General features: G+C 62.4%; 50 protein-coding genes and 1 pseudogene (2 of these 51 cut by a window edge). 20 read left to right on the plus strand and 31 right to left on the minus strand.

The window, feature by feature from the left end; genetic code table 11:
- A protein-coding gene (locus tag JYK05_RS18195; protein WP_241269944.1) for a family 1 glycosylhydrolase crosses the window boundary here: on the plus strand, window positions 1-1,105 show its 3' portion. It extends 1,109 nt beyond the left edge of the window; the window shows 1,105 of its 2,214 coding nt (coding positions 1,110-2,214); the start codon falls outside the window, past its left edge; its stop codon occupies window positions 1,103-1,105.
- A 9-nt stretch (window positions 1,106-1,114) separates the two neighbouring features.
- Here JYK05_RS18195 and JYK05_RS18200 read toward each other — a convergent pair whose 3' ends face one another.
- The gene (locus tag JYK05_RS18200; protein ID WP_206468679.1) at window positions 1,115-2,065 is read right to left on the minus strand and encodes a LysR family transcriptional regulator; all 951 of its coding nucleotides are present in this window, start codon (window positions 2,063-2,065) and stop codon (window positions 1,115-1,117) included.
- 135 nt (window positions 2,066-2,200) lie between these two features.
- Here JYK05_RS18200 and JYK05_RS18205 point away from each other — a divergent pair, with 135 nt between their 5' ends.
- Window positions 2,201-3,265, plus strand: coding sequence for an Ldh family oxidoreductase (locus tag JYK05_RS18205; RefSeq protein WP_206468681.1), 1,065 nt, complete (start codon window positions 2,201-2,203; stop codon window positions 3,263-3,265).
- Between the two features lie 45 nt (window positions 3,266-3,310).
- Here JYK05_RS18205 and JYK05_RS18210 read toward each other — a convergent pair whose 3' ends face one another.
- Window positions 3,311-4,663 (minus strand): MFS transporter, encoded by a 1,353-nt coding sequence (locus JYK05_RS18210; RefSeq protein ID WP_206468683.1) that lies wholly within the window; start codon window positions 4,661-4,663, stop codon window positions 3,311-3,313.
- A 300-nt stretch (window positions 4,664-4,963) separates the two neighbouring features.
- Between JYK05_RS18210 and JYK05_RS18215 the strand changes: the two genes are divergently transcribed.
- Both JYK05_RS18215 and JYK05_RS18220 read left to right on the plus strand, forming a co-directional pair.
- Window positions 4,964-5,632 carry an MEDS domain-containing protein gene (locus JYK05_RS18215; RefSeq protein WP_206468685.1) on the plus strand — a complete coding sequence of 223 codons (669 nt, stop codon included), beginning with the start codon at window positions 4,964-4,966 and terminating at the stop codon, window positions 5,630-5,632.
- Window positions 5,622-7,229, plus strand: coding sequence for a hybrid sensor histidine kinase/response regulator (locus JYK05_RS18220; protein WP_206468687.1), 1,608 nt, complete (start codon window positions 5,622-5,624; stop codon window positions 7,227-7,229). The genes JYK05_RS18215 and JYK05_RS18220 overlap by 11 nt, the downstream gene beginning before the upstream one ends.
- A gap of 15 nt (window positions 7,230-7,244) precedes the next feature.
- Here the strand turns inward: JYK05_RS18220 and JYK05_RS18225 are convergent, their stop codons facing one another.
- On the minus strand, window positions 7,245-8,099 hold the full coding sequence (locus tag JYK05_RS18225; protein WP_175942129.1) for an oxidoreductase: 855 nt from the start codon (window positions 8,097-8,099) through the stop codon (window positions 7,245-7,247).
- A 404-nt stretch (window positions 8,100-8,503) separates the two neighbouring features.
- On the opposite strand from JYK05_RS18225, the gene JYK05_RS18230 reads away from it, so the two are divergent.
- On the plus strand, window positions 8,504-9,631 hold the full coding sequence (locus tag JYK05_RS18230) for an aminotransferase class V-fold PLP-dependent enzyme (RefSeq protein WP_175942131.1): 1,128 nt from the start codon (window positions 8,504-8,506) through the stop codon (window positions 9,629-9,631).
- Window positions 9,632-9,715: 84 nt separating this feature from the next.
- On the opposite strand, the gene ctaD is transcribed toward JYK05_RS18230, so the two are convergent.
- A complete protein-coding gene (gene ctaD, locus JYK05_RS18235) occupies window positions 9,716-11,323 on the minus strand; it encodes a cytochrome c oxidase subunit I (RefSeq protein WP_175942133.1) in 1,608 nt (535 codons plus the stop codon).
- A gap of 122 nt (window positions 11,324-11,445) precedes the next feature.
- On the opposite strand from ctaD, the gene JYK05_RS18240 reads away from it, so the two are divergent.
- On the plus strand, window positions 11,446-11,919 hold the full coding sequence (locus JYK05_RS18240; protein ID WP_206468689.1) for a DUF2244 domain-containing protein: 474 nt from the start codon (window positions 11,446-11,448) through the stop codon (window positions 11,917-11,919).
- A 73-nt stretch (window positions 11,920-11,992) separates the two neighbouring features.
- Here the strand turns inward: JYK05_RS18240 and JYK05_RS18245 are convergent, their stop codons facing one another.
- Entirely contained in the window at window positions 11,993-12,187 is a 195-nt protein-coding gene (locus JYK05_RS18245) for a hypothetical protein (RefSeq protein WP_175942137.1), read from the minus strand.
- 184 nt (window positions 12,188-12,371) lie between these two features.
- Here JYK05_RS18245 and JYK05_RS18250 point away from each other — a divergent pair, with 184 nt between their 5' ends.
- Window positions 12,372-12,536 carry a hypothetical protein gene (locus JYK05_RS18250; protein ID WP_206468691.1) on the plus strand — a complete coding sequence of 55 codons (165 nt, stop codon included), beginning with the start codon at window positions 12,372-12,374 and terminating at the stop codon, window positions 12,534-12,536.
- Between the two features lie 90 nt (window positions 12,537-12,626).
- Here the strand turns inward: JYK05_RS18250 and JYK05_RS18255 are convergent, their stop codons facing one another.
- Window positions 12,627-13,031: a DUF4148 domain-containing protein gene (locus JYK05_RS18255; protein ID WP_371826434.1), complete on the minus strand. Its 405-nt coding sequence runs from the start codon at window positions 13,029-13,031 to the stop codon at window positions 12,627-12,629.
- 38 nt (window positions 13,032-13,069) lie between these two features.
- Here JYK05_RS18255 and JYK05_RS18260 point away from each other — a divergent pair, with 38 nt between their 5' ends.
- Both JYK05_RS18260 and JYK05_RS18265 read left to right on the plus strand, forming a co-directional pair.
- Complete coding sequence (locus tag JYK05_RS18260; RefSeq protein ID WP_206468695.1) at window positions 13,070-15,778, plus strand: ATP-dependent Clp protease ATP-binding subunit; 2,709 nt, start codon at window positions 13,070-13,072, stop codon at window positions 15,776-15,778.
- Window positions 15,775-16,464, plus strand: coding sequence for a CPBP family intramembrane glutamic endopeptidase (locus tag JYK05_RS18265; protein ID WP_241269946.1), 690 nt, complete (start codon window positions 15,775-15,777; stop codon window positions 16,462-16,464). Before JYK05_RS18260 ends, JYK05_RS18265 begins: the two co-directional genes overlap by 4 nt.
- Before the next feature lie 28 nt (window positions 16,465-16,492).
- Here JYK05_RS18265 and JYK05_RS18270 read toward each other — a convergent pair whose 3' ends face one another.
- From JYK05_RS18270 to JYK05_RS18285, 4 genes are all read right to left on the minus strand, one after another.
- Window positions 16,493-17,698, minus strand: coding sequence for a glycosyl hydrolase (locus JYK05_RS18270; protein ID WP_206468697.1), 1,206 nt, complete (start codon window positions 17,696-17,698; stop codon window positions 16,493-16,495).
- A gap of 106 nt (window positions 17,699-17,804) precedes the next feature.
- A complete protein-coding gene (locus JYK05_RS18275; protein WP_206468699.1) occupies window positions 17,805-19,244 on the minus strand; it encodes an efflux transporter outer membrane subunit in 1,440 nt (479 codons plus the stop codon).
- 7 nt (window positions 19,245-19,251) lie between these two features.
- Entirely contained in the window at window positions 19,252-20,826 is a 1,575-nt protein-coding gene (locus JYK05_RS18280; protein WP_206468700.1) for a DHA2 family efflux MFS transporter permease subunit, read from the minus strand.
- A gap of 10 nt (window positions 20,827-20,836) precedes the next feature.
- A complete protein-coding gene (locus JYK05_RS18285; protein WP_206468701.1) occupies window positions 20,837-21,925 on the minus strand; it encodes an HlyD family secretion protein in 1,089 nt (362 codons plus the stop codon).
- 426 nt (window positions 21,926-22,351) lie between these two features.
- Here JYK05_RS18285 and JYK05_RS18290 point away from each other — a divergent pair, with 426 nt between their 5' ends.
- The 3 genes from JYK05_RS18290 (at window position 22,352) to JYK05_RS18300 (ending at window position 24,665) form a co-directional block, all read left to right on the plus strand.
- Window positions 22,352-23,548, plus strand: coding sequence for a diguanylate cyclase (locus JYK05_RS18290; protein WP_206468702.1), 1,197 nt, complete (start codon window positions 22,352-22,354; stop codon window positions 23,546-23,548).
- A 273-nt stretch (window positions 23,549-23,821) separates the two neighbouring features.
- A complete protein-coding gene (locus tag JYK05_RS18295; RefSeq protein ID WP_206468703.1) occupies window positions 23,822-24,289 on the plus strand; it encodes a DUF4142 domain-containing protein in 468 nt (155 codons plus the stop codon).
- Between the two features lie 28 nt (window positions 24,290-24,317).
- Window positions 24,318-24,665, plus strand: a complete 348-nt coding sequence (locus JYK05_RS18300; protein ID WP_206468704.1) for a DUF4148 domain-containing protein — start codon at window positions 24,318-24,320, stop codon at window positions 24,663-24,665.
- Window positions 24,666-24,974: 309 nt separating this feature from the next.
- On the opposite strand, the gene JYK05_RS18305 is transcribed toward JYK05_RS18300, so the two are convergent.
- A complete protein-coding gene (locus tag JYK05_RS18305) occupies window positions 24,975-26,066 on the minus strand; it encodes a lipopolysaccharide biosynthesis protein (protein ID WP_206468705.1) in 1,092 nt (363 codons plus the stop codon).
- Between the two features lie 203 nt (window positions 26,067-26,269).
- Between JYK05_RS18305 and JYK05_RS18310 the strand changes: the two genes are divergently transcribed.
- Window positions 26,270-26,443, plus strand: a complete 174-nt coding sequence (locus JYK05_RS18310; protein ID WP_206468707.1) for a hypothetical protein — start codon at window positions 26,270-26,272, stop codon at window positions 26,441-26,443.
- 192 nt (window positions 26,444-26,635) lie between these two features.
- Here JYK05_RS18310 and JYK05_RS18315 read toward each other — a convergent pair whose 3' ends face one another.
- The 3 genes from JYK05_RS18315 to JYK05_RS18325 all read right to left on the minus strand — a co-directional run bounded on the left by JYK05_RS18315 (window position 26,636) and on the right by JYK05_RS18325 (window position 30,962).
- A complete protein-coding gene (locus JYK05_RS18315; protein WP_175942158.1) occupies window positions 26,636-27,331 on the minus strand; it encodes a phosphatase PAP2 family protein in 696 nt (231 codons plus the stop codon).
- Window positions 27,332-27,493: 162 nt separating this feature from the next.
- Window positions 27,494-29,662, minus strand: coding sequence for a hybrid sensor histidine kinase/response regulator (locus JYK05_RS18320; protein ID WP_206468709.1), 2,169 nt, complete (start codon window positions 29,660-29,662; stop codon window positions 27,494-27,496).
- Window positions 29,663-29,927: 265 nt separating this feature from the next.
- Window positions 29,928-30,962, minus strand: a complete 1,035-nt coding sequence (locus JYK05_RS18325) for a methyltransferase (RefSeq protein WP_206468711.1) — start codon at window positions 30,960-30,962, stop codon at window positions 29,928-29,930.
- A gap of 231 nt (window positions 30,963-31,193) precedes the next feature.
- Here JYK05_RS18325 and JYK05_RS18330 point away from each other — a divergent pair, with 231 nt between their 5' ends.
- Entirely contained in the window at window positions 31,194-31,832 is a 639-nt protein-coding gene (locus tag JYK05_RS18330) for a LysE family translocator (RefSeq protein ID WP_206468713.1), read from the plus strand.
- A 12-nt stretch (window positions 31,833-31,844) separates the two neighbouring features.
- On the opposite strand, the gene JYK05_RS18335 is transcribed toward JYK05_RS18330, so the two are convergent.
- Window positions 31,845-32,954 (minus strand): GAF domain-containing protein, encoded by a 1,110-nt coding sequence (locus JYK05_RS18335; protein WP_206468715.1) that lies wholly within the window; start codon window positions 32,952-32,954, stop codon window positions 31,845-31,847.
- Between the two features lie 318 nt (window positions 32,955-33,272).
- Between JYK05_RS18335 and JYK05_RS18340 the strand changes: the two are divergent.
- From JYK05_RS18340 to hmpA, 3 genes and pseudogenes are all read left to right on the plus strand, one after another.
- Window positions 33,273-34,850 (plus strand): annotated as a pseudogene (locus JYK05_RS18340) (methyl-accepting chemotaxis protein); the annotation flags it as partial.
- Window positions 34,851-34,905: 55 nt separating this feature from the next.
- Entirely contained in the window at window positions 34,906-36,792 is a 1,887-nt protein-coding gene (locus JYK05_RS18345) for a bifunctional diguanylate cyclase/phosphodiesterase (protein WP_206468718.1), read from the plus strand.
- Between the two features lie 117 nt (window positions 36,793-36,909).
- On the plus strand, window positions 36,910-38,124 hold the full coding sequence (gene hmpA / locus JYK05_RS18350) for an NO-inducible flavohemoprotein (RefSeq protein ID WP_206468719.1): 1,215 nt from the start codon (window positions 36,910-36,912) through the stop codon (window positions 38,122-38,124).
- Between the two features lie 50 nt (window positions 38,125-38,174).
- On the opposite strand, the gene gudD is transcribed toward hmpA, so the two are convergent.
- Complete coding sequence (gene gudD / locus JYK05_RS18355) at window positions 38,175-39,518, minus strand: glucarate dehydratase (RefSeq protein WP_371826435.1); 1,344 nt, start codon at window positions 39,516-39,518, stop codon at window positions 38,175-38,177.
- Window positions 39,519-39,621: 103 nt separating this feature from the next.
- Window positions 39,622-40,926 carry an MFS transporter gene (locus JYK05_RS18360; protein WP_241270013.1) on the minus strand — a complete coding sequence of 435 codons (1,305 nt, stop codon included), beginning with the start codon at window positions 40,924-40,926 and terminating at the stop codon, window positions 39,622-39,624.
- A 299-nt stretch (window positions 40,927-41,225) separates the two neighbouring features.
- Here JYK05_RS18360 and JYK05_RS18365 point away from each other — a divergent pair, with 299 nt between their 5' ends.
- Window positions 41,226-42,263, plus strand: coding sequence for a LacI family DNA-binding transcriptional regulator (locus JYK05_RS18365; protein WP_206468722.1), 1,038 nt, complete (start codon window positions 41,226-41,228; stop codon window positions 42,261-42,263).
- Window positions 42,264-42,302: 39 nt separating this feature from the next.
- On the opposite strand, the gene catA is transcribed toward JYK05_RS18365, so the two are convergent.
- From catA to andAc, 6 genes are all read right to left on the minus strand, one after another.
- Window positions 42,303-43,238 (minus strand): catechol 1,2-dioxygenase, encoded by a 936-nt coding sequence (gene catA / locus JYK05_RS18370; protein ID WP_206468723.1) that lies wholly within the window; start codon window positions 43,236-43,238, stop codon window positions 42,303-42,305.
- Window positions 43,239-43,284: 46 nt separating this feature from the next.
- On the minus strand, window positions 43,285-43,575 hold the full coding sequence (gene catC / locus JYK05_RS18375) for a muconolactone Delta-isomerase (RefSeq protein ID WP_206468725.1): 291 nt from the start codon (window positions 43,573-43,575) through the stop codon (window positions 43,285-43,287).
- A 137-nt stretch (window positions 43,576-43,712) separates the two neighbouring features.
- Entirely contained in the window at window positions 43,713-44,936 is a 1,224-nt protein-coding gene (gene andAa, locus JYK05_RS18380) for an anthranilate 1,2-dioxygenase system ferredoxin--NAD(+) reductase (protein ID WP_206468726.1), read from the minus strand.
- Window positions 44,926-45,249 carry an anthranilate 1,2-dioxygenase ferredoxin subunit AndAb gene (andAb, locus tag JYK05_RS18385; RefSeq protein ID WP_175942182.1) on the minus strand — a complete coding sequence of 108 codons (324 nt, stop codon included), beginning with the start codon at window positions 45,247-45,249 and terminating at the stop codon, window positions 44,926-44,928. Before andAb ends, andAa begins: the two co-directional genes overlap by 11 nt.
- Window positions 45,250-45,259: 10 nt before the next feature.
- Window positions 45,260-45,733 carry an anthranilate 1,2-dioxygenase small subunit AndAd gene (gene andAd, locus JYK05_RS18390; RefSeq protein WP_175942183.1) on the minus strand — a complete coding sequence of 158 codons (474 nt, stop codon included), beginning with the start codon at window positions 45,731-45,733 and terminating at the stop codon, window positions 45,260-45,262.
- Window positions 45,734-45,748: 15 nt separating this feature from the next.
- Window positions 45,749-47,020: an anthranilate 1,2-dioxygenase large subunit AndAc gene (gene andAc, locus JYK05_RS18395; protein ID WP_206468727.1), complete on the minus strand. Its 1,272-nt coding sequence runs from the start codon at window positions 47,018-47,020 to the stop codon at window positions 45,749-45,751.
- A 190-nt stretch (window positions 47,021-47,210) separates the two neighbouring features.
- Here andAc and andR point away from each other — a divergent pair, with 190 nt between their 5' ends.
- Window positions 47,211-48,179: an anthranilate 1,2-dioxygenase regulatory protein AndR gene (gene andR, locus JYK05_RS18400; protein ID WP_206468728.1), complete on the plus strand. Its 969-nt coding sequence runs from the start codon at window positions 47,211-47,213 to the stop codon at window positions 48,177-48,179.
- A gap of 139 nt (window positions 48,180-48,318) precedes the next feature.
- Window positions 48,319-49,215 (plus strand): LysR family transcriptional regulator, encoded by an 897-nt coding sequence (locus JYK05_RS18405; protein WP_206468729.1) that lies wholly within the window; start codon window positions 48,319-48,321, stop codon window positions 49,213-49,215.
- 77 nt (window positions 49,216-49,292) lie between these two features.
- On the opposite strand, the gene yjfF is transcribed toward JYK05_RS18405, so the two are convergent.
- The 8 genes from yjfF to JYK05_RS18445 all read right to left on the minus strand — a co-directional run.
- A complete protein-coding gene (yjfF, locus tag JYK05_RS18410) occupies window positions 49,293-50,381 on the minus strand; it encodes a galactofuranose ABC transporter, permease protein YjfF (RefSeq protein WP_206468730.1) in 1,089 nt (362 codons plus the stop codon).
- Window positions 50,378-51,397: an ABC transporter permease gene (locus JYK05_RS18415; RefSeq protein WP_371826436.1), complete on the minus strand. Its 1,020-nt coding sequence runs from the start codon at window positions 51,395-51,397 to the stop codon at window positions 50,378-50,380. Before JYK05_RS18415 ends, yjfF begins: the two co-directional genes overlap by 4 nt.
- A 14-nt stretch (window positions 51,398-51,411) precedes the next feature.
- On the minus strand, window positions 51,412-52,926 hold the full coding sequence (locus tag JYK05_RS18420; protein ID WP_206468733.1) for a sugar ABC transporter ATP-binding protein: 1,515 nt from the start codon (window positions 52,924-52,926) through the stop codon (window positions 51,412-51,414).
- 71 nt (window positions 52,927-52,997) lie between these two features.
- Window positions 52,998-53,933, minus strand: coding sequence for an ABC transporter substrate-binding protein (locus JYK05_RS18425; RefSeq protein ID WP_241270014.1), 936 nt, complete (start codon window positions 53,931-53,933; stop codon window positions 52,998-53,000).
- Between the two features lie 818 nt (window positions 53,934-54,751).
- The gene (locus tag JYK05_RS18430) at window positions 54,752-55,786 is read right to left on the minus strand and encodes a LysR family transcriptional regulator (RefSeq protein WP_206468734.1); all 1,035 of its coding nucleotides are present in this window, start codon (window positions 55,784-55,786) and stop codon (window positions 54,752-54,754) included.
- Window positions 55,787-55,958: 172 nt separating this feature from the next.
- Complete coding sequence (locus tag JYK05_RS18435; RefSeq protein WP_206469654.1) at window positions 55,959-56,438, minus strand: carboxymuconolactone decarboxylase family protein; 480 nt, start codon at window positions 56,436-56,438, stop codon at window positions 55,959-55,961.
- A 164-nt stretch (window positions 56,439-56,602) separates the two neighbouring features.
- Window positions 56,603-57,523: an RNA polymerase sigma-70 factor gene (locus tag JYK05_RS18440; RefSeq protein WP_175942196.1), complete on the minus strand. Its 921-nt coding sequence runs from the start codon at window positions 57,521-57,523 to the stop codon at window positions 56,603-56,605.
- 34 nt (window positions 57,524-57,557) lie between these two features.
- Window positions 57,558-57,671, minus strand: the 3' portion of a protein-coding gene (locus JYK05_RS18445) for a bestrophin family protein (protein WP_206468735.1). Its footprint extends 885 nt past the window's final position; only the last 114 of its 999 coding nucleotides appear in the window; the start codon falls outside the window, past its right edge; its stop codon occupies window positions 57,558-57,560.

The following is a 57,671-nucleotide window of genomic DNA, read 5'->3' on the forward strand; positions in this document are numbered from 1 at the left end:
GGAGGAACGCGGCTACTACGAATCGGGCGCATTCGACGTGCGCGGACACGAGCCGCGCGAAACGGCCGTTGCCGCGCTGATGCGCGATCTCGCCGCAGGACGTCCGCACGATCATCCTGTTCTGCATGGCACGGGATGGTGGCGCCGTCCGGGGCGCTTTCTGTGCGAGCCGGTCGTACTCGACGCATCCGGCACGCTGACCGCACCGGCGCGTCAAAGTCATCTGACGCACTCGCCTGCGCCGATTCTCGTCGTCGGCGACGGCGCGCTGGCGCAACTTTTCGCAACCATCTGCGCACAGCGCGACTTGCGATACGCCGCCGTGTCAGCGGACGACGTGCTCGGCAATGAGGCGATCGGCACGTTCGAGCCTTGGGCCGTCGTCAATGCAATCGATCCTCCCGATGCCGATGATGCCGGACGCAGTCCGGGCGATCGCCTTCGCGCGATGACGACGACAGCCGCCGCGCTGGCCGACGCTTGCGCCGCAGCGGGAATCGAATATCTCGCCTTCTCGTCCGATCGCGTGTTCGACGGCCGCGCGACGTGCCCGTATGTCGAAACGGACGACGTGAGCCCGCTCGATCGTCTGGGCCGTTGCATGGTCGAGACCGAACGAGAGGTGTTGAGGCGTTTTCCGGAGGCGCTCGTCGTTCGCACGGGTCCGATCTTCGGTCTATGGGACAGCGGAGACTTTCTCGCCCCGACTTTGCACGCACTCGCTGAAGACCGCTCGTTCGTCGCCGCAAAGGACGTGACGATATCGCCGACCTATGCGCCCGACCTCGTGCACGCGTGCCTCGATTTGTTGATCGATCGCGAGTCGGGCATCGTGCATTTGAGCAGCCGCGGCGCCCTCACGTGCTTCGAATTTGCGGTTCAGGCAGCGAGCCTGGCCGGTCTCGATACGAACCTCATCGACGCGCGCAACGTCGAGTCGATGCGTCCGCCCGCGCCGCAGCCTCTTTATCGCGCGCTGGCCAGTCGAAGGGCCGCCGTGCTGCCGACGCTCCAGGATGCGCTTCGGCGCTGCATCGAACACTGGCGCGCGCAGGTGCGCGAGCGCGAGCCGGGACTCGCGATGCAGACGAGAAGCGACGCATGACGCGGCATGTCAACGCGAGTGCTGCGCCGCGATCGCCAGCAAGATGCCGACGAACTCGTCCATCGCTTGCGAAGTCGTCTCGTCTTTTCGCGTGATGACGCTGTAGTTCGACATGGTGCGCCGTATCGGCACATTGAGATAACCGAGCAGGCCGTGCTTCACGTACTTGTCCATCGCGGCCTGCGGCTGAAGCGAGATCATGTCGGTGGCTTGCAGCAATTCCAGCGTCGAGAAAATGGAAGGCGTTTCCACGATGCCCACCGGCGCGACCATGCCGGCCGCCGCGAACGTCTCTTCGAATAGCTGCCGCATCGCGGTGCCTTGCGGATACAGAATCCACGGCCATTGGCCGAGGCTCGTCATCTCCACGCGCCGATCTTTCAACAACGGATGATGCTGCCCGACGACCGCGCGCACCGGTTCCGCCAATAGATCGACCACATGGAACAGCGCTTCGTGCCGCGCCTCGGTCGGGCGTCCGACCATGACATCGATGCGCCTTTCTTCGAGCCATGCCGCGAGCTGATCGCTGCTCTGCTCCACCAGCTTGATGATGAGCCGCGGACGTCGGCGCTGTATCTCCTTGATCGCCGCGGTGACGAGTTGCGCGGCCGAAGCCGGAATGAACCCGACCGTGAGATGGCCATAGCCGCCGTTCTTCAACGTCGCGAACTCGCCCGAGAACTTGCCGAGGTTCGAAAGCGTCGTGCTGGCATAGCGCACGGAGAGCGTGCCGAGATCGGTCGGCCGCATTTCGCGCGGCAGGCGTTCGAAGAGCGGCGCATCGAACATCGCTTCGAGGTCGCTCAGGATCTTCGTCGCGGCCGGTTGCGTGATGTGCATCTGTTCGGCCGCGATGCGCAGGTTGCGCGTGCGCCCCAGCAGTTCGAGCAACTGGAGATGCCGGAAGCGTAGCTTCGTGAGCACCTGGGCAGCGGAGAGCGTGGAATCTTGCGACATAGGGTAAACGTGCGCCGACTCATAACCGAATGGAATTGATTCTACTCAATTCGCGATTGGACGCTTATCGAAAGCGCATCGGAAAATTTGAGGCTCTCCGCATACACGAACTCTTACCTGACCGAACCCATCACGATGAACACACCAGTCCGATACTCCGCCGATGAACTGCAAGCCTTCGCCCGGCGTCTCTTCACGAAAGCCGGCATGGAAGACGTGAAAGCGCAAGCCGTGGCGCGCACGCTCGTCGACGGCGACTTGATGGGACACGACACGCATGGCCTCGCGTTGCTGCCCGGCTATATCCGCGAGATCGAAAACGGCGCGATGACATGCGCCGGCGAACCGGAGGTCGTGTCGGACCGCCGCGCCAGCGTGTTGTGGGATGGCCGGCGTCTTCCCGGGCCGTGGCTCGTTCTTAGCGGCATCGACACGCTCGCGCCGAGAGCAAAGGAATATGGCAGCGCGACGCTCGTGATCCGGCGCAGCCACCACATCGCTTGTCTTGCGAGTTATCTGGAGAAAGCCACGGCGGACGGATTCATGATCGTGCTCGCGAGTTCCGATCCGGCGGTGCAAAGCGTCGCGCCTCACGGCGGCACGCGTTCGGTCTTCACGCCGAATCCGATCGCAGCGGGCATCCCCACGTCGGGCACGCCGTTTCTGATCGACATCTCGGCATCCACCGTGACGAACGGCATGACCGCGCGCCGCCATAAAGCAGGCGAACTGTTCGACGAAGCCTGCTTTCTCGATGCGGACGGACACCCTAGCCGCGATCCCGCCGTGCTCTCAGCCGAGCCGCCGGGGTCCATCCTGCCGGTCGGCGGCATGACGTGGGGACATAAGGGCTTCGGGCTGGCGCTCATGATCGAGGCGCTGACGGGCGGTCTCGCCGGTCACGGCCGGGCCGATCCGCCGGATGGCTGGGGCGCGACCGTATTTCTTTCGCTGTACGATCCCGCGGCTTTCGGCGGTCCGGCCGCGTTCGAGCGGCAAATGGACTGGATCGGCGACGCGTGTCGGGAAAATCCGCCGCGCCCGGGAACGTCGAGCGTGCGGATGCCGGGCGATCGCGGATTGGGTTTGAAGCGCGACCAGTTGCGCGACGGCGTGGTGCTGCATCCGACCATCGCGCCGGCGCTGGAAGCCTGCGCCGAGCGCTATGAGATTGCGTTTCCCGCCGCGCTCGCCGGCTAACGTATCAACGCGAGCGGGCGTCGCGGCGGTGTGCTGGGTGTGCCGTTACGCGCGCTCGTCCAGCGCGGCCGGCGGAATCGGGCCGCGCACCAGCACCCAATAGCCGATCACCGCGACGGCCGCCACGCCAGCCCCGACAAAGAGCGCGGGCTGGAACGAGTGCGACTGCTGCACGATGAAACCCGTCACCACCGGCGCCAGCGCGCCGCCGAAGTAGCCGCCGAAGTTCTGCATCGCGCCGATCGACGCCGTGCAGTTGGCAGGCGCGGCCACCGAAGCCGTCGCCCAGGCCGCGCTGCTCGACACGTAGAGCAGCAGCATCGAGATGGAGATGAACACGACCGCGAGCGTCGCGCTGTGCGTGAGGCCGGTCAGCACCGTGAACACGGCGACGCCGAAGAGCGAAGCCGCCATCGGATATTTGCGGCTATTGACCGCCGATACGCCGCGCCGCGCGAGCACGTCGCAGATCTTGCCGCCGGAGAGCGAGCCGATCACGCCGAAGAGATAGGGCACCGCCGCCACCCATCCGGACTTCGAGATGGTCAGATGGAACTCCATCTGCAGATACGTCGGCAACCACGCGTTGTAGAGCCACAAGACGTAGATGGTGCCGAAGAAGCCGAGCAGCATGCCCCACGTCGTGCCGAATTCGAAGAGGCGCCGCCATTCGCGCCACGTCGGACGGCTCTGCACTTCGCCATCGACATCCGTGAGGTAGGCGCGCTCGCGTTGCGTCAGTTCGACCTGACGCGGGTCGCGATGCACGAGGAAGAAGCACAGCGCCACGACGAGTCCGGCAATGCCCATGATGCCGAACATCCAGCGCCATCCGACGGCCAACATCACGACCGTCAGCAAAGGCGCGGAAATCGCGGTGCCGAGCGTAGACGAACTGTTCCAGATGCCGGTTGCGGCGCCCCGCTCTTTCTTGCCGAACCAGTCGCGCACGACCTTCGCGCTCGTCGGAAACTGCGGCGCCTCGCCGATGCCGAGCACCATGCGCGCGGCGAAGAACTGGCCGAAGCTCGTCACCACGCCGCCGAACGCTTGCGCCACTGACCACGTCGCGAGACTGACGGCCAGCATGATGCGCGCGCCGAAGCGGTCGACGAGCGCGCCGGCCGGCAGTTGCGCGAACGCATACGCCCACAGGAACGCCGAAAGCAGCAGGCCCATTTCGGCGACCGACAGCCCGAGGTCGTGGCGGATCAGCGGATTCGCGATGGACAGCGTGGCGCGGTCGATGTAGTTGATGACGCCGCTCAAGAGGAGCAAGGCAAGCGCGGTACGCTGGATGCGCCGGACTCGCGGCGAAGCGCGGTCGTCCGACGCGACGTACTGGGCGCCGCTCGCGTCCGTTTCCGGCACGCGCGGCGCGGTGGAGGATTGCTCCATGGGTATGTCTCCTGGATATTTGTTTTGTCGGCGAAGCCGTGTGTCGATTCCGACGCGCGCAAGGCGGCATTGGACTGAGGCACGATAAGTCGGCCTTCGTCAGAAATCCAATCACAATTCCTCGGGAACCGATTCCATTTGTTTATCGCGCGCTAGGGGCAAACCCGCGCCTCGCCGAGCGTCCTGCCGGCGTTTGCGTCGTTACAACGGTCTCAGGCGCAGGACGAATTACCGGACTCGTGCCGCTTGTCTAGCGTATCATTGCCGCGCCCCCCTCCTATTCCCCACCAGAAGGACTTCATGCATCCGCCTAAATTGGCCGGTACGCCGCTCGACGCGTATCACGTCTGCGCGTTCTTCAACAGCCGCGACGAAGAGTACGCAACGCTCAATCCTTTCTTCAAGGAGGCGGTCGAAAATGGCGAAAAGGTCATGCATATCATCGATCCCGCTTTGATCGCCGACCATCGCGCGCGGCTCACGGCATCCGGTATCGATGCGGCGCACTGCGAGGCGTGCGGCCAGCTCGAACTCGTGCCCTGGGGCGAGGCGTATCTGAACCGCGAAGGCGTGTTCGACAAAGACCGGATGCTCGCCGCCGTCGAGCACATGACACGCACCGGCAGCGATGCGGGCTTCTCGCGTCTGCGCATCATGGGGAACATGGACTGGATATTCGCGGACATCGAGACTGCGCCGAAGCTGATCGAATACGAAGCCGAGGTCAACGAGGTGCTCGCTCGCAACCGCCAGCCGGGCATCTGCGTCTACGACATAGCGAAGCTGTCGGGCGCCATGCTGATGGACCTGCTGCGCACGCACCCGATGACGCTGATCAACGGTGTCGTGCAGGAGAATCCCTTCTTCACGCCGCCTTCGCAGATGATTCGCGAGCTTAAACAGCGTCGCAGCGCCGACGCCGCGCGGCGCGTTCGTCCGGACGCCTCGCTCGAAGAGCATGACCGCTGACAGGGCAACCGATGCGCTGTCGCGGGAAGCCGCGGAGCGCAGCCTGCGTGATCTCATGGGTCTGCTCGCGCTGCCCGCGTTATGGGCAGGGCGAGATGGCCGCACGGTCATCGAGCTGATGACCGAAGCCGTCGAGCGAATCGTGCGCCTCGACATCTGCTACGCGCACGTGCCGTTGCTGCCCGACGCCCCACCCTTCGATAGCCTGCGTCTGTCCGAAGCGCAAGCCACCGCCGATACGCGCCTCGCCTGGGAGCCCGCTATCGAAGCGTGGCGGCGCATGCCCATCGGCCCGCGAGCCGTGCTGCAGGCGACGCCGGCGGGCCCGCAACGGCTCGTGCGCATGAGCATGGGCTACACGGCCGCGCAGGGCAGCGTCTGGTTCGGCTCGGCGGATCCGTCGTTTCCCACCGTGACGGACCTCGCGTTCCTCCGCGCGGCGACCTCGCTCGCGGCCACCGGTTTGCAGGCGGCGCGGGCCGCTCACGAACGCGAAACGGCCAGCCGCGCAAAAGACGAGTTCCTTGCCATGCTCGGCCACGAGCTACGCAATCCGCTCGCGCCGATCACGACTGCGCTCGGCCTCATCCGCAAACATCGTGGCGGGACCTCGGACAAGTATCACGAGATCATCGAGCGCCAGGTGTCGCATCTGTCGCGCCTCGTCGAAGATCTGCTCGACGTGAGCCGCATCACGCGCGGCACCATCGAGCTGCATCTGGAACCCGTGCGCATCGGGTCGGTGCTGACGCGGGCGATCGAGGCCGCGAGTCCGCTGATCGAGCAGCGCGGCCAAACGTTGTCGCTCTCCGTAACGGACGACGGCGCGTTGATCTCCGCGGACCTCACGCGGCTCACGCAGGTCTTCGGCAATCTGCTCAACAACGCGGCGAAATACACGGATGCAGGCGGCGCCATCCGCGTCGAAGCCGTGACGCGCGCGACGGAGATCGTCGTGTCCGTGTCCGATAACGGCGCCGGCATCAGCGACGAACTGATGCCCCGCCTCTTTACCATCTTCGAGCAGGGGCGAACCACCATCGACCGCGCGAAAGGCGGATTGGGGATCGGCCTTGCGCTGGTGAGGAATCTCGTCGAACTGCACGGCGGTACGGTGACCGCAACGAGCGAGGGGCCGGCCAAAGGTTCCACCTTCGTCGTGACGCTGCCGACTGCCCCGCATGCGCTCGCGCCGGTAGACCCGTTGCCGTACGGGCAAGCGCTTCCCGACGGCAACGGCGTGCGCGTGCTGCTCGTCGACGACAACGAAGACGGTCTTTTGGCGATGGAAGCGTTTCTCACCGAGATCGGATTCGATGTCGCAACGGCGAGCCTGCCGGAGACGGGCCTCAGAGTGGCGGCGGAGTTTCGCCCGGCGTTCGCCGTGCTGGATATCGGCTTGCCGGGCATGGACGGCTATCAGTTGGCCGGGGCGCTGCAACGGCAACTCGGCGCTCACGCGCCGCGCCTTTTCGCGTTGACCGGCTATGGCCAGCCAGAAGACCGCAAGCGCTCCGCGGACGCCGGCTTCGAGCGTCACTTCGTGAAGCCGGTGCCGCTCATGGATCTCGCGGAGGCGCTGCGCGTCATCGACTGACGCACTCGCGGCCCGTTACGCTTCGTTTTCGGGGAAATCCGCGCCCACCGTCGTCTTTTCCCACGTGTCGAAGTCGCGCTTGAGCATGTCGAGCTTCTTGCGCGCCAGTTCCAGCGCGGTCTTGCCGAGCAGCAGACGCAGCGGCGGCGTATCGGCAGTCGCGGCTTCGATAATGGCGTGCGCCGCGCGCACCGGATCGCCCGCCTGATTGCCGCTACGAGCCGCTGTCTGCTTGCGGCGCTCGCCCGCGGTCGCCGCATAGTCGGCGATTTCGGTCGCCGAAGACTTGATCGACGGCCCCGCCCAGTTGGTCCTGAACGGGCCGGGTTCGACGATCATCACGTCGATGCCGAGCGGCTTCAGTTCCGTCGCGAGCGATTCGGATATGCCTTCCACCGCGTACTTCGTGCCGTGGTAGTAGCCTGTCGCGGCGAAGCTGGCGAGCCCGCCGATGGACGACACGTTGATGACGATGCCGCTTTTCTGCGCCCGCATGACGGGCAGAACCGCTTTGGTCATATCGACGAGACCGAACACATTGGTTTCAAACATGTCGCGCACCACGTCGTCTTCGCCTTCTTCGATCGCCGCAAGGTAGCCGTAACCCGCGTTATTCACGAGCGCGTCAATGCGGCCGAAGCGCTGCATCGTCTGCTCGACGGCGTTCTTGATCTGTTCGCGGTTCTGCACGTCGAGCGGCAGGACGATCGCGCGATCTTCATGCCCTTCGACGATGTCCTGCACCTTCGACGGATCACGGGCCGTCACGACCGCGCGCCAGCCGCGTTCGAGCACCGCGTTCGCCAATTCGCGGCCGAAGCCCGTTGAACAGCCGGTAATCAGCCAGACGGGATTGTCCCGGTTCATCATGTCCAGACTCCTTTCAGATGGAAAGTTTCGATGGAAGCGTTCGATGAAGACAGCAGAAGAGTCGAGCATGCGACGGAAGTTCATCGCCGCGCATGTCGGGTAAGAGCCGAATTCATTCTAGCGGCGGTCGCGGATTAACGCAGGGATCATGCCGGGCGGGTAATGTTGTCTGTCTCCATAATCGTTAGTATGTCTATCTATTCGCGGTCAGTCGATCGCTCGCATCGAACCTGAACGAAGTCTTCGATAGATGTATGCTCGATAGGTTGAACTCACGGCTTTGCGCGGAGGCATCCGTCTTGCGATCAAGCCCGCGAGCAGCGCCATCAACCGCCGTGCATGCCGCACGCGGCTTTCGTTAGAATGAATTGAATCCCCTATTTCTGCCAGTGCAGGAGGCAAGCGTGTCAGGTTTACTCCCCGATGTGGACCCCGAGGGACTCCTCGAATATTCAGTCGTTTTCACCGACCGGTCACTCAATCACATGTCGCAGCGCTTTCAGGGCGTCATGCGCGACATCTCGGCCTTGCTCAAACAGGTCTATCACGCGCATTCGGCCGTCGTGGTTCCCGGTAGCGGGACCTTCGGCATGGAAGCCGTCGCGCGTCAGTTCGCGACGAACAAGAAGTGTCTCGTCATTCGCAACGGCTGGTTCAGTTACCGCTGGACGCAGATATTCGACATGGGCAGCATTCCGTCCGAGTCCGTCGTGCTGAAGGCGCGTCCCGTGCAGCAAGGCAGGCAGGTCCCGTATGCGCCGCCGCCTGTCGATGAAGTCGTCGCGGCCATCGCCGAGCACAAGCCGGATCTGGTCTTTGCCCCGCATGTCGAAACGGCATCCGGCGTGATGCTTCCCGACAGTTACTTGCGTGCCGTGTCGGACGCAGTGCATGCCGTCGGAGGCATGTTCGTGCTGGATTGCATCGCCTCCGGCACCGTGTGGGTCGATATGCAGGCAAGCGGCATCGACGTCCTGCTTAGCGCGCCGCAAAAAGGATGGAGTGCGTCGCCGTGCTGCGCGCTCGTGATGCTCAGTCCTCTCGCGCGCGAACGGATCGAAGCGACGACGAGCACCAGCTTCGCCTGCGACCTGCGCAAGTGGTTGCAGATCATGGAAGCCTACGAGAAAGGTGGCTTTGCCTATCACGCCACGATGCCCACGGACAGCCTCGAAACGCTGCGCGACGCGATGAAGGAAGCCGAGTCGTACGGCTTCGACAAGGTACGGGCGGAGCAACTCGAGCTCGGCCAGCGCGTGCGCGCGCTATTGGCCGAGAAGGGCTTCAAGAGCGTGGCGCCGGAAGGTTTCGAGGCTCCGGGGGTCGTCGTCAGCTACACGGACGACGACGGCATCCGCTCCGGGCAGAAGTTCGCGGATGCAGGCTTGCAAGTGGCGGCGGGCGTTCCGCTCATGTGCGACGAACCCGACGATTTCAAGACCTTCCGCATCGGGCTATTCGGACTCGACAAACTGAACGGTATCGATGCCGCCGTGGCCCGAGTGGCCCGCGCGCTGGAGCAGATCGTCTGACCTACCTTTGACGTCATTGCGGCGAACTCACGATGTTTCATGAGTTCGCCGCTTTGGTTTACAACTGCGCCTGCGCGCCCCGCATCACACCACGGTGGGCGGCGTCTCGAACGTGTGATACGGCGCGGGACTCGGCACCGTCCATTCGAGGCCCTGCGCCCCATCCCAGGGCGACTCCGCGACGGGCTGGGTACTACTGCTTCGCATATAGGTCGGCAACGCGACGAAGAACAGGAAGTACACCTGCGCCAGTCCGAACGTGAACGCGCCGATGGTCGCGATCTGATTGAAGTCGGTGAATTGCGCCGGATAATCGGCATAGCGACGCGGCATGCCGGCCAGCCCCAGAAAATGCATCGGGAAGAAGGTCACGTTGAAAGAAATCATCGTGACCCAGAAGTGAATCTTTCCGCGCGTCTCGTTGTAAAGACGGCCGGTCCATTTGCTCGACCAGTAATACCAGCCGGCAAAGAGCGCGAATAGCGACCCCGCTACCAATACGTAGTGGAAGTGCGCGACGACGTAATACGTGCCGTGCAGCGGGATATCGAGCGGTGCCATGGACAGGATCACACCGGTGAATCCGCCGATCGTAAAGACGAAAATGAATCCGATGGCGAAGAGCATTGGCGTCTCGAACGTGAGCGAGCCGCGCCACATGGTGGCGGTCCAGTTGAACACCTTCACGCCTGTCGGAACCGCAATGATCATCGTCGCGTACATGAAGAACAGCTGTCCGGACACCGGCATGCCTGTCGTGAACATGTGATGCGCCCAGACGAGAAACGACAGCACCGCGATGGACGACCCCGCATAGACCATCGAGCTATAGCCGAATAGCGGCTTGCGCGAGAACGCCGGCACGACTTGCGAGATGATTCCGAAGGCCGGCAAGATCATGATGTACACCTCCGGATGCCCGAAGAACCAGAACAGGTGGATGTACATGACAGGATCGCCGCCGCCTGCCGCATTGAAGAACGTGGTCCCGAAGTGACGGTCGAACAACACCATCGTGATGACACCCGCGAGCACCGGCATCACCGCGATCAGCAAGTAGGCAGTGATGAGCCACATCCATGCGAAAAGCGGCATCTTCATTATCGTCATCCCCGGCGCGCGCATGTTCAGGATAGTGACGATGATGTTGATCGCGCCCATGATCGACGACGCGCCCATGATGTGAATCGCGAAGATGGTCAGGTCCATGCCCGCGCTCTGTTGCACCGACAAGGGCGCATACATGGTCCACCCCGCCTGCATCGCGCCGCCCGGCAAAAAGTACTGCCCGATCAGCAGCACAGCCGCCACCGGCAGGAGCCAGAACGAGAAGTTGTTCATGCGGGCGAACGCCATGTCGCTTGCGCCGATCTGGAGCGGAATCATCCAGTTCGCGAAGCCGACGAACGCGGGCATGATCGCGCCGAAGATCATCACGAGACCGTGCGAGCTGACCAGCTGATTGAAAAACTCGGGCCGGAAAAATTGCAACCCAGGCTGAAAGAGTTCGGCGCGAATAGCGAGCGCCATGGTTCCGCCCACAAGAAACATAAAGAACGAGAACGCGAGGTAGAGCGTGCCGATGTCCTTGTGATTCGTGGTGAAGAGCCATCGTCGCAGGCCGTGAGGAACGTGGTGCGAGTCGGAATGCGGAACTGCGGGATCTGCGATCGAGTGATGAATGTCGGTCATGGCGCTCTCCAGTGGCGCTCAGAACGAGCATTCGGCATGCCGTTGCATCGCGTTTTATTGCACTGCATGGGACTGCCGATTGCTTCTCAATCGCCGACATGCCGACATCTCGTGGAGCGCATATGGCCGACACCCAGTCCCCGCGGCAATGGCTTCTTTACCGCCGTTCGTCGTGCAGCCCGGCGTCGTTCGCTATCGCGTGCGCGGGCCTTTCTGTTATTCCGGTCGCGTTTGCTTCGACCATGCATGCGTTGAACGGATGTGTCCTCTTCTACGGCGCCGCGCTCGTTCACGCTTGCGCGATCTGGTGCTGCTTTTTCGTCTATGCGCGGCATGCGGTGGATGGCGAACTCGTGACCTTGCAGGACGATGTCCTCGTCGTCGAATCGATATGTGGCAAGCGTAAGCGCACGCATCAGTTCAACACGCAGTGGGTGACGTTGCTTGTCGCGCAGAACGGCGCAGGCGTACGACTGTTCGTTCGCAGCGCGGGCGAGACCGTGGAATTAGGCCGCTACGCAACGCAGGGCCACCGCTTGCAATTCGCGTCGGAGTTTCAGCGCATCGCGCGATGCGAGCGCCATGCGCATCCATGATCAGACGGCAATGCGTGGCACTCGCGTGCGTGTGGCCACGTCAAAGAGCGGCCACACGCGCTAACACAACGCGTCATTCGCCTTTCACGGACGCCGCGCCGTCTTCGTTACTGCCACCTTCCCGACGCTGCACGCCGGCACCTTCGGTCCCGCCTATCGTGTCTTCCTTGCTGGACAATTCGACGAGCCCTTCTTCCTCTGTGATGTCCGACGTCTCGACGGCTCTCGGGTTGCCGGGTCCCGACGGGCTATTCGCGTGTCTGGCCATGACTGACTCCGTTTGGTTGATGGCAGGGCCGCCGCCTGGCAAAGCGCCCTCCTTCGCTATTTCAAAGTGGTAAACGCGCAGGCGGTCAACGAGCTCGCAATGCCTATGCCCAGGTTCCAGCGATCACGGCTTCGACGGGCATGACGCATGCGGCGCTATTACTCTCAATCAACGGAGCGTGACGATGAACGAGCAAACTTCTCAACAGCAAAACAAGCAGCCAAGCGAGACGGAGCGCGAACGGGCGCGCGAAGAACGACAGCAGACCGAAGTGGACGGCGCATCGCACAGAAGCGGAAGCGGCAACACGCTCGGCGATGGCAGCAGCAACAAGCAGGGACAAGCATAGTCGCTTGCGACGGCGCGGGACGAACGATAGGTCACTCGCACGTTCTCGCGCAAGTCGCAACCGCGGGTGAGAGTGAATACAACGCGTCTCTTACTGCGTCTTCGCAGCGTCACTCGCTGCGCAAGTGTCGACGCCTTCGAGCCCTTGCGCGCGCTTCTTCGCTGCGAGCCGGGCCTGCGCGAGTTGCAGGTTACGCGGGTAATAGAAGTCTTCTTCCCACGGCTGATAGCCGACGCTCTCCAATTCCCGAAGCTCGCACTGCGCCCGTGCGCGAGTCATGGGCGCTTGCTGAGTCGGCGTTTGCGCCAATGTAGTTATAGACAACGCGATCGTTAAGCCTCCAGCGAACGCTTGTAAGCCAGTCAAGAAACGTTTCATCGTACTGCTCCGGCATGAGTGTCCTCGTCGAGCAATAGACGGACCGCGTCGGCTGCGCCCCTGGCGCTGCGATGTCAGCGGGTACGAACGTTGCGCGCCCTCGGAGTCTGCGCGCATGCGCGTCCTTCACTTGTTCAGAGACAGGGAAACGAACCATGCCTCATATGTGCGATGTATGCGGCGCCCGACCGGCGACCGTTCGATTGGCGGTCCTGCGCGATGGCCGCCGGCACGTCCTGAATGTCTGCGACTTTCACTATGCACAACTGACGCGACATCAGCGCGCGTTATCACCCTTCGAAGCCCTCTTCATGAGCGACACGCCCGGCCAAGCCGAGGCGGCGCCGCAGCACATATCGCCCGAGCGCGAGACGAGCGCGGAAGGCGTCGGCATCGAGCGCTATCTGAGCGGCAGCGCGAAAGAAATGCTCATGCGCGCCGCTGAACGCGCCGTGCAGTTCGGGCGTACGGAAGTCGATACGGAGCACCTTCTCTACGAGCTCGCCGATAACGCGGTCGTGCAATCGATGCTGAAGAACATCGGGATCGACGCGAACGAAGTGCGCCGATTCATCGACGCCAACGTGCAGCGCCGGGAAGGCGTGCCGCCGCCCGCTGGCGGCGCGATAGGCGTATCGCCCCGCCTAAAGAGCGCGTTGGACCGCGCGTTCGTTGCCTCGCGTCAGTTGAGGCACAGCTACATCGGGCCTGAGCACTTGTTGATCGGCCTGTCCGAAGTGCCGGACAGCTTCGCCGGTCAATTGCTCGGCAAGATGAGCGTCGATGCGCAGGCGCTGCGCCGGCTGACGACGCAAACGGTCGGCGCGGGCGGTCCGCCGAACAAGGATGGTCCACCTTCCCGCACGCCGAATCTCGACAAGTTCAGCCGCGACCTGACCGCGCTCGCACGCGAAGGTCATCTCGATCCCGTGATCGGCAGAGCAAGCGAAATCGAAACCATGGTGGAAGTTCTCGCCCGTCGGCGCAAGAACAACCCAGTGCTGATCGGCGAGCCGGGCGTCGGCAAAACCGCGGTCGTCGAAGGTCTCGCGCAACGCATGATCGGCGGGGATGTGCCCGAGTCGGTGCGCGATAAGCGACTCATCGAGCTGAATGTGAATTCGATGGTCGCGGGCGCCAAGTATCGCGGCGAGTTCGAAGAGCGCGTGAAGCAGGTCATCGACGAAATCACGGCTAACCGCGAGACCCTGCTGCTGTTCGTGGACGAGGTGCATACGATCGTCGGGGCGGGACAGGGCGGCGGCGAAGGCGGACTCGATATCGCCAACGTGTTCAAGCCCGCGATGGCGCGCGGTGAACTGAACCTGATCGGCGCAACGACGCTCGCCGAGTATCAAAAGCACATCGAGAAAGACGCAGCGCTTGAACGACGCTTTCAACCCGTGCTGATTCCCGAGCCGAGCGTCGCGCAGACCATCAACATTCTTCGCGGCTTGCGCGACCGCCTCGAAGCGCATCACAAGGTCACGATTCAGGACGACGCCATCGTCGCCGCAGCGGAGTTGTCGGATCGCTATATCAGCGGGCGCTTTCTGCCGGACAAGGCGATCGATCTCGTCGATCAGGCGGCGGCGCGCGTGAATCTATCGGCCACGTCGCGGCCCGCTGCCATTCTCGAACTCGAGTCCGAACTTGCTCAACTGCGCCGCGAACAGGATTACGCGGCGTCGCGCAAGCAGTATGACCGTGCGCACGCGCTCGATGCCGAGATCGCCGGCAAGCAGAAAGCCTTCAACGATGCGACGGACGAATGGAAGAAGCGCATCGGCACGAACACATCCAATGTGACGGTGACGCAGATCGCCGAGATCGTCGCGACGCTCACGGGCATTCCCGTCACCCAGTTGACCGAGCAGGAGCGCGAGCGGCTGCTGAATATGGAGGCGCGCCTGCACGAGCGCGTGATCGGCCAGGAGGAAGCCGTGCGCGCGGTCAGCGATGCGGTGCGCCGTGCGCGCACGGGTCTTCAGGGACGCAACCGGCCGATCGCCGTATTCCTCTTTCTCGGCTCGACGGGCGTGGGCAAGACCGAACTCGCGAAGGCATTGGCCGAAGTCGTGTTCGGCGATGAAGACGCCATGCTGCGTGTCGACATGAGCGAGTACATGGAGCGTCACGCGGTGTCGCGGCTGATCGGTTCGCCACCGGGCTACGTAGGCTATGAGGAAGGCGGGCAACTGACCGAGCGCGTGCGACGGCGCCCGTATAGCGTGATTCTTCTCGACGAAATAGAGAAGGCGCACGCCGATGTCTATAACGTGCTGCTGCAAGTCTTCGACGACGGACGACTCACGGACGGCAAAGGACGGGTCGTCGATTTCAGCAACACGTTGATCATTGCGACCAGCAACCTCGCGTCGGACGTGATCGGGGGACAAAGGCGCGCGACGCTCGGCTTCACGAGCTCGGACAGCGACGCGGACGACTCCGTGCGAAGCGGCGTGATGAACGTACTGCGCCAGCATTTCCGGCCTGAGTTCCTGAACCGCATCGACGACATCATCTTGTTCAAGTCGCTCGGGCGCGAGGAAATCCGGCAGATCGTGCAATTGCAACTGGAGCACGTCAAGCGCATGGCGCACAGTCAGGACATCGATCTGGAGTTCGACGCATCGGTTGTCGAATACCTCGGCGAAGCCGGATACCGGCCGGAATTCGGCGCCCGAGAATTGCGCCGGCAGATTCGCCAATTGATCGAGAATGAATTGGCGAAAGAGATGCTGAAGGGCGATATCGTCGAAGGCGCGCGCGTGCGATGCGCGTACGATCGTGAAGCGCGACGCATTGTGTTCGATGCCGAGCGCAAGACCGCCGCCGACCTCGGCACACCGCCGACGCCGTGAGTAAGCTGGAGGTGGGTGAGCAATCGCGCCAACGATATGAAACCCGCTCACGGCCCCTTGCCTTATGGGCGGAATTCGTCGCGCTGTATGTGGGCTTGCCCATCTTCGTCCGGATCACGCGACGAACTGCGATACTGCTTGCCGTGATCTGGCTCGCGCCCGTTTTCATTCACTACTTCGAGCGCCGCCGGAAGCCGTCGGTCTACGAGAACGACTGGAACTGGCGCGGCCTACGTGCGGGACTACGAGCCGTGCTGCTGCGCTTCGCCGTGCTTGCGTGTCTCGTCGTGCTCGCCGTGTGGCACTTCACGCCACATGCATTGCTGTCTTTGCCGCGCGAACATCCCGGTACCTGGCTGCTAGTGATTCTGCTATATCCGGTCTTGTCCGTGTTGCCGCAAGAGATGATTTTCCGCAGCTTCCTGCTGCACCGCTACGCGCCGCTATTCGGCGTCGATCGAGGCTATATCGCCGCGTCCGCGTTGGCTTTCGGCTATGCGCATCTGATCTTCCTGAACTGGGTCGCGCCCGCGATGACGGCTATCGGCGGCGCATTATTCGCCGCGACGTATCGAGACCGCCGCTCGCTCGCACTGTCCTGCTTCGAACATGCGCTGTACGGCTGTCTCGTGTTCACTGTCGGTCTGGGTCAGTACTTCTACTCGGGTTCCGCTTGGCAACACTAATCAGGCGTCCGAACGACATCGCGTCGGGTCAAACCGCGTTGGCCGCAACAAAATTCTTGAACACGGCGTATGCCGGATTCCTCGTCACCCCGTCCTCCTGAATGAGACCGTAGTCCGAGTCGATCACCGCGTACATCATGATGGACTGAATGTTGTACTTGTCCTTGATCGAATGATATTGCGCCAGTGCACGGCCGGTATAGGCGGCGGCTTGCTCGGGCGTGTCGTTCGCACCGGACCAGCCCCACTCCGTGAGCCAGATGGGCACATTGAACGAGTCTTTCAGCACTTGCAGCACGTCCACGCACGCGTGATAGCGGCCGCCGCATTGAATGTCGCCGGAGCTCTCGTACCAATGATAGGTCGTGAAGTCCCACCGCAACGAAGCCGCGCCGCTCACGCCCTGCGCCGAACCGTCGGGGGAGATGCCGTTCCACAGCATTTGCAGCGCGCGATAAGCCATCGGAATGCCGACGTTGACGCCGCACTGAATGGATGGGTCCACCGAGCGCACGCCGTCGACCATGCCACGCAGCACGCCGCGAAACGAAGGCCAGCACGCCGGGTTCCAGTCCGCCGAAGAACTGCCATCGCCGCCGATCTTCAACGGCACGTCGAGCTCGTTGCCGCATTCGATGTACTTCACGAGCCCTTTGAGCGGCTTTGTGCAACGCACTGCCATGTCATAGCCGAGCGAGTACGCAGCCGCTTCCGTGCTGTGCGGGTCCCACTGCGCGGAAAGCGGATTCAGCACTGGCAGGATCGACACGCCGCTATTGGCAAACGGCCCTTGCAACGCGTCGGCGAGCGTGGTCGCCATACCGCCGCCCGCGATGTCGCAGCGATAGTTCGTCACGCCCAAGTCTTGCAGAATGGCGAGTTGCGCCGCGGGCGACATCGTGTGATAGATGCCGGTGCCATAAGCCATATGCCCGTTGATGCCGTAGAAAAGGCCATTGGACGCGGACGTAGCGGAGCGCGTGGCCGGGCTGCTGGTCGAATCGGCGCCAGAAGCACTGGCGGTCGGTGCCGACGCGGCCGGGTTCGTCGCCGCGCCTGCGGTGCCGGCGACCGGTGAATTGCTGGGGCCGCCTCCGCCGCCGCAGCCGGCGAGCACGGCGCTGCCGGCCGAAGCCAGCATCATCGCGAGAAACGAGCGGCGACCGAGCGTGCGAGCGGATGCCTGCGAGTTGTGGGAAGGCGCAAAGCGCGTAGCGTCGTCGTGAGCGGGCATGGCCGTAAAAGGTGGCGTTGATGCCCGCGTTTACGGCGACGGCGAGTGTGCTCTTTAGTGGACTTTTGCGCTTCGCGCAGAGAGAGTTCGACGACGCATGGCGGTTTTACCGACGCATCGCTGTCTGAATGGGACCATCGTCATTCGTCACGCTCCACCCACCGCCCAGCGAGCGATACATCGCCACCGCCGCAAGCGCGTGTTCGCGGCGCGACTGATTGAGCGCGTCCGCATCGCGCAGATAGGCTTGCTGCGCGTCGAGGACATCGAGAAAACTCGCCGCGCCGCCTTTATACAGCTGCGTGGAAAGCGCGAGCGATTTTCCGGACGCGGCGAGCGCATCGCTCAGACGCGCCGTCTGATCGCTGCTGCTGACAAGGTCGCTGCGCGTGTCTTCAACGTCCTTCAACGCCTCAAGCAGCGTCTGACGCAGGTTCAATTCCGACTCGCGCATCCGGCTTTCGTTTTGCTCGATCTCTGCGGTAATGCGGCCCGCATTGAAAATCGGGCTCGTTGCGCTCAGCGCCGCCGAAAACAGGTTGTCGGTGAGCGTCGGCAAGCCGAGATACGATGATGCGAGCAATCCGTCCGTCAGCCGCAGCGAGAATTTCGGATAACGCTCCGCGCGCGCGACGCCCACTTCGGCGGCGCGCTGCTGAACCTGCGCATAGGCGATGAGCACATCCGGACGATGCAGAAGCGCATCCGATGGCAGCATCTGCGGCGCGCCTTCCGCAGGCACCGGTATCGCGGGCGTGGGCCCTGCATCGGCGAGCAACAACGTATCGACGGATTCCGGCGTGCGCCCCACATAAAGGGCGATCAAGCTCAACTGATGCTGAATGGTCGCGTTCGTGCGCGGAATGCGCGCTTGCAGATCGCTCAACTGATTCTGCGCGCGTGCGACATCGAGTTGAGTCGAGAGACCGTATTGCAAGCGGCGCTGCGTGAGTTTCAACGCGCGTTCGCGGATGACCAGGTTATCTTGAAGGATCTTCAGCTCCGCTTGCGCCCACCGCAGGTCCACGTAAGCGGATGCCGTATCCGCCGCAAGCGCGAGCCTGATTTGATCGGCCGCATGCTCTCGCCCGACGAGTTGGGCCTGCGACGCAAGCAGTTCCAGCCGCTCGCCGCCGAACACATCCGGCGTCCAACTCAGTGCAAGACCGAATCCTGCCTGACGAACATAGCCCAGCGGCGGCGGCGTGTTCTGCCGTGCATCCGAAGCGCCTGCGTTGGCATCGAGCTGCGGCAGCAGCGCGGCGCGACGCTGGGTCGTCAACGCTTGCGCCTGCTTCACGCGCTCGACCGCGGCTTGCAGATCCAGATTGCTGTCGAGCACGGATGCGACGAGTTCGTGCATGACGGGATCGTTGAACTGGTTCCACCACGTCGCGGCATCCGTGTCGGCCTTCGGCACGTTCACGCTCCAGTCGGCCGGCGCGGTAGTTCGCACCGTGGCGGGCAAGTCGGCGTGGGTGGCGGGCTGCACCGCGCAGGCGGCGAGCGCGACCGTCATTAGTATCGCTAAATATCTGCTTTTCATGATTGCCTCAATGCGCTTCCGAGGACGGCGGTGCGCTGCCGATAGGTCGCGCGAACAGGACGCTGACGATCCCCACGAGAAAGCACAGCGCAAGCACGTAGAAGCAGTCGGCGAACGTCAGCACGAGCGCCTCGCGCAACACGATCGCGTTGAGTGCTGCGAGACCGGCCTGCGTCGCGTCCAGAGCATCGCCTGCAACGGCCGCGAGATGCGCGGAACTGCGCGCGAGCACGTCTTCGATGGCGGGTCGTCCGATGGTCACGTTTTCGGCCAGTCGCAGGTAATGCAGATTCAGCCGGTCGTTGAGCATGGTCGCGCTCACCGCGATACCGATCGCGCCGCCGAGATTGCGCATGAGATTGAACAAGCCGCTAGCCGACTTGAGACGCGATGGCGGCAGCGAACCGAGCGCCATCGTCACGATGGGCGGCACCGCGAATTGCTGGCCGATGCCTCGCAAGGCCTGAGGCAGGAGCAGTTGCTGCCAGCCCCAATCGTTCGTCAGCGGGGTATAGAAGTAGCATCCCAGCCCGAAACAGATCAGGCCAAAAACGAGCAGCACGCGCATGTCGATGATTCGCGATGCGTAGCCGTACACGCCAATCGACGCCAACTGGAAGCATCCGACCGACAACAAGGCAATGCCGATCTGCAATGAATCGAAGCCGCGCACGCGACCGAGAAACACCGGCGTGAGAAAGACCGAAGAAAAGATGCCGATGCCGGTCACGAACGACAGCAGACTGCCGATACCGAAGTTGCGCACGGACAGCGCCCGCAAATCAACAATCGCATCCTTCGCCGTCAACGCATGGACGATGAAGAGGAACCCGCAGATCGCCGAAATCCATGCGCATACGATGATGGCGCCATCGCCGAACCAGTTCTTGCGCGGTCCTTCTTCGAGCACGTATTCGAGGCATCCGAGAAACCCTGACATGAGAAGGATGCCTAAATAGTCGCCCTTCTTCAGCAGAGAAAGGTCAGGCTTGTCGATATGCACGTATTTCGGCACGAGCACGGCGACGACCAGACCCGGCACGAGATTGAGATAGAAAAGCCAGTGCCAGGACCACTGGTCGGTAATCCATCCGCCGATGACCGGACCGATGGCGGGCGCCAAAGAAGCGAGCGCGCCGATGGTCGTCGACGCAATGATCCGCTGCTTTCCGGGAAAAAGGACGAACGCGGTCGTGAACACGGTCGGAATCATTGCTGCGCCGAGCGCGCCTTGCAGGCCGCGAAAGAGGATCATCGAGTCGATGTCCCATGCGAGGCCGCACAGCATGCTCGTCACGGTGAAGCCGATGGCCGACGCCGCGAAGAGCCACCGCGTCGAAAACACTTTCGAGAGCCAGCCGGACATGGGAATGACGAGGATCTCCGCGATCAGATACGACGTCTGAACCCACGACAGTTCGTCCTGGCTGGCGGACAGTCCGCCGCCGATATCCTTCAGCGATGACGCGACGATCTGGATATCCAGCGTCGCCATGAAAAAGCCGAGGCACATGAGCGCGAATGCAAAGACGCGCTCCCTTACCGGCGCTTCGGCGGGATTGTCGAGCACATGTCGATTCATGGTGCGCGCCTTAACCGTTGTGCTTGCGAAGGTGGACTTTCACCGTCGCGGACAAGCCGGGGCGGAGCACCGACTCTGCGCCCTTCGGCACGTCGAGCCGAATGCGCACGGGCACACGCTGGACGATCTTCGTGAAGTTGCCCGTCGCGTTCTCGGCGGGCAACACGCTAAAGGTGGCTCCGGTCGCGGGCGCAAGACTTTCGACGTGGCCAGTGAACGGAATGTTCGATGCATCCAGTTCCACATCGGCGTCGTCACCGGCACGCATCTTCTTGAGCTGGTCTTCCTTGAAGTTCGCATCGACCCAGAGGCCGGTCGCGGGCACGATGGTGAGTAACGATGTGCCGACATTCGCCAGCACGCCGACGCGCGCCGTGCGATTGCCGACATAACCGTCCACGGGCGAGCGGATGGTCGTGTAATCGACGTTCAGTTGCGCCACGCGCCGCGCGGCTTCGGCGGTCGCCACGCGGGCCTCTGCATCGGCGATCTGCGCGTCGATCACGGACAATTGACGCTTGGCTGCGACGAGCGATGCCCCGCTCTTGTCGACCGACGCCTGCGCCTTGCTGTAGTCGGCATCGGCGCGTTCGACAAGCTGATTCGACACGGCGTCATCCTTCACGAGTGCACGATAACGCACGCGGTCCTGTCCGCTACGCGTGAGTTCGGCCGTCGACGCGCGAACTTCCGCCTGAGCCTGACTGATCAAAGCGGCCTGCAAGGCATCCTTTGCGCGCAGTTCCTCGACGGCTGCGCGGGCACTCGATACTTCCGCATTCGCCTGCGCGAGACGTGCGTCGTAATCGCGGGCATCGAGACGGACGAGGACCTGGCCCGCGCTCACGCGTTGGTTGTCCTGCACGAGAACGTCGGTCACGAAGCCGTTGACCTTCGGCGCGAGCACCGTGACATCGCCGCCGACGTAGGCGTCGTCGGTCGTTTGCACGAAACGCAGAACGAGGACCCAGTACGTGAGCGCCGCGACGAGTACGGCCGCGACCACCCCGAGCGCGAGCAGCATCCAGGGGATACGGCGTGCGGGCCGGTCGAGCGCCGGCGCGGTCGTCGATGGGAGTTGAGTGGAAGGCGTCGTCATATCGCTTTTAGTGCATATGCACTGAATGTCGGACAAAATTGCAGCGGTCGCTGCTTCGATAGCCCAGGAGCGTATCTGTGCATATACACGATGTCAAGCCGCACTTGCGGCACGAGACAAATGTCATGGCGACAATAATGATGCGCGGCGCTTTCCAAAAAGAGCCAAGGTGATTGAATGGTTCTCAATCTCCGACGCGGCTAGCGGGACTCGCAGCCCACTAAAGTTTCGGCTTCCGGAGCCGATAACTGACGTTGACCGACGCAAGTGGACAGTGTCTCTTCGGTAGCACGTGGAAAGACTCACCGCCACTTGCTGTCGAGACGGCTACCTCGCCCACGCTTGTCTGCGCTTGCACGCCGCAAGGCTTCAAAGCGGCAAATCACGCATAGAAACCCACTTCATTCGCGCACCGACAAGCCCATCATGCCCACGTTCGACTTACGTACCGTCCTGCTGATGGCATCCGTGATGCCTGGGCTCATGGCTCTGGTGATGTTCTCTATCGGCAGAACGTTCCCCAGAACGATTCTGGGCGTTGCGCATTGGGCGCAAGGCTCATTGCTTTTTTCTGCCGCCGCTTTCGTGATGGCATTGCGCGGTGCGTTGCCGGACTGGCTGTCCGTCGTCGTCGGCAATGCATGTATCGTCGGGAGCATCGGACTTTGGCTGATCGGTACCCAGCGCTACCTGGGTCGTCCACCCTTCATCCGCACCATTGCAGCGTTGGCATTCGTGGACGCAGTCAGTCTCAGCTGGATGACGTGGGTGCACTTCACGCCTTACGGGCGGGCCCTGTTTACCAACGTGATTCTCACGCTGCTTTTCGCGCGCCTCGCCTATGAGTTGCTGCGATTCGGCCGGGACGATAGCGGAGCGAAGGTCGTCGGCACGTTGTTCGCATTCGAGACCGTCATCGCGTCGGCGAGAGTGCTCACGTCGCTGCAACCGGGCGCGTCGCATGAGGGACTGTATGCGCACGACCGCATGCAGATGGTCTATTTGAGCAGTGGCGCATTCATGTCGTTGAGCATTACCGTCGGTTTCATGCTCACAGCCGTCAACCGCCTCAGGGTGCATCTCGAGGAATTGTCGCGCATCGACCCTCTTACTGGCCTACTGAATCGTCGCGCTCTGCTGGGCGCTCACACGATGTCGCGAGAAGCACCGCGCAAGGTCAGGCGATACCTGTCGCTCTTGCTGATCGATCTGGACCACTTCAAGAAAATCAACGACACGTACGGTCACTCGATGGGTGACGACATCCTCGTGGATTTCGCGCGACGCGCAAGTCTCTCGCTTCCGCCAGAGGCACAGTTCGCACGCTGGGGCGGAGAGGAGTTCGCCGTGCTCTTTCCGTGCGACAGCCTTCACGAGCCATTGCGCCTTGGACACGCATTGCAGGAGCGAATCGCAGGCCCGAGTGAATCGGCCTTGCCTTCCTATACGTGCAGCATCGGAATCGCTTATCTGGGCGCTGCCGACGCGAGCATCGAGCAGTTGCTCAAGCAAGCCGACGAGGCGCTGTATCGCGCCAAAGACAATGGCCGCAATCGCGTTGAACTCGCGCGGGAAGTTCTTCCGGTTAGCGGCTCCCGCATGCTCGATGCAGTAAAGCCGTAACTGTCGCGGTCACACCAAAGGCAACCACTCGTGATGCGTTGAGCGCGCCTGTGGACCGCGCTTTGCTGCGCTGACTGTCACTACCGCTAAACCCGAACGGAGGGCGCGATGTGTCAGGAATCTACAGCGCCAGAGCAACTGGCATTTCACCGCGATATGGATGCGAACGCGTGCGTGAGTAAGCCGCATCTGACGATATCGCGGCGACACGGTCGAGGGATTCTTGCGGCCCTCGTTTGCGCGACTGCGTTCTCAGCCGCGGGCTGCCGTCTAATGCAGTCGGACGCCCAAGTCAGCCCCGCCGACCAGCAGTTCATGCTGACCGCCGCGAGCGTCGGCAAAGCCGAGATCGATCTCGGCAAGCTGGCGTCCGAGCGAGGCGGTTCATCGGAGGTTCGCGAGTTCGGGCAGAAAATGGTTGCCGAGCATACGCGCATCAACGGTGAGTTGTCTCAGATTGCGGACGAGAAACACGTGCGCTTGTTACAGGCGATGGACCCGGCAAACCGCACGCTCTACGACGAACTCGGAACCATGACGGGACCCGCCTTCGACCGCGAATATGCGATTGCGCAGGTGCATATCCATCAAATGGGCAATGCGCTTTATGCGAGTGAGGCGCAGCATGGCGAAGACGCGCAAGTGAAAGCCTTTGCGGCGCGAGGCGTGCCGATCGGAGAGAATCATCTACAACATGCTTCTCACCTGCTGCAAGGCTTGCCGACATCGTCGGCGCAGTAGTCGGTGCATCACGGCGCGGAGAACTCGCATGGCTCATAAAGAGAACTCACTTGGCTGGGCCGGTTTGCTACCGGGCTGGCACTGCTTTCGCAAACGCGCGACGGCTGGCTTCGCTGTCGTCTGCACTCTGACGCTCGGTCTGCTAACGCCTCTGAACGTACGCGCCGCTTCGCCGGCCGACTCGAAAGATTCCACGCGCGAGCAAGTCCGCTCGGATCTCGACCGCTATCGATGCGCAGGGTACAACCCGATCGCCGACGAGATCACCTACCCCAACGATATCGATGCGGCGCGGGCGCGATTGCAGGATCCAGGTTGCCCCAATCCCGACGCCGCCTCCAAAACGGCGCCGCCCTCGAACAAGCAATCGAAGTAGCAGGCGCGACCATGCGACCTTGCATATGCATAGGACCTTTGGCTGACGGCCGCGCTCGCGACTGCTTGACGTCTCTCGCTCTTCTTGCGCGAGTAGGGTTTTCGCTAGAACGAAAGTGCGGGACGCACGGGCGCTTCACACCGAGCAGCGGCTGAGACTCATAGCTTCACTTCGATGAAAGCCGCGATTGCGTTTCCCGCTTGTCAGTTGCGTTGAGAAAGCACGGTTCTCACACGACACCTCAGCGACCCAGCGATGCGGTCATTCAGAACGCCCAAAACAAAAAAGGGCCCGGAGGCCCTTTTCGATTTACTTCGGGTGCGTTGCGATGAAGCTCTTGACCGCCGTGAAAGCCGGCTTCTGGGTCTTGCCGTCGCTCTGCATCAAGCCATACGCGCCTTCGCTGTCGTCATACATCTCGAAAGCCTGAATCGACTGGATGTTGTACTTGGCCGCGTTGTTGTAGAACTGCTGCATCATCAGGTTGCCGGTCATGTACGACGCAATCGACGAGTAGGTGCCGTAGGTCGGGCGAACGCCGTACTCGTTGATCCAGATCGGCTTACCCATCGACTGAAGCACGCCCAGGACGTCGTGGCAACCCGTATTGCCGCAGGCATGGGTCATGTCGCCCTGGTCGGAGTACCAGTGCCACGCCGTGATGTCCCAGCTGACGGTCGGGTGACCATGCGTGCCGTCCGGCTGCGAGCCATCCGCCAGCATCTGGAAGAACGCCGTGTGCTTCCACGTCCCGTCGACGATGATCTTCGCCGAGCTGTTGACCGACTTCACGCCGGCGATCATGCCGCGGATCGCGCCGCGCGCAATGGTGAACGGCTGATTGCTGTACTGATTCCAGACATTGCCGTCGTAATTGCCGGCGAGCGTGTGGGCTTCCATTTCATTACCCACTTCGTAGTACGTATAGTTGTACGTTTGCGCCGTCTGCTGCCCGAGCGTGTAACCGGCGTTGTAGGCCGCCTGCTCGCTGTTGTAGTTCAGGCCGATCATGATCACCGGATAAACCTGCACACCGCCTGCGGCGAACGTCTTGGCAACCGTCGCGACGACCTTCGCGGAAGCCTGGCTGTAGACGTCGTTGCGGTAGATCTTCACGCCGAGGCTCTGAAGCTGCGCGAGCTGCGTTGCGTACGCGGTGCTGTCGTATGCGCCGCCGTTCGTGATGTGACCGTTCACGCCGTAGAAGATCGAGCCCGTGGTCGCGGCCTTATCGGTTGCCTCCGGCACATCGGCGGACTTGTTCGTTGCGGCGTCGACAGCAGCTTCTCCACCGCCGCCGCAGGCCGCGAGCAGCGCGCTCAGGACGACCGCGGTTGCCAACGTTGCAGCCTTCGACTTAGCGAGGAAACTCAGGGATTGCGTAGCTTGATTGTTGTTCATGATCACTTGGCAGTACTAAGGAGCGAGCATTCGCTCGCAGAGTTGAAGTAGGTTGCCGGCAACACATGCCGACGACCAAGAACGTATTTCGCTTACTGGGGAACCGGTTCGGTCGCACTGCGTTGAACCGGCCGTCGAGCTATGCCTGGTTCCTATCGCGCTGGCGTTGACGCCAGCAAACGATTGCCTGCCGAGGAAGGCCGATGACCGCGCCACTCATGGTCACCGATGCAAACTGGTTCAAGGGTATTACTTACCGACTGCTTCTGCGTGCCGCTTCGTTTAAGGCATCATTTTCCGAATCGGTCAGCACGGAAGCAAGGTTATCGTCTAATGAGATGGCTGTAAACACACATTTCAGAAAAAAATTCGTCTGAAATCATTCAGCAGGAAGAAACTTCCGAAACGCGTATTTCTGACACGCCGACACACGCTCGTCGCAATCGAAGCCTTCGCACATGCGTTATTTCGCGGCGCAAGCGGTGACTATTAGGGTAATTGAGTATTCTTATGACGAACAGAAGGCCGTAGCAGACCTAAAGGAGCGCATTAGACGGATCGCCGATACCCTAAAGCGCTTTGTGTAAAGCAATCGCCAGCAGTCGCGGCTCATCGAACATCGTTGCGAGTTCGAAGAAGAAAAGGAAAGCGAGCATAGCTGCTGTGCCCGGTCGTCGATAGATCAGGCTCACGATACGCGGCGCGAAGCGTCTTCTCACGGTGGCCCGGGTCACGAAGATGACGACAGCCGTGCCGATTAGCGCGCCCGCCACCACATCGGTCGGATAGTGCAGACCCAGGTACACGCGAGGCAAACAGATCAACAGAAGGCACTGCACAATCGCCAGTACACCGACCCATCGCCAGACGAGAAAGATGCCGACCGCGACGGACATCCACAGTGCGGCATGGTCGCTAGGGAATGAACTCCACAGTCGCAGATGATTGCTCGCCTGGCTCGCGCCGGGAAAGCTGGAAGCTAGACTCGGGCTATACATCGGCCGAAGTCTGAACGGCAAGACGAGCGCAAGAAGGCGTCCGACGACGAAGGCCAGCAGCGCAGACATCACGATTGCGACCACCATTTCTCGACGGTAGCTCAACGTACTGCCCTGCTTGAACCAGAGTGCCCACAGAATGGCGAGCGGAACGAGTCCCTTGAATAGATAGAATTCGGCCACGACGCCGACCGCGTGAGCGAATAAGCCCGAGGAAGGCAGAGCATGAAGCAGCCAAAGTTGAATTGACGAGTCGAGAGCGTTCACGCGATTCTGTCTCCGTATGTTCTATTTTTTTCGACACGAGTGGCAATGCATGCTCCGACGCTTGAGCTGATGAATCGCCTAAGGCGGCCCAGGCATAGGCGGCGCGAACTCTGTGTCTTATGCGTTGATTTACCCCGCGCCCCTCCGTTGCGCCGGCCTTGATCAACTGCGCACGCAGTTCTTCACCACCGATCGCAGTTCGTTGATGTCGAATGGTTTCGCAAGGATAACAACATCGGCATCGGATGCGCGCCTCAATTCCTGCGCATAGCCGGTCATCAGCGCGATCATCTGGTCCGGCCAACGATCTCGAACGTATTCGGCGAGGTCAAGGCCATCGCGCTTACCCGGCATTTGCACGTCCGAAAGCACGAGGTCAGCGCGGTATCCGCTTTCCAGCAGGGCGATCGCACTATCTGCCGTCAACTCATGGCGCACGCTGCAACCCAAGACGTCGAGCACGGCGGCAATGCCATCCGCTACGCTCTGGTTATCTTCGACGAGAAGCACGCTCACGCCGGAAGCGAGCACGTCTGCGGCCTCCTCCGGCAGCGGCTCCGCAGCAGGCTCAGCGCAACCCTCTTGGCCCTCGATACGCGGAAGGTAGACGCTGATGGTTGTCCCGCGGCCCGGCTCGCTTTCTATGCGTGCCGTGCCGCCCGACTGCTCGCATGTCGCCATGACTTGCGCAAGCCCCAGCCCGGTACCGGCGCCCTTCGCCTTCGTAGTGAAGAGCGGCTCGAACGCGCGGCGCAGCACGGCATCGGTCATGCCTTTGCCGGTATCGGTAAAGCGAAGAAGAACATAGTCGCCGGGCAGCAAGTCGAAGGTTCGTTCCGTAAGTGTGATGGATTCGCATCGCACCGTGAACTTGCCACCGTCGGGCATGGCGTCTTTCGCGTTGACGCAAAGATTGATGACGGCCGCTTCGAGTTCCACGGGATCGACCATGACGCTGCTAAGTCGACCAGTCAGTTGGAGATCCAGCACCAGCTGCTCGCCTAGCGACGTCTCGATGAGATCGCGCATGCTTTCGATCCATTCGCAGACGTTCACGCATTCGAGTTTCACCGGCTGCTTGCGCGCCACGCTCATCAGCCGACGCGCGAGTCCTTGCGCGCCTTTCGCCGCATGCTGAACCGCCAACACTTCCTTCTCGAGATCCGTATAGTGCTTGCGTCGCGCCAGTTCCACGTTGGCGTTCACGACCATCAAGAGATTATTGAAGTCATGCGCGACGTTGGCCACGAGATTGCCGAGCGCGCCCATGCGACGCAGTTGTCGGTTCGATTCTTCGGCGGACACGCGTCGGCTGACTTCGGCATGCCAGTTGTGCCACGCGACTTCCTCCTCACCGAGCCTTCGTAACGACATCCAGAGCAGTACCCATACGACGACGCATGGAACGAGCAATATGGTCGTGATGGCGATCAGATTCGCGCGCCATTTAGCGGCGATGAAAGCGGTCTCGATGCCTGCCGTGACATAGAGCGGATAACCGCGCACCCGCCGGTACGCAAGCACCCTTTCGCGGCCATCAACCGGTGAAACTGAAAGCAGATGCCCGAACCGCGCATTTGCTTCGATCGCATGCTTGACTCCGGAGTCCGCCGCCGAAGTCGTATGAGGCCGCGAGTTCGGGAAGCGCGCCAGGATTCCACCATCAGCGCGATACAGGCCGATGAGAACGAACGGCTCGTCGCCAGTGAGTTCCCGATAGAAGTCCAGAAAGTACTGCTGCCGCAGCGCGATTGCGAAAACGCCGAGCAACCTGCCCGCTTTATCTACCCATGAAGTGCTTACGGTGATTACGTTGCTACCGGTAAGGAAGCCGGGTTGCGCTAGCGAGACATGAGGTTCGCCGTGTGCGTTCGACGCCGCCTGTAGCGTCTCGCTGCCGCTGATCGACACGTTCGGAACCGGATAGAAGCGGCTACTCGCGAGCAATTGCCCCGTTGCGCTATAGACCGCGGCGCTCGCTATCTGCGGAAAGCGGCCGACAATCGCGTTGAGCGATTCATGAATGGTGTGTTCTTGACGGGCGATCCAGTCAGGTCGCTGCTCGCCCATGAGTTCGGCGATGCGGTCGAGCACTTCTGCGTTGAGTTCCTGCACGGTCGCAGCCTGCTCTTCCGCGACTCGCGTGAGGCGATCGACTTCGTCGAATGCTTCGGATAGTCTGCGATGGTAGTCGAACCAGGCGTACCCGCAGACGCAGAGAAAAGGACCGAGTACTGAAATGACCGCGAGAAGGACGATAATCGCACGCGTCGCCGCAAAGTTTCGATGCGGCGGCGGCAGCTCCAGAGAGACTTCGTCTTCTTCGTCCATTGTGCAATCCGTCCTTGCACAGACGCGCGTGAGTTCGGCTCACGCTCCAACGAAATATCGTCGAGCGCGAACACCTCGATATTCCGACTATATAGCGATTTGAGCAGTCAGACGATACTTGCGAGCAACGACGAAGCAGCGGCGCACCTCTGCCGCTTGTCGAGCGTTGTATCGCGGGGAAAGGGAGGAAGTGAAGGCGTGGAGGGGACAAACGCAACGCGAACGGCGGCCGTTTCTCTCTGCCGACCGCCCGACCGCGGTTGCGTTATTTGTAGCCGATAACCATGGAATCGGGCCCGACGAGATGCTCGACGCGTATGTTGCTAAAGCCGGTCTGTTCCATCCATTTGCGGCATTGCGCGCCGGTGTAATCGAAACCGCCCGGCGTCTCGATCAGCATGTTCAGGCTCATCAGCAAGCCGAACGCATTCTCGCGGCGCTCGTCGTCGATGACCGCGTCGTAGACGATAAGCGCGCCGCCCGGCGGCAACGCCGCATGGCATTTGGCGAGAAGATCGAGTTTTTGCGGCAGCGCCCAGTCGTGCAGGATGTGCCCCATCACGAGCACATCCGCCGACGGACATTCGTCCTTGAAGAAGTCGCCCGGATAGAAGCGCAGCCGGTCGCTCAGGCCCTGTGCGGCGACGTACTCGTCGAATACCGGGCCGACGGCCGGCAAGTCGAAGCCTCCGCCCGTCAGATGCGGATGCGCCATCGCCACTTGCACGGGCAGCGCGCCCTGCGCCGCGCCGATATCGATAAACGTGGTGTAATCGCCCCACGGAAACTTCTGGGCAATGGCGCGAGCCGTACCGAGACTCACGCCCGTCATGCCCTGAAGGAAACCGCGCAACGACGCCTGATCGCGATAGATCGCGTCGAACGGGTTGCCGCCGTGCTTCGCTTCGTTTTGCGGCAGACCGGTCATGAGCGCTTCGGTCAGCGCGCCCCAGAAGGGATAGAGTCGCGCGTTCGCCATCTCCAGCAATCCGCCGACATAACAAGGCTTCGACCTGTCGAGAAAGAGATCGGTGTCGGCCTTATTGCTGTAGACGGTGCCATCACGGTCGAGCAAGCCTAGCGCGACGAGCGCATCGAGGAAGTCGCTCGCTGCCCGTGGATGCAGCCCGAGGGCTTCGGCCAGCTCCGCCCCTTCGCGCGGACCGGACGCCAGCTGTGTGAAGACGCCGAGTTCCACCGCAGACAGCAGCGCCTTTGACGCCCAGAAGCCCATGCCTATTTGTAGAAGCCTCTCGGGAGAGGGCTGATCGGTGGAGACGGGCGACGGCGCCTTGTTCATATCACATCCTTCGTTCGATGAGAAATAACGTAAGGGGTGCTAAGGCCGGCTGAAAGCACAGCGTCCACTGTAGGCGCTGCGCCGTTGGTGATCAAGCGATGTATGTGTGCCGCCGCGCAGAGCGCGCAGGCATCGCGGCCGAACTGGCCCGTGCCGCCCGCAATGGATTGTCTCTGTTCAGACAGGTACGGTCTGCGGAAAACTCGACCGGACCGACCAGAGGAATCCGCCATGACCGCACAGACCTTCTTCGACGCCAACCTGTTGCTCGCCTGGTCGGCTTATTTCGTGGGAACGGCCAGCCCCGGGCCGAGCAATCTGGCGATCATGTCGATTGCGAGCACATCCGGCAGGCGCGCGGCCCTGGTGTTCGCGGCGGGCGTCATGTCCGGCTCGTTGACGTGGGCCGTGCTCGCCGCACTGGGCCTGTCGGCCGCGCTTGCCGCGTATTCCGGCTTTCTCGTGGCTGTGAAGTTGTGCGGCGGGGCGTATCTGCTGTGGCTCGCGGCGAAGTCGGCTCGCGCCGCGTGGCGCCCGCCCCTGCGCCCCGCTTCACGACATGCACCGGCACCGGACGCGCGCCGGCTCTATGCGCGCGGCGCGCTTTTGCATCTCACGAATCCGAAAGCCATTCTCGTGTGGATGTCGGTCGCCGCGCTCGGCTCATCCACCGCAACGCCGCCGATGCACACGTTGACTGTGGTCGCGGGGTGCCTGTGCATCGGCATGAGCGTCTTCGGCGGGTATGCGGTCTTGTTCTCGATGGCAGCGCCGCGCCGCCTGTACGCGCGCATGCAGCGCTACCTCGATGCGTGCCTCGCGCTGGTATTCGGCGCTGCGGGCATCCGCTTGCTTACCTCGCGCGTCTGAACTACCGCGGGCTCACGCGCCCCTGTTCCAGCGATCCAGCCGCTTGCGCGTAACCAGAGCAATACGGTTCGACGCAAGCGCCGCCAAATTGACGAGGCGCCGCTTCTGCGTAGCGTCCATGACGCGTGGCTGCCGGTCGATGCCGCAGAGCGCGCCGAGCGCGTTGCCTTCTGCGTCGCGCAACGGTACGCCAGCATAGAAGCGAATGCGCGGCTCGTCGGTGACGAGCGGATTAGCCTCGAAGCGCGGATCGGCCGCCGCGTCTTCCACCACGAACGCATCGTTCTGCATGACCGTGTAGTTGCAGAACGCCCACGAGCGCGGCGTCTCGTGCGCGTTGAGCCCCCAGCGGGCCTTGAACCATTGCCGGTCCGGCGTGAGCAGCGTCATGAGGCAGATCGGCACGCGCAGCGTCTCCGCTGTGAGCTGCACGACCTCGTCGAACTCGGGATCGCTCGCCGAATCGACGAGTCCCGTGCGCTCGACCGCCCGTAGGCGCGCGGCTTCATTCGCCGCGACGGGATACGGCGAAGTGTCCGCATTGTCCGGGGGCGCGAGCGATAGACACGCGACGAGCGCAGCGGCGAAAGCGGGCTTGTCAGCGGGGGCTGGCAGCACCGCAATGCGCGACAAGGCGCCCAGGTCCGCTTCGAGTTGCGCGGCGGGCATGTCGGTGACGAGCAGCATGCGCATGTGCGCGAGATCGCGCGAATGCAGCAGCCGCCGGCACATCGACAGGCGCTCCCAGTCCCCGCGCATCAGTTCGACGGCGATCACGGCGGGCATGGCGAGGCCCGCGTCCAACATTGCGTTGAGCGGGTCGCTCTGCCCGATGGCGCGCAGCCCCGCAGCCGCGGCCGCTTCCACATACGACGGCAACGCGGCTTCCGATGCCACGACGAGCGCCACGGAGCTTTCGGCATGAACCGGTGCCGTCCGCCGGTTGCCAAGCTGCTCGCGCAGCGCGTCGACCGCGCTCGCGCGAACGCGCCTATGCCCGCCCGGCGTTTTCCACGATTCGACTTGTCCCTGCTCGATCCACGTCTGCGCTGTCTTCACCGAAACGCCGAGGCGGGCCGCGACGTCGCGCGTGGTGAGAATGGGATCGTCTTCCTTTGTCATGCGTTCCTTACGGTGAAGCGCGAACGAGGCGCAAACGATAGCTACCTTCAGATGAAAGCACAATCGCCGAAATTGATAGAAATGGAAGTTTTCGCTTGCACGATTTGTCGGTTAAATCTACGCTTAATACGCCATTTCGCTGTCTTTTTCGGTCTTCGGTCGCAATTACCACGCCTTTCTTCTTCACATGGTAATTATGGCTGGCATCGTTGGCTTTGACAAGACGTCGACATTTGGTAGAAAAGGAAGTCTCTATAAACGACGTAGGCGCACAACGCCCGCGGCGCCGAAGACCACGGCGAACACATAAAACACGCTATGAACCTCAAAACCATGTCGGTCAAGGCAAAACTGGCCTTGTCATTCTCGCTGCTAACGGCTGTCGTCCTGATCGTATCAGCGGTGTCCATCACCGCGCTCGGCGACGCGAATCAACGCTTCTTCGGCTTTGTCGAAGGCATCAACACCCGCGCGGCGCTGGCCGAACAGGTGCGTCAGGCAGTGGACCGGCGCGCGATCGCCGCGCGCAACATGGCGCTGGTCACGACGCCTGCCGATTTCGAGCTGGAAAAGGCCGCCGAAGCGCAGGCGCAAGCCGATGTCTCCCAACGCCTCGCCAAACTCGACGCGATGATCGCCTCCGCGACCGACACGACCGAGAAGGCGCGCTCGCTCGTCGCCGAGATCAACCGCATCGAAGCGCTGTATGCGCCGGTCGCCCAGGCGATCGTCAGCCTCGCGACCGAGCACCGTCAAGAGGAAGCCGTGCGCAAGATCAACGAAGACTGCCGCCCGCTGCTGGCCGCGCTCGTGAGCGCCACCAACGCCTATTCCGCTTACACGCACGAGCGCGCCGAGACGCTCGTGGCCGAGGCTCATGAACACTTCGCGACGCAGCGGGCCATCCTCATCGCCATTTGCCTCGCGGCGGTAGCGGCTGCGGTGGCAGCGGGCGTCATCATCACGCGCGGCCTGACGCGCGCGCTCGGCACCGAGCCGGCGACGCTCAAGGAAATCACACAGCGCGTTGCGTCGGGCGATCTCAGCCCCGTCGCAATGACTCGCGCGGTCCCGCAAGGCAGCGTGCTTTCGTCGATGGACGCGATGCAAAAGAGCCTCGTCACGTTGATTGCCGAAGTGCGCACGGCGGCCGACAGCATCGCGACCGGTTCCATGCAGATTGCCTCGGGCAACGCAGACTTGTCGGCGCGCACAGAGGAGCAGGCGTCGTCGCTGCAGGAGACGGCGGCCAGCATGGAAGAGCTGACCTCGACGGTCCGCCAGAACGCCGACAACGCGCAGCAGGCGAGCACGCTGTCGAGCAACGCGTCGCATGTGGCACAACAAGGCAATGCCGTGGTGACGCGCGTCGTCGAAACCATGACGGCGATCAGCGAGAGCTCGACGAAGATCGCGGACATCATCGGCATCATCGAAGGCATTGCGTTTCAGACCAACATTCTTGCGCTGAACGCGGCAGTCGAGGCCGCGCGCGCGGGCGAACAGGGGCGCGGCTTTGCAGTGGTCGCATCGGAAGTGCGCTCGCTCGCGCAACGCTCGTCGCATGCGGCGAAGGAGATCAAGGAACTGATCGGCGCGTCGGTGGCGAAGGTGGAAGCGGGCTTCGCGCTGGCGCAGGACGCAGGCACGACGATGAGCGACGTGATGACCGCGGTGCGCCGCGTGTCCGACATCATGGACGAGATCGCGGCGGCGACGGGCGAACAGAGCCGCGGCATCGAGCAGGTCAATCAGGCGATCTCGCAGATGGACCGCGTCACGCAGCAGAACGCCGCGCTCGTCGAGCAGGCGGCTGCGGCATCGCAGGCGCTGGATCATCAGGGGCGTCATCTTTCGCAGACGGTGTCGCAGTTCCGCATCGAACACGCTGCCGCATGACCAACGCGCGGCGCGCGGACACAGCCACTGAGAGGAAGTCGTGCACCACGAGATGAAGACGTTGCCCGGCGTCGCCACCGCGCAGTTCCGGTCGTTCGCAGCGAAGATTCCGCCGTTCTACGCATCGCTCGTCGTCACGATGTTGTCGTTCATGGTCGTGTTCGGGCAGCGCGCGCCCGCATGGCTCGCGCTCGGCATGCCGTCGGTCTTCATCGTGCTGCTCGTCTGGCGGGGCTGCTGGTGGGTCGTGCATCGCCATGACGACGTGACCGACGCCGAAGCGCGCCGCCATCTCGCCCGCGCGACGACCGTGCTGATCGTGAGCGCGGTCTTCGCAATGGGCGTGGACGTGATGCTATTCAAGTACGCAGACGTTCACGCGAAATACTTCATCCTGATGCAGATCGTGGCATCGACGATGGCGGGTTTCTTCTGCCTGATGCATCTGCGCACGGCGGCGGCGCTCGTCGCCTTCGCGATGATGCTGCCGTTCCTCGGCTCCATGTTGAGCATGGGCGATATCGGCGCGACGGCATCGGCGGTCGACATCGCGATCACCGTCGCACTGATGAGCTATGTGATGTTCGGCTATCAGCGCGACTTCGCGAATCTCATTCGTTCGGAAGCCGAAACAGCTGCATTGAGCAAGGAGAACGTGTGGCTCGCGAACCTCGACATGCTCACCGGTCTGCCGAACCGCCGGCAGTTTTTCGAGCAGTTGCAGTCGTCCATTGCGAATGCCGCCGCGACGAAGCGCACGGTGGCGGTAGGCGTCGTGGATCTCGACGGCTTCAAGCCCGTCAACGACACGCACGGGCACCGCGTCGGCGACCACGTGCTCGCGGAAATCGCGCGGCGCATCGAACGCATGACGACCCATGCCGCGTTGCTGGCGCGCGTGGGCGGCGACGAGTTCGCGTTCATCGTCGTGGATGCGGACGAAGCCTCGCTGCAGGCATCCGCCGATGCGATCATTCAGGCGGTGAGCAGGCCCATCGCCGTCGGCAGCCTCGTGACATCGGTCGGATGCTCGATCGGCTTCGCGATGTATCCGCGCGCCGCGGCGACGGCCGATCTGCTCTACGAACGCGCGGACTACGCGCTCTATCATGCGAAGCGTTCGGGCCGTTCGCGCTCGGTCATGTTCTCGCTGGAACACGAGCGACTGTTGAAAGAGCAAGGCGCGGTCGAGCAGGCGTTGCGCAGCGCCAACCTTGCCGACGAGTTCTATCCGGTGTTTCAGCCTATCGTCGATGCATCGACGAACCGCACGCTCGCGCTCGAAAGCCTCGCGCGCTGGCAAAGTCCCGTGCTGGGCGCGGTGCCGCCGGGCACGTTCATTTCGGTCGCGGAGCAGGCGGGCATCATCGCGGATCTCACGCCCATTCTGTTGCAAAAGTCGCTTGCCGCAGCCGAGCTTTGGCCGGAGGACGTGGACCTTTCCTTCAACGTCTCGCCGTACGATATCGCGAGCGAAGCGCGTACGCGCCGGCTCATCGAGATCATTCAGGCAAGCCGCGTGTCGCCGCAACGCATCGCGATCGAACTGACGGAGACCGCGCTGATGCATAGCTTCGCGCAGACGAACGCGAACATGGCGCTGCTTCAAGACGTCGGCGTGCGCATCTCGCTCGACGATTTCGGCACCGGCTATTCGAGCCTCAGCTATGTGCACGCATTGCCCATCAACAAGCTGAAGATCGACAAGAGCTTTATCAGCGATATCGGGGCGAATCCGCGAAGCAGAAACATCGTGCGATCGCTCATCACGTTGTGTCACGACCTCGGCGTGACATGCATCATCGAAGGCGTGGAGACGACGGACCAGTTGCGGATCGTGCGCGAACTGGGCGGCGCGGCCATTCAGGGCTATTACTTCGCCAAGCCGATGCCGGCGGCCAGCGTGAATGCGTATTTGCGCGATTGCACCGCCGTTTAATGTGGTGGTCGCGCCGACGTCGCTTCCGCGCCAAGCACGCCGGACGCCTCCCCTTCCCTCTTGCGGTACGACGGTTGCTCAGGTCAAGTGGACGAACGATCGACAGGAGGTACCGCGATGCTCAGTCAAGAGACGAAGGACATCGTCAAGGCGACCGCGCCTGTGCTCGCCGAACACGGACTGCCCATCATCAAACGCTTCTATATCCGGCTATTCGAAGCGCACCCGGAACTGAAGAACGTTTTCAACATGGCGCATCAGGAACAAGGCGAACAGCAGACGGCGCTGGCGCGCGCCGTCTATGCGTATGCCGAGAACATCGAGAATCCTGAAAGCCTTGCGGCCGTGCTCCGCAACATATCGAACAAGCATGCAAGCCTCGACGTGCGGCCCGAGCATTACCCGATCGTCGGCGAACATCTGCTCGGCGCGATCAAGGACGTGTTGGGCGATGCCGCGACCGACCAGATCATCGGCGCGTGGGCACAGGCTTATCAGAACCTTGCCGATGTGCTGATCGCCATGGAGAAGGCGCTGCGCGAAAAGTCGTCCGAGGCCGCGGGCGGCTGGACAGGCTGGCGGCCGTTCATCGTGAAAGAGAAGCGCCCCGACAGCAGCGTGATTACTTCATTCGTTCTCGAACCCGCCGACGGGCAGCCCGTCATGAACTTCGAGCCGGGGCAATATGTCAGCGTCGCGGTCGACGTGCCCGCGCTCAAGCTGCGTCAGATACGCCAGTACAGTCTCTCGGACATGCCGAACGGGCGGACGTATCGCATTTCCGTGAAGCGCGAAGACGGCGACGCCGCGCGGCCACCGGGCTATGTGTCGTCGCTGCTGCATCATCATGTCGAAGTGGGCGACGAGATATTGATCGCCGCGCCATACGGTACGTTCCATATCGACGTCGATGCCACGACGCCGATCGTGCTGATCAGCGGCGGCGTAGGTCTCACGCCGATGGTCAGCATGCTCAAGCGTGCGATTCAAAACCCGCACAGGCAAGTGGTATTCGTGCACGGCGCGCGCAATAGCGCGGTGCATGCCATGCGCGACCGGCTGAAGCAAACGGCTGCGACCCAGCCGAACTTCAAGGCAGTGATCTATTACGACGACCCCTTGCCTACCGATGTCGAAGGCGAAGACTATGACCGCCGCGGTTTCATCGACCTAAATGGCCTGAAGGACGAGATCCTGCTTCCCGAAACCGATTACTACATCTGCGGCCCAATTCCGTTCATGCGCTTGCAGCATGACGCGCTGCGCAGGCTAGGCATCGACGAGGCGCGAATCCATTATGAGGTCTTCGGCCCCGATCTCTTTGCTGAGTGACGCACGGCGCGCGCACCGTGCGCTTCATTGATACGCTTCGTTGATGCGCTTCAACGCACGAGGCAAGGCCGCTTGTTGTCGAACTTCCAGTTCGGGATGAGATATTGCATCGCGATGCCGTCATCGCGCGCGCCGAGGCCGTGCTGCTGATACAGCGCGTGGGCCTTCTCGATCTCGTCCATATCCAGTTCGACGCCGAGACCCGGCGTGCTCGGCACCTTCACCTTGCCGCCGACGATTTGCAGCGGATCGCGCGTGAGACGCTGGCCGTCCTGCCAGATCCAGTGTGTGTCGATCGCCGTGATCTTGCCCGGCGCGGCGGCCGCGACATGCGTGAACATCGCGAGCGACACGTCGAAGTGATTATTCGAATGCGAGCCCCACGTGAGGCCCCAGTCGTTGCACATCTGCGCCACGCGCACGGAGCCTTGCATCGTCCAGAAGTGCGGATCGGCCAGCGGAATATCCACCGATTGCAGTTGAATGGCGTGGCCCATCTGACGCCAGTCGGTGGCGATCATGTTCGTCGCGGTCGGCAGGCCCGTCGCGCGGCGGAACTCGGCCATCACTTCGCGGCCCGAATAGCCGTTCTCCGCGCCGCACGGGTCTTCAGCGTAGGCCAGCACGTCGTGCTTGTCGCGGCACAGGCGAATGGCTTCCGCGAGCGACCATGCGCCGTTCGGATCGAGCGTCACGCGCGCATCCGGGAAACGTTCGGCGAGCGCCGTCACGGCCTCGATCTCCGCATCGCCGGCGAGCACGCCGCCTTTCAGCTTGAAGTCGTTGAAGCCGTAACGCGCCTGCGCCGCTTCCGCGAGGCGCACCACCGCTTCCGGCGTCAGCGCGACTTCGGTGCGCAGGCGCTCCCAGTCGTCCTTGCCGTCCTCGCCGGATGCGTACGGCAGATCGGTGCGATTGCGATCGCCGATATAAAACAGATAGCCGAGCATCTCTACTTCGTCGCGTTGCTGGCCTTCGCCGAGCAGCGCCGCGACCGGCACGCCGAGATGCTGGCCGAGCAGATCGAGCAATGCCGCTTCCAGCGCGGTGACGGCGTGAATGGTCGTGCGAAGATCGAAGGTTTGCAGGCCGCGGCCGCCCGCATCACGGTCGGCGAACTGCGTGCGCACGCGATTGAGCACTGCCTGCATGTTGCCGATGGACTGGCCCACGACAAGCGCACGCGCGTCGTCGATGGTCTTGCGGATATTCTCGCCGCCAGGCACTTCGCCGACGCCCGTATTGCCCGCGCTGTCCGTGAGAATCACGATATTGCGCGTGAAGAACGGCGCATGCGCGCCCGACAGGTTCATCAGCATGCTGTCGCGTCCCGCAACGGGAATCACGCGCAATTCGGTAACGGTGGGCGTCGCGTTGACGCGAGTCGAAGTCATGGACATATGCGAAATACCATCGGTTGATTTGGACAATGCGCGCGTCGTGCTGATGCGACGGCTGCTTTATTCGGTTTCCTAACTTTATGCTTATTCAATGCGTTCATTCGGCAAGCTGGAAGCGTTCGATCTTGCCGACGACGAACACGTAGCAAACGATCGCAATCAACGCGTTCGCGCTCACGAAGACGAGCGCCGCCGCGAACGAGCCGGTTCCCTGCACGAGATAGCCAATGACGATCGGCGTCGTGATGCCCGCCGTATTGCCGAACGTGTTGAAGAGCGCCGCGCACAGGCCGCTCGCCTGCTTCGGCGCGGTGTCGGATACGACGGCCCAGCCGAGCGCGCCGATGCCCTTGCCGAAAAACGCCGCCGCCATGATGCCGATGACGAGCCACTGGTTATCGACATAGTTGCACGCGATCATGCAAGTCGAGAGCAGCAGGCCGACGACGATCGGCACCTTGCGCGCGGTGCTCGTCGAGAAGCCGTGCTTCATCAGCCGGTCCGACACGACGCCGCCCAGCAGACCGCCGAGAAAACCGGCGATAGCCGGAATGGATGCGACCACGCCCGCTTTTAGAATCGACATATGCCGTTCCTGCACGAGATAGATCGGGAACCAGGTCAGGAAGAAATACGTGAGCGTGGTGATGCAGTACTGGGCGATGAACACGCCGAGCATCATGCGGCTCTTTAGCAATTGTGCGAGCGCATGACGGCCATGCGTGCCGCCGTTCTGCGTATGCGTATGGCTTTGCGCGGCGCGGCGTTCCTTCGCCACTTGCCGGTCTTCGAGATCGACCATCGCGCCGTTGTCGGCGATATAGCGAATCTCGGCCTCGTTCGCGAGCGGATGCTGACGCGGCGCGTAGATGGTCTTCAACCACAGGCCGGCGACGAGCATGCCGAGCGCGCCCATCGCATAGAAGACATGCGGCCAGCCGTAAGCGTGCGTGATCCAGCCCATGATGGGCGAGAACAGCACGGTCGCGAAGTACTGAGCCGAATTAAACATGGCCGATGCCGTGCCGCGCTCGGCCGTCGGAAACCACGTCGCGGTCAGGCGCGCGTTGCCCGGAAACGCGGGCGCTTCCGCTGCGCCGACGAGAAAGCGCATCAGGAAAAGCGTGGCGAACGCGACGCCGACCGGCAAGGCGGCCACGAAGCCCTGAACTGCCGTGAGCAACGACCAGAAGAAGATGCTGAAAGCATAGACGCGCTTGGACCCGAAGCGGTCTAGCAGCCAGCCGCTCGGAATCTGCGCGATCACATAGGCCCACGCGAACGACGAGAAGATATAGCCCATCTCGACCGGCGAGATGTGCAGCGCTTTCTGGATGGACGAACCCGTGATGGAGATGGTCGCGCGGTCCGCGTAGTTGATCGTCGTGACGAGAAAGAGCATGAAGACAATCAGGAACCGCGCCTTGCTGCGTCCCGCGTAGCTCGAAGCCTGACCGTCCGCGCTGGCCGCTCGTTCGCCCAGTTGGTCCGCGGCCATCGAAGTCGCAGTCCGTTGTATGCCTCGCTCCATCGTCGTCTCCGGCTAGGTTGTGCGATGTCTCATCGTTAGCGAAGCATATGTTAGCGCAAACATCGCTGAAATCCGGGTTTTCCCGCTATGCAGAGATACGACGTCTTATTTCTACGATCGTTCGGACGTGAGCCTCTGAGGCTACAATCAAACGAAACAAGGGGACTCGAATGGAAGAGAGTTACGCGCCGGCGAAGCTCGGTTCGACAGAAGCCAACGACAGCGTGACGCTGGAAGACGTCGCGCGTCTCGCGGGCGTCACCGCAATGACCGTCTCGCGCACGCTCAAGCGCCCCGAACTCGTTCGCGAGGAAACGCGCCAGCGCGTGATGGATGCCGTGCGCGCCACCGGCTACGTGCCGAACCTGCTGGCGGGCGCGCTTGCGACGAACAAGAGCCATCTGATCGCCCTCTTGCTGCCGACCATCGCCACGTCGATTTTCACGGACATGGTCCAGAGCCTGATGGCGACGCTCGCGCCTGCCGGCTATCAGACGTTGCTCGGCCTCACCGACTATCTTCCGGAGCGCGAGGAGCAGCTTGTCGAAACCCTGCTCGGGCGACGGCCCGACGCCATCGTTCTAACCGGCACCGAGCATTCGCCGCTCACGCGAGAACGGCTGCGCAGGACGAAGGTGCCGATCATCGAGATCTGGGACCTGACCGACGACCCTATCGACATGCTGATCGGCTTCTCGCACGAGGCAGTCGGCGTCGAAGTCGCGCGCCATCTGCTCGCGAAGGGGTATCGGCGGTTCGCGGTGTTGTCGGCCGACGACCCGCGCGGCGTGCGGCGAAGCCTGAGCCTGATCGATGAACTGAAGCGCCACGGAACCAGCGACGTACCGATCGAAGTACTGCCCGCTCCGGCCACGCTTCAGACCGGGCGCGAAGGGTTCGCTCGACTGCTGGACCGCGGCTTGCCCGAGGTCATCGTGTGCAGCACGGACACGCTCGCGCAGGGGATTCTCGCCGAGGCGGCGAAGCGCGGCATCGCCATTCCTCGCGACGTAGCCGTGATGGGCTTCGGCGATCTGAGCACCGCGGCGCATGTCCATCCTTCGCTGTCGACGGTGCGCATCGACGGCGCGTCGATCGGCAGACTGGCGGCCGACGCGCTCGTGAACAGGCTGGACGGAAGGCACCCCGCGCAACCGGCACTGAGGGTCGACACGGGGTTTGCGATCATCGACCGCGAGAGCGCGTGACGTTCGGGCCGCAAGCACTCATTGGCGAACCGGCCAGCGTCACGCCTCGACCGATGCCCGTTTTCGCTGCACGATCTGATTGTCCTTGCCGTGAACGAGCGGCGTCAGCCTGAAGTCGAACTCGATTTCCTTATAGTCGTCGGCCTTCAAGCCCAGCGCTTTGCCGCCCGTCTTCTCGACGACATGCGGAATCAGGTCTTCTCGCGTGGCATAAGCGAAGTCGTCCCAGATCAACGGATCGCCTTCGATATTGATCTGAGTCGTCAGCTTGCGGCAGTTGTCCGCAGTCACGAAGAAGTGAACATGCGCCGGGCGATTGCCATGCCGGCCGAGCGCGTTGAGCAAATGCTGCGTCGAACGTTGCGGCGGGCAGCCATAACCCACCGGCATCAGCGTGCGGAACTCGTATTTGCCTTCGCTATCCGTTTTTACCGCGCCACGCAGATTGAAGTCGCTCTGTGCGCCAGTCGGATCGAAGTGCGAATAGAAGCCCTTCGAATTGGCATGCCAACATTCGACCAGCGCGTTCGCGAGCGGCTTGCCATCCGGTCCCGTGACCGTGCCGCGAATGACGAGCGGACCCGCGTTCTCATCCGCGTCGAGGTCGATCTTCGCCATGCCCTCCCGCACCGGCGCGCCGGCCACGTACAGCGGGCCTTCGATGGTGCGCGGCGTGCCGCCGTTCAGCTCCGCCTCGCGGTCTTCGGCATCCATGCGAATGTCGAGGTACTTCTCGAGTCCGAGGCCCGCCGCCAGCAGCGCCGCCTCGCCGTCCTGACCGAGCTTGTTCAGATAATTAACGCCGGCCCAGATCTCATCGGGCGTCATGTCGAGATCGTCGATCGCCTTGAACAAATCACTCAGCAAGCGATGCGTGATTTGCTTTGCACGCGCATTGCCGCCATCGCCCGCGAGATTCGCCGCCGCCTTCAGCAAGCCTTGCACTTCCTCGCTCTGGAATACTTTGACGCTCATGATTCATGTCTCCGTTCGTATGGGAATTTGAATTTGGCTTTGATGCTCAAGCGTCGTCGTCTCTCACGGACGACGGATGGCGACACAACGGCGTCACCGAAATCTTCATGTAGGGGAAAAGCGGCAATGCAGTGAGAATCTCGTGCAGTTCGGCATTGCTTTCGACATCGAAGATGCTGAAGTTGGCGTACTCTCCGGCAAGACGCCAGATGTGACGCCATTTGCCGCTGCGCTGAAGCCCCTGCGAATAGGCCTTTTCTCGCGCCTTGATCTCGTCGGCGACATGAGCGGGCATGTCAGCCGGAATATTCACCACCATTCGAACATGGGACAGCATCGCTCTTGTTCTCTCAACGGGTGACTTTCATGAGGCCATCGCGCGTGAAGCGCTCGACCACGGCTTTGTTCAGTTGCATTTCGATGCCCGTTTCCATGCTCTTACCGTTCGTCATCCTAATGACTGTTCAAATCCACTCACGCATTGAGCAACGCACGCAGTGAAACAGCTGTGTCGCGCAGGGCATCGATGTCGAGCCGCGTGCCGGCCGCGAGCAGCCGCTTGCACGCGCCCATGTCGCGGCCCGCGTTGACGGCGGCGACCGCGGCAAGCGCGCCCGCTTCATCCAGCGCAAGCACGCAGAACGAGCCGGCCGACGGATCGCCGCGCAGAATCACCGTATGCGTCGCATCGAAGATGCCGAGCGTCTGTACGTTGCAGTCGTATTGATCCGACCACAGCCACGGCGTTTCCGCGTAACGCTCCTGTGCGCCGAGCATGTTTGCTGCGGCGATGGCGGGCTGATTCTCTGCGACCTGCCACGATTCGACGCGCACATGCCGCTTCAATAGCGGGTTGAAATGCCTCGTGACCTCACCCGCCGCGAAGATCGAAGGATCATCGGTCCGGCATTGCTCGTCCACGACGATACCGTTGTTGACCGCGAGCCCCACCGCTTGCGCGAGTTCCACGTTCGGCACCACGCCGATACCCACCACCACGATATCCGCATCGATATCGCCGCGATCGGTCTCGACGATTGCATGCTCTGCGCCGCGTCTTACGGCCACAGGCTTCGTGCGCAGCCGCATGTCCACGCCTTTCGTGCGATGCAGCGTATGCAGGAAGTCGGCGACTTCGCGCGGCATCGAGCGCATCAGCAAGCGCTCCGCAGGTTCGACGAGCGTGACCGCGCAACCGGCCTTGATCGCAGAAGCCGCGACTTCGAGCCCGATAAAGCCGCCACCGAGCACCGCCACGCGTGCGCCCGGCCGCAACGCCGCCCGCAACGCGCGCGCATCATCGACGGTGCGGACGTAGTGCAGCTTGACGCCCTCATCGACATGACCGGGAAACGGCCGCACGCGCGATCCCGTCGCCAGCAGCAAGCGCTCGTATTCGATGCGCGCGCCATCGCTCAGAACGACGCATTGGGCCTCACGATCGATGGCCTCCACGCGCATGCCGAGCCGCATATCGACGCGTTGCGCGTCGTACCATGCGGCATCGCGAATGAAGATACGGCGCTCGCCTTTTTCCGACAGCAGCGCGGCCTTCGAGAGTTCCGGGCGATCGTAGGGCAAGGCACGCTCATCGCCGATCATCACGATGTGCGCATCCGCATCGCGCGCTCGCAGCGTTTCGGCCGCACGGCGCGCGGCGTGTCCGCCGCCGACGATCACATAAGGCTTACTCGACATGAATCTCGACCTGTCCATCGACGATGCGAATCGGATAGCTGCGCACGGCTTCGGTGACCGGCGCGCAACGCGGCGCGCCGCTGCGGATATCGAATAGCCCCTGATGCAGCGGACATTCCACGCAACCGTCTTCGACGAAGCCTTCCGACAGCCGCGCGTGACCATGCGTGCAGAGGTCGTGCAGCGCGAAGACTTCATCGCCGATACGGAAGACGGCCACCGGCTTGTCGTTCGCGACGACCGCGGCGGGCTCGCCTTCGGTGAAGTCGTCGAGCTTGCCGATGGCGTGCCATGCATTCGTCAGTTGTTCCATGTTCCGCTCCTCAAATCGGCGTGGCGAGCAGCGTCTGCACGCGCGACGTGTCGTAGATCACGCGCTTGGCCCGATAGCGCAGACCCTCCGCCGTGCGCACGACCTTGTCGAAATACCGGCCCGCCTGATAGACATTCGATTCGCCGTTGCTGCGCGTCTGGATCACCACGTAGTTGCTTTCCGTTTCGATCACGCCGTCTTCGTCGCGCGTGACGGTAAGCCCCGACGTCATATGACGGTAGCTATGCTCCTCGTAGATATTCGCGTGACGCAGCGACACCACGCGGTCGCGCAGCATCCTCTGATTCGTGCAATGGATGATGCCCACGGGCAAGCCCATGTCCGCGTTCTCTTTCGGCACGATCTCGTACAGACAGTCCTCCGTGAAGAGCGTCGGCCACGCTTCGAGCCTGTCGTTATCGAGCGCGTTGATGTATTGGTCCTGCAACATGTGCAGTTCGAACCACAGCTTCATCTGTTCCATGCGTCGCCTCGCCGCTCAATAGCCCATGAGTTTCTGATAACCGACCCAGAACTTGCGGATCAGGCTTTCGGTAATGACCGTGTCCTGCTGATCGGGATTGCCGCGCGACATCTCGATGACCGACGTCGCATCCGCATCGCGCACGGTGCCGCGCTGCACGAGCTCGGTCGCTTCGGTGTCTTCCATCGAGATATAGCCGGCAGGCCCCACGAGATTGGCCTGCTTGATACGCAGCGCGCGCAGCTCGGGCGTGTCGTCCGTATAACCGAAGAAGTGGAAGATCAGTTCGAAGCTATTCGGCCCCTTCGGCAGCAACTGGCGCGCGACCAGCGTGTTGTGAATCTGCTGGATGACGAGTTGCGGGAAGATCGGCTGAATGTGGTTCGTCGTGTCTTCTTCGTATTCGGAGACGAGGCCGAGAATGGAATCGTCTTCGAGCGCGAAGCCTTCATCGAAAGAGCGGATGTTCTGCTGCTTGTATGCCGAGGACGTGTCCTCGCCGGTCTTCGTCACGGTGATGATGCTATGCAGGCCGTGCGTCGCGTCCGGGATCGAACGCGCCTTCATGCCGACGCGAAAGATGTTGAACGTGGTATGAAACAGATGCAGCATGCTCGCGTGATACGGGTCCTTCACATTCTCGAAGTACAGCTTCCAGTTCGACTTCGAATACTGACGCGTGCAGCCGAGATACTCGATCGGCTTATGAAAGATGCGGTCGATCCACGGGCGCATCTCTGCGCCGAGATAGTCGGGCAGCGGCGCAACGTCGTCGCTGAACGAGGCGAAGACGAGGCCCTTGTAGCTCTCGACGCGCAGTTTGCGCAGGCTGTGGTTCTTCGGGTCGAAGTCGGCGGGCATGCCCGTCATGCCCTTCTGGCCGCGCCTGAACGGCACGCCGAGCAAGTTGCCGCTGTTGTCGAAGCTCCACTGATGATAGACGCAGGTGTGCGATGTCGCGTTGCCGCGCGCTTTGCGGCACACGGACGCGCCGCGATGCGCGCAGCGATTCACCCATGCGGCGAGCCCGCCGTCTTCGAGCCGCGTCACGACAACGGGCGTATCGCCGACGAACGTGCTCTTGTAGTCGCCTGCATTTGGGATCTCGGCTTCCAGCGCCACGAAGTTCCAGGTCGGACCGCGAAAGATGCGTTCCTGCTCGCGGTCGTATACCGCTTGGGAACTGAAGACCTTGTAGGGCACGCGCGAGCCGTCGTCGCGCGGAAAGTGAACGTGGTCCGATTCGGTCGGACCTTGAGGGCGAAATACCAGTTCAGCCGTTTCCACGGATGTTCTCCTGTTGCGGGGGCGCCGTAATCGATACGTCACGGTGTCAGCGCATTTTTGGAGAGACAAAATGGCGGGTCTATCCACCAAAGCCGCCGCTCTTTCACGTACTATCCAAAAACGGCGGTTTTATTCACCGGGCCTCGCAAGACGCGAACGGCCTGGTGCGAACCTGCGTTTACCCGTATCCATGACCCCGACTCGTTTTGCGCCCGACGCCTTACGCAGCTATCGGCTCTTTGAATCGAGCGATCTCGATGAGACGCGCGATCTCATCTCGCGCGTGATGCAGCCGCATGTGCTCGTGCCATCGGGAAAGGATCGCGGGCCCGCGTACATGGATTTCGTGAAGCTGGGGCGGCTCGGTCTCGGCGCCATCTCCTTCGGCGCGTCCATGCACGTGGATGTGGAATCCGTCGACGGCTACTATCTTCTGATGTTCTGCCTCCGCGGCCATGCGCAAGTGCGCACGCTGAACGCGACGCTCGACGTCGATCATCACAATGCGGTGCTGTGCGCGCCGGGTCAGCCGTTCGACGCATGGTTGTCGCCCGATTGCGAGCAGTTCGTGCTTCGCATGGATGCCGACGTGTTCGAGAAAGCGAGCCACGATGCCGGCACGCTGTTGTCGCCGCGCCTGTCCATCGACAGTCCAGCGTTGCGGGGATGGATGCAGCAGTTGCGCGCGCTCACGGGGTCATCGGCGCTGCTCGAGAGCGCGCGTTCGAACGGGCAGATCGCCGGACATATGGAAGCGCTGCTCATCGATCTGCTGACGTGCTCGTTGCCGAGTGCGACGGTTGCTCCGGTTACGCATTCGTCGCTCGCGCCCGCCTTCGTGAAGCGTGCCGAAGAGTTCGTCCGCGCACATGCAGGCGAGCCGTTGCAACTGGAAGACATCGCACGGGCGGCGGGCGTATCGCCGCGTACGTTGCGGGAGCGGTTTCAGATTGCGCGCGGGATGAGCCCAATGCAATTCGTGCGTAAGGTCCGCATGGAACATGCGCGGGCTGCGTTGCTGGCGGCCGGCCCTCGCGCGCGGATCGCGGATATTGCGCTCGCGTGCGGCTTTCTTCATCTGGGCCGCTTTTCGATTGCGTATGCGGAAACTTTCGGCGAGTCGCCCTCGGAGACGCTGCGCAAACGCGCTCCTCGTTGAGAGCCACGATTGATCGGTCGATAAGGATGAAGAACGAATCTTCGCGCGTGAGATCGCGCTTTAGGTCCCGTCGTCGCCCCGTGCAAGCGGCAGCAAGCGAAGCTGGACACCACCGCCCAGGAGTCGCTATCCTCGCTGCATGATCGATAAAAAACGCAAAGAACTCGACTGGCAGGACATGCGGATGTTTCTGGCTTTGGGACGCTACCGCAGCTTGTCATCCGCTGCCAGAGCACTGCGGGTCAACCACGCCACCGTGGCAAGACGCATTCAGGCGCTCGAAGACAGTCTGGGCGAAAGCCTCGTCGAGCGCAGGCCCGACGGTTATGTGCTCACGCCGGCGGGGGAAAGCGCGCTGGCAGTGGCAGCGAAAATGGAAGCCGCAGCGCAGACGTTGACGCGCCCCGCCCCGAGCGACGGCGAGAGCAGCATACGAGGTCTCGTGCGCATCAATGCGCCGCCTGCGCTGTCGCAGGGCTTCTTGATCGCGCGGCTGACCGAAATCACCGCACGGCATCCGGGCCTCGACATCGACCTCGCGACCGACCTTCGTTCGATCAGTCTCAATCGCCACAAGGCGGACATTGCAGTGCGCGTCGGACGACTGACCGATGCTGACCTCATCGCCAAGCCGGTGGGGAGCATGGCTTTCGGTTTATGGGGAACGCAGGCGCAGTGCGAGCGGGCCGAGCGCGGCGAGTCGCCGACCTTCGTGAGCTTCAATGAGGAGAGCGCGGACATGCCCAATCTGGTGTGGCTGCGAGAGCACTTTCCGCGCTCACGTATCGCTTTTCGCGCGGAGAATCACATCTTCCAGGCAATCGCCGCGCGCGACGGCATCGGCCTGGCCTTGCTTCCGCACTATCTTGGCCGCAGCTTGCCAGGGCTCAGGCTCTGCGCGTTCGGGCCGGTGCCTCCGCCTCGCGATATGTGGCTGCTCATCCGCAGGCAGGATCGGAACGACGCGACCATACGAGCGGTCACGCAGCATCTGACCGATGCGTTCAAGGCGAGCGAACAGCTTTTTGCGGCGTAGCTCGAAGACCTGCGAATGAAAGAACCGAATGCCGCATCGCTCCTGCGCGTAGCATCGCGTCAACGGTCAACGCAGCGTCAACTCCGCGGCACCAGTCCGAGCGGCTTCGCTTCGCCGGGCGCGTCGGACGTCAACGGCTCCGGTGCCTTCTTGCGCTTCAGTCCTTCGCCGAGCGTGGTGCCGTTCGATTTGCGACGCGCCGCGTGCCGCTCGATCACGCGTTGCAGCAAGCAGAACGCGCAGAGCAACGCGCCGATGACAATGCGCGTCCACCAGGAACTGAGCGTGCCATCGAACGTGATCAGCGTCTGAATGGTGCCGAGAATGCCGACGCCGAACACCGAGCCGATCACGTAACCCACGCCGCCCGTGAGCAGCGTCCCGCCGATCACCGTCGCGGCGATGGCGTCGAGCTCCATGCCCTGCCCTTGCAGCCCGTATCCAGAAAGCACATAGAGCGTGAAGACCACGCCGCCGAGCGCCGAACAGAAACCGCTCAGCGTATACACGCCGACCTTGGTGCGCGCGACCGGCAAGCCCATCAGCAACGCCGAGCGTTCGTTGCCGCCGACCGCATACACGTTACGGCCGAAGCGCGTGAAGTGCGCGACGAAGATCGCGACCAGCAGCGTCGCGACCGCGACGAGCGCGCCCGCCGTGACCGACGCCCCGCCGACATCCACATGAAAACCGGAGAGCGCGTGGAAAGTGGGATCGTTGATCGTGATGGATTGCGTCGTGATAAGAAAGCAGGCGCCGCGCGCGAGGAACATGCCCGCCAGTGTCACGATGAACGGCTGCAACTTGAAGAAGTGAATGAGCGCGCCCATGGCGGCCCCGTAGAGCGCGCCCGCCGCGAGCACCAGCGGCACGATCACCCACACCGGCCAATGCAGCTTCTCGGCGAAGACAGCGCACAGAATGGTCGTCAGCGCGACGACCGAGCCGACCGAGAGATCGATGCCGCCCGACACGATGACGAACGTCATGCCGATGGCGACGATCAGCAGGAACGCGTTGTCGATCAAAAGGCCGAGCAAGACTTGCAGTGAGAAGAAGCCGGTGTACATCACCGAACCGAAGCCGAAGAGCGCGGCGAACAGCACGATGGTGATGACGATGGGCAATACGCGCGGGTCCGTCACGCGGTCGAACACATTTCTCATTTCGATGACTCCGCGAGCGGCTGTTTCGATGCGACCGGGAACACGCGCTTCAACTGACGCATCAGCACCGTGCGCGCAGTGGCCGATTGAATGACGCTCACCACCAGCACGACCGCCGCCTTCACGACAAGCGTGGCTTCGGGCGGCACGCCGATGGAATACGTCGTGTACGTGAGCGTCTGGATGATGAGCGCGCCGAGGACGGTGCCGGCGAGACTGAAGCGCCCGCCGAGCAACGACGTGCCGCCGAGTGTGACGGCGAGGATCGCATCGAGTTCGAGCAGCAGGCCAGCGTTGTTGCCGTCGGCGCTGCGCACGTTCGAACTGGCGAGCACGCCTGCCATCGCGGCGGCAAGCCCCGAGAACGCATACACGCCGAACACGATCATGCTCGAACGTAAGCCGACGAGCCTCGTCGCGACCGGATTGACGCCGATAGCCCGGATGAACAAGCCGAGCGCCGTGCGGTTGACCAGCAGCGCAGTCAGCACCAGTGCACCGCACGCGACCCACACGGAACACGGCACGCTCGCGAGATAGCCGCCACCGACGAGCAGATAACCCTTCGCGCCGATGGGGATGATCTGTCCGCCCGTCAGCAACTGCGCGACGCCGCGTCCCGCGACCATCAGAATGAGCGTTGCGATGATCGGCTGCATGCCGATGAACGCCACCAGCAAGCCGTTCCACATGCCGCCGAGCACGCCGACTCCGAGCGCCGCCGCGATGGCGAGCGGCACGCGCGATGGATCATCGGCGAGAATCGTGGCAGCGGTCGCGCCCGCAATGGCGACGATCGCGCCTACGGAGATGTCGATGCCGCGCGTCGCGATCACGAGCGTCATGCCGAGCGACACGAGCACGAGCGGCGCCGCGCGATTCAGAATGTCGATCGGCGCGCCGAACAAGTGGCCGTCGAGCATCGTGATGGAGAGGAAGTTCGCGTTGTGCGAAAGATCGAGCACGCACAGCGCGATCAGCGTCAGGCACGGCCACACGAGCGGATGTTGAGACATTGCCTTGATCGTGCTCATTCCGAGCCTCCCGCGATGAGCCGGTACACGTCATCTTCGGACGCGGTATGGCCCGCGACTTCGGCGACCTTGCGTCGATCGCGCAGCACCGCGATCCGGTGACTCACGCGCACGACCTCGCTCACTTCCGATGAGATGAAGAGAATGGAGAGGCCCTTTGCGCAGAGCGCGAGCACGCGGTCCATGATCTCGAACTTCGCGGCCACGTCGATGCCGCGCGTCGGCTCGTCGAGGATCAGCATCTTCGGTTCGGTCGCGAGCCAGCGCGCAAGCAGCACCTTCTGTTGATTGCCGCCCGATAACAGGCCGATGGGCTGCTCCGCGTCGCGCGCCTTGATGCCGAACTGCTGGATATAGCGGTTGGCGATCTCGCGCTGCTTCGCCTTGCCGATGCAGCGCCACAGCCCGCGCCGCGCCTGCACCGCGAGGATAATGTTCTCGCGTATGGAAAGATCCGCGACGATGCCTTCCTTCTTGCGGTCTTCAGGACAGTAACCGATGCCGTGACGCACCGCATCGCGCGGCGAATGCAGCTTCACGGTCTTGCCGCCGATACGCGTCGCGCCCGCATCCGAGCGTTCCGCGCCGAATAGCAGGCGCGCCGTTTCGGTGCGGCCCGAGCCAAGCAGACCCGCGAGCCCGAGTATCTGTCCGGGCTGCACGTCTATATCGACGGGATTCATCACGCCTCGCCGGGCCACGCCGCGCATCTCCAGAAACGGCGGCACGCTGCTCTGCTCTGCGGGCGCTTCCGTCGCCGCGCGTTCCAGCCGCTCGGTCATGCGCTCATGGCCGACCATCTTGGACACCAGCAGTTCGACGGGCAGATCCTTGGCGAGATATTCCCCTTCGCGCTCGCCATTGCGCATGACCGTGATGCGGTCGGATATCGCGTAGGTCTGTTCTAGGAAGTGCGTGACGAAGAGAATCGCGAGGCCGGAATCGCGCAGTTTGCGCAGCACATCGAAGAGCCGCGTGACTTCGCCGTCGTCGAGGCTGGATGTGGGTTCGTCGAGAATGAGCACGCGTGCATCGACCGATAGAGCCCGCGCGATCGCCACCATCTGCTGCACGGCGATGGGATACGTATCGAGCGACTTGGTGACGTCTACCGTGACGTTGAGTTCGGCGAGCGCCGCTTGCGCGCGCGCGTGGATCGATCGCCAGTCGATTGCGCCGCGCCGCTTCGGCTGTCGGCCCGCGAACATGTTCTCGGCCACCGACAAGTTCGGGCACAGATTCACTTCCTGATACAGCGTCTGAATGCCGGCCGCTTCCGCTTCGAGCGGCGCGGTGAAATGCACGGGTTGGCCGGCGAGCCGGATCTCGCCGGCGTCGGGCTCGTGCACGCCGGTGAGCACGTTGATGAGCGTCGATTTGCCGGCGCCGTTCTGCCCCATGAGCGTGTGAACCTCGCCGGGAAACAAACGGAAGCGGACGTCATGCAACGCGCGCACGCCGGGAAAAGACTTCGACAGGCCGATCGTTTCGAGCACGGGAGCGTCGGTCATGGAGAGCGCCGGCTAGAGGGAAGGATCGCCCATCGCGCGGCCGAACGCCTGCGCGATGGACGCGCACGCATTCAGTACTTGCGCTGCGGCAGAGTCTGCGCGGCCACGCTCATCGGGAAGATGGTTTCTTCCGTCACGATGCGCTTGGGCAATTGCTTGCCCGCGACGATATCCTTCACGGCGGTCATCAACTGCGGCCCGAGCAGCGGACTGCATTCGACGTCCACATTGATCTTGCCTGCGATCATCGCCTCGAAGCCGCCCTTGGTGGCATCGAACGAAACGACGGTCACGTCCTTGCCGGGCTTCATGCCGGCCTCTTCCATCGCCTGAATCGCGCCGAGCGCCATGTCGTCGTTATGCGCGTAGACCACGTTGATCTGCTTGCCGTAGGTCTTCACGAACGCTTCCATGACCTGCTTGCCGCCCGCGAGCGTGAAGTCGCCGCTTTGCGAAGCGATGACCTTGAATTTCGGGTCGTTCTTGATGACTTCGAGCAGACCTGCGCGGCGGTCATTGGCCGGCGCCGAGCCGACCGTGCCCTGCAATTCCACGATATTGATCGGCCCTTTCTCGTTCTTATAGTGATCTTCCAGCCACTTGCCGCCACGACGACCCTCTTCGAGGAAGTCCGAGCCGATCATCGTCACATAGAGCGACTTGTCTTTCACATCGATATTGCGGTCGGTGAGAATGACCGGGATCTTAGCGTTCTTCGCTTCGACGAGAATGGGCTCCCATCCGGATTCGACGACCGGAGAGAACGCGATGACATCCACTTTCTGGGCGATATACGAGCGGATCGCCTTGATCTGATTTTCCTGCTTCTGCTGGGCGTCGGAGAACTTGAGGTTGATGCCCGCGTCCTTGGCGGCCGTTTTCACGGAGACGGTATTCGCGGTCCGCCACGCGCTTTCCGCGCCGACCTGCGCGAAGCCCAGCGTGATCTTCTTGTCCTCGGCGTGCGCACTCATGCCCGCGGCAAACAACAGGACCGAACCAAGCATTGCGCTCAGCACCGTGCGTCGGGTCTGTTTCATTATCGTCTCCTGATGGATCATTTTTGCCGCGGCTCTAGGTCCGGGGTCCTGGACTCAGGATTGAGTCCTGCGCAAGATTAGTCTGACGACGCATGCGGGTCCAATCACTTATTGGGCGTCGAGGATACCAAGACTGATATCAGGGAAAACACGGTTGATGCGCTGCGCGGATTGCTTAGTCACTGCGTCTTCTAATTAAATACTGAGTTCGTCATTGCGGCGACGCGAGTTGCGTCCCACGTTTTGGAACTTGCTATTTGCCTGCGCCCGTCGAAGGAACACACGTGAGTACGACGACGCCGTCGCTCTGTCCGACGGCGCTCACCGATGCCTCGTGAATTTCCCCATTCCCGCATGACCATCTGACGAGGAAATCGCCTTTGCAATCGCTTCTTTCTCGAAGGGGCGCGGGCAATGCCACAGGGTACTGGCAAGTTTCTGTCGAGTTGCAGCGAGAAGCAAGGTCGGAGGTCGAGTCCAAAGCTCGGATGCCACAGGTTCCTATATATGAGCCGGATTCGATCTGCATCGGCGCCGCCACCGAACTCGTGCTTGCCGCGAGTAACAGGCAAAGCGGAACGTATGTGCTTTTTGCTTGCATCATTGGGGCTCGGACTAGCATGAGGAGTCTCGGTCCTAATGACTCTAGGCGACGAGTGGACGCCGAAAAAGGCAACGCGGGCGCAGTCAGTCGAAAGCAGACTCGGTGTTTGCATGACTTCCCCTCCACCACCGTGTCAAATGACACCTGGTTCGACTGAGTAGATGGCGAAATGTCCAAAGTACTAGCCTGCTTCAATGTGCCGGTTAGCTGCGACGCTTGGTCGCGCGCGTGCTTCGTGACTTAGCGGAGGTGAGCAACCGAGATCGAGTGCGCGAACGTGTTCCGTCATGTAGTCAACGAACACGCGAATGCGCGCGGGCAAGTGCTTTCGACTGAGATAGCACAGGTAATGTCCGCGATCGCTCGGCGAAAATTCCGTCAGACAGGATACGAGGCGGCGATCGCGTAATGCTTCGCATACCTGATAACCTGCAAGCTGTGCCAAACCCTGCCCCGCATGCACGGCTTGCAGAGCCAGTTCGGCGCAGTTGAACGTGTGCCGGCCCGCGGGCACGAGCTTCTGAGTACGCCCCTCGACACTGAATTCCCATTCCGCGATACGGCCCGACGCCGTTCGCAAGTTGATGCAGCGATGCGCGTGCAGTTCCGCTATATCGCGCGGCAAGCCATGCATGCGCGCATAAGCGGGCGATGCGCAGACGAGCAATTGCATCGGTATCAGTTGCCTGGCGATAACCTGACTGTCCTCCACGCGCCCATCGCGGAAGGATACATCGATGCGGTCCGAAGTGAAGTTAGCCGGATGATCGCTCAACAGCAATTCGACCGTGATTTCGGGGAACGCTTCGTTGAAGCCGCGCATGAGCGGCGCGACGATCGCGCGACCGAAGCTCGTCGTCGAACCGATGCGCAGGTGCCCGCGCGGTGGTCCGTCGCGCAGGTCGCGCATGTCCTCGAATGCCTGCACGATACGTTGCACGCCGGGATGACAGTTCTGATAGAAGAGTTCGCCTTCGCGAGTCAGCGATGTGCTGCGCGTCGTACGCAGAAAAAGCCTGGCATTGAGTTGCGCCTCGAGCTTCTGCACGTTGCGGCTGACGGCCGACCGGCCGATACCGAGCCGGTCGCTGGCTCGTGCGAAGCTGCCTTCGCTGACCACCGCGAGGAAAGCGACGACGCCTGCATAGCTCTTGGCGAAGCTGCTGGCAAGCGAGTCTTCGCCGCCGGGACGAAAAGGGGTTTGCGTGTCGGACATGATGGCTCGCGTCGAGTTGATACATGCTGATAAGACGTTCGACGCGAACACATTGTGACGCGGCCGCTGCACTTTCCGCAGTCAAGGCCGCGCGTAGGACCCATGCATTATTTCACTGGGCGAGGTGCCTACTACAGCTGGCATTGCGGCCGACAGAATGGACGTCGTTCAATCACGAGAGGTCCGCCTTCTCAAGCCCGAACGCCGCGTCCGACGATCCCGGCACAGTGCGGAAAGCGACATTCACGCGATTCCAGCCGTTGATCGCCATGACATGAAACGTCAGGTTCGACAACTCCTGGTCTGTGAACTGCGTTTTAACTTGCTCGAAGACATCGTCCGGCACGCCGTCCGCCGGCAGCTTTGTGAGGATTTCGGTCCATGCGAGCGCGGCGCGTTCACGCGGCGAGAATAGCGTCGACTCCCGCCAGATGGCCACGTGATGCAGCCGCAGTTCGCGCTCGCCATGAATCCTTGCTTCCTTCACGTGCATGTCGACGCAGAACGCGCAGCCATTGATTTGCGATGCCCGCAGCGATGTCAGTTCGCAGATCGACGCCTCGATACCGCTTTCCTTCACCGCCAGACCAAACGAAACAAAGCGCTTGAATAGCTCGGGTGATTGTTGAACGTAGTTGATGCGTTGAGTCATGGTTGCTCCAGCGAGGTGAGCTGCGCGTGCGCCGCGCGGGCGGGGCGGCGAGATGCCGTACACGACGATGTTAGTTATCGCCTCGCGGTGCCGGAAGCTACGCATCGCGGCTCACTGCGTTGATCCCGTGACACCAATGCGGTGTCGCGAGTGCGCGAGAGCCGTCAGCAGCCGCCAAAAGCGTTGGCGAGCCTCACCAGCTTGTCGGGATTGCGCTGCACGAGAATGCGCACGATGCGCTCGCCGTCAGTTTCATACGACTGGGCCGATTCGAGCTTTCCCTCGATGAATCGCAAGAGCGCCCATTGCCCGTTAAGTACGGCCAGTTCCATGCGCAGATTTGTCTTGAAGCGTAGCTGCGATGCATAGAAGAGCTGCGCGATGCGCCTGCCGCCCTCCATCGGCTTCGGAAAGCTCGGCACGCGGCCCCCGCCGTCTCCGACAAGCACCGCATCCTCCGCAAGCAGCCCTTGGATGGCTGCGAAATCGCCATGTTCGAGCGCCCGCGCGAATTGCGTCAGCAAGCGCAGATGAATCTCGCGCGGCACCGTGATGCGGGCACGGCCTTCGCGCAGCTGCGTCTTTGCGCGACTAACCAGTTGACGGCACGCCGCCTCGGACTTGTCCAGCGTCTTGGCGACTTCGCCGTAATCGACATCGAATACTTCACGGAGCAGAAACGCCGCGCGCGCGTCGGGACTCAGCCGTTCCAGCAGCATCAGGAAAGCAACCGAAACGTCGTCGGCGCGCTCTTTAATTTCTTCAGGCGTAACGGGCTCATCGAGCGCATCAGGCTCTGGCAGCCAGATCCCCGCATAACGCTCGCGCTGCAGCTTCGCCGCCCTCAACCTGTCGATCGACAAGCGCGTGGCAACCGCGACGAGCCATGCCTCCGGATTCTCGATGTCCGCGCGCGACGCGGCATTCCAGCGTAGCCACGCATCCTGCACGACGTCTTCGGCTTCAGCGACCGATGCAAGCATGCGATAGGCGATCCCGTACAGCCGTTTGCGCAACGCGTTGAACGAACGCGTGGCGTCGTCGGTATCGTCGGGAGCCGGGCCGGCTGAAACCGCCTTGTTCATGGCTGTCCTCGTCTATTCCACTGGTTCGGTCTTGTCAGAGCGCGATCATCTCCGGTTCGACGTGCCTGACCGTCTCGCCGAGCATCGCGCGAAGATCGCTCTCCAGGGCCGCGCATAACGTCGAGATAGGCACATCGTTCGCGCTGCC

Origin of the sequence: Caballeronia sp. M1242 (genome assembly GCF_017220215.1) — a bacterium.
Taxonomy (GTDB): domain Bacteria; phylum Pseudomonadota; class Gammaproteobacteria; order Burkholderiales; family Burkholderiaceae; genus Caballeronia.

Bases quoted from the DNA above. Each gene is read 5' to 3' on its own strand.
- JYK05_RS18200 (WP_206468679.1), bottom strand. From the start codon at position 2,065: ATGTCGCAAGATTCCACGCTCTCCGCTGCCCAGGTGCTCACGAAGCTA.
- JYK05_RS18205 (WP_206468681.1), top strand. From the start codon at position 2,201: ATGAACACACCAGTCCGATACTCCGCCGATGAACTGCAAGCCTTCGCC.
- JYK05_RS18210 (WP_206468683.1), bottom strand. From the start codon at position 4,663: ATGGAGCAATCCTCCACCGCGCCGCGCGTGCCGGAAACGGACGCGAGC.
- JYK05_RS18215 (WP_206468685.1), top strand. From the start codon at position 4,964: ATGCATCCGCCTAAATTGGCCGGTACGCCGCTCGACGCGTATCACGTC.
- JYK05_RS18220 (WP_206468687.1), top strand. From the start codon at position 5,622: ATGACCGCTGACAGGGCAACCGATGCGCTGTCGCGGGAAGCCGCGGAG.
- JYK05_RS18225 (WP_175942129.1), bottom strand. From the start codon at position 8,099: ATGATGAACCGGGACAATCCCGTCTGGCTGATTACCGGCTGTTCAACG.
- ctaD (WP_175942133.1), bottom strand. From the start codon at position 11,323: ATGACCGACATTCATCACTCGATCGCAGATCCCGCAGTTCCGCATTCC.
- JYK05_RS18240 (WP_206468689.1), top strand. From the start codon at position 11,446: ATGGCCGACACCCAGTCCCCGCGGCAATGGCTTCTTTACCGCCGTTCG.
- JYK05_RS18245 (WP_175942137.1), bottom strand. From the start codon at position 12,187: ATGGCCAGACACGCGAATAGCCCGTCGGGACCCGGCAACCCGAGAGCC.
- JYK05_RS18250 (WP_206468691.1), top strand. From the start codon at position 12,372: ATGAACGAGCAAACTTCTCAACAGCAAAACAAGCAGCCAAGCGAGACG.
- JYK05_RS18255 (WP_371826434.1), bottom strand. From the start codon at position 13,031: ATGCGCGCAGACTCCGAGGGCGCGCAACGTTCGTACCCGCTGACATCG.
- JYK05_RS18260 (WP_206468695.1), top strand. From the start codon at position 13,070: ATGCCTCATATGTGCGATGTATGCGGCGCCCGACCGGCGACCGTTCGA.
- JYK05_RS18270 (WP_206468697.1), bottom strand. From the start codon at position 17,698: ATGCCCGCTCACGACGACGCTACGCGCTTTGCGCCTTCCCACAACTCG.
- JYK05_RS18275 (WP_206468699.1), bottom strand. From the start codon at position 19,244: ATGAAAAGCAGATATTTAGCGATACTAATGACGGTCGCGCTCGCCGCC.
- JYK05_RS18280 (WP_206468700.1), bottom strand. From the start codon at position 20,826: ATGAATCGACATGTGCTCGACAATCCCGCCGAAGCGCCGGTAAGGGAG.
- JYK05_RS18285 (WP_206468701.1), bottom strand. From the start codon at position 21,925: ATGACGACGCCTTCCACTCAACTCCCATCGACGACCGCGCCGGCGCTC.
- JYK05_RS18290 (WP_206468702.1), top strand. From the start codon at position 22,352: ATGCCCACGTTCGACTTACGTACCGTCCTGCTGATGGCATCCGTGATG.
- JYK05_RS18295 (WP_206468703.1), top strand. From the start codon at position 23,822: ATGCAGTCGGACGCCCAAGTCAGCCCCGCCGACCAGCAGTTCATGCTG.
- JYK05_RS18300 (WP_206468704.1), top strand. From the start codon at position 24,318: ATGGCTCATAAAGAGAACTCACTTGGCTGGGCCGGTTTGCTACCGGGC.
- JYK05_RS18305 (WP_206468705.1), bottom strand. From the start codon at position 26,066: ATGAACAACAATCAAGCTACGCAATCCCTGAGTTTCCTCGCTAAGTCG.
- JYK05_RS18310 (WP_206468707.1), top strand. From the start codon at position 26,270: ATGACCGCGCCACTCATGGTCACCGATGCAAACTGGTTCAAGGGTATT.
- JYK05_RS18320 (WP_206468709.1), bottom strand. From the start codon at position 29,662: ATGGACGAAGAAGACGAAGTCTCTCTGGAGCTGCCGCCGCCGCATCGA.
- JYK05_RS18325 (WP_206468711.1), bottom strand. From the start codon at position 30,962: ATGAACAAGGCGCCGTCGCCCGTCTCCACCGATCAGCCCTCTCCCGAG.
- JYK05_RS18330 (WP_206468713.1), top strand. From the start codon at position 31,194: ATGACCGCACAGACCTTCTTCGACGCCAACCTGTTGCTCGCCTGGTCG.
- JYK05_RS18335 (WP_206468715.1), bottom strand. From the start codon at position 32,954: ATGACAAAGGAAGACGATCCCATTCTCACCACGCGCGACGTCGCGGCC.
- JYK05_RS18345 (WP_206468718.1), top strand. From the start codon at position 34,906: ATGAAGACGTTGCCCGGCGTCGCCACCGCGCAGTTCCGGTCGTTCGCA.
- hmpA (WP_206468719.1), top strand. From the start codon at position 36,910: ATGCTCAGTCAAGAGACGAAGGACATCGTCAAGGCGACCGCGCCTGTG.
- gudD (WP_371826435.1), bottom strand. From the start codon at position 39,518: ATGACTTCGACTCGCGTCAACGCGACGCCCACCGTTACCGAATTGCGC.
- JYK05_RS18360 (WP_241270013.1), bottom strand. From the start codon at position 40,926: ATGCTCTTTCTCGTCACGACGATCAACTACGCGGACCGCGCGACCATC.
- JYK05_RS18365 (WP_206468722.1), top strand. From the start codon at position 41,226: ATGGAAGAGAGTTACGCGCCGGCGAAGCTCGGTTCGACAGAAGCCAAC.
- catA (WP_206468723.1), bottom strand. From the start codon at position 43,238: ATGAGCGTCAAAGTATTCCAGAGCGAGGAAGTGCAAGGCTTGCTGAAG.
- catC (WP_206468725.1), bottom strand. From the start codon at position 43,575: ATGCTGTCCCATGTTCGAATGGTGGTGAATATTCCGGCTGACATGCCC.
- andAa (WP_206468726.1), bottom strand. From the start codon at position 44,936: ATGTCGAGTAAGCCTTATGTGATCGTCGGCGGCGGACACGCCGCGCGC.
- andAb (WP_175942182.1), bottom strand. From the start codon at position 45,249: ATGGAACAACTGACGAATGCATGGCACGCCATCGGCAAGCTCGACGAC.
- andAd (WP_175942183.1), bottom strand. From the start codon at position 45,733: ATGGAACAGATGAAGCTGTGGTTCGAACTGCACATGTTGCAGGACCAA.
- andR (WP_206468728.1), top strand. From the start codon at position 47,211: ATGACCCCGACTCGTTTTGCGCCCGACGCCTTACGCAGCTATCGGCTC.
- JYK05_RS18405 (WP_206468729.1), top strand. From the start codon at position 48,319: ATGATCGATAAAAAACGCAAAGAACTCGACTGGCAGGACATGCGGATG.
- yjfF (WP_206468730.1), bottom strand. From the start codon at position 50,381: ATGAGAAATGTGTTCGACCGCGTGACGGACCCGCGCGTATTGCCCATC.
- JYK05_RS18415 (WP_371826436.1), bottom strand. From the start codon at position 51,397: ATGTCTCAACATCCGCTCGTGTGGCCGTGCCTGACGCTGATCGCGCTG.
- JYK05_RS18420 (WP_206468733.1), bottom strand. From the start codon at position 52,926: ATGACCGACGCTCCCGTGCTCGAAACGATCGGCCTGTCGAAGTCTTTT.
- JYK05_RS18425 (WP_241270014.1), bottom strand. From the start codon at position 53,933: ATGCTTGGTTCGGTCCTGTTGTTTGCCGCGGGCATGAGTGCGCACGCC.
- JYK05_RS18430 (WP_206468734.1), bottom strand. From the start codon at position 55,786: ATGTCCGACACGCAAACCCCTTTTCGTCCCGGCGGCGAAGACTCGCTT.
- JYK05_RS18435 (WP_206469654.1), bottom strand. From the start codon at position 56,438: ATGACTCAACGCATCAACTACGTTCAACAATCACCCGAGCTATTCAAG.
- JYK05_RS18440 (WP_175942196.1), bottom strand. From the start codon at position 57,523: ATGAACAAGGCGGTTTCAGCCGGCCCGGCTCCCGACGATACCGACGAC.